The organism is Anaeromassilibacillus sp. SJQ-1 (assembly GCF_046693725.1).
Taxonomy (GTDB): domain Bacteria; phylum Bacillota; class Clostridia; order Oscillospirales; family Acutalibacteraceae; genus Anaeromassilibacillus.
On sequence record NZ_JBKEIV010000013.1, the window covers coordinates 55,562 to 113,232 of the forward strand.

General features: G+C 46.6%; 55 protein-coding genes, 1 tRNA gene, 5 pseudogenes and 1 CRISPR repeat array (2 of these 62 running past the window's edge). Of the genes and pseudogenes, 5 read left to right on the plus strand and 56 right to left on the minus strand.

Features of this window, described 5'->3' with window-relative positions:
• The 40 genes and pseudogenes from ACGCCZ_RS04705 to ACGCCZ_RS04900 form a co-directional block, all read right to left on the minus strand.
• On the minus strand, positions 1-21 hold the start of the coding sequence (locus ACGCCZ_RS04705; RefSeq protein WP_411655419.1) for an HAD-IA family hydrolase. Its footprint begins 366 nt before the window's first position; 21 of the gene's 387 nt are visible here — the first part of the coding sequence; the start codon lies at positions 19-21; its stop codon lies beyond the left edge, outside the window.
• Between the two features lie 37 nt (positions 22-58).
• On the minus strand, positions 59-322 hold the full coding sequence (locus ACGCCZ_RS04710) for a hypothetical protein (protein ID WP_411655420.1): 264 nt from the start codon (positions 320-322) through the stop codon (positions 59-61).
• Between the two features lie 32 nt (positions 323-354).
• The gene (locus tag ACGCCZ_RS04715; RefSeq protein ID WP_411655421.1) at positions 355-1,119 is read right to left on the minus strand and encodes a tetratricopeptide repeat protein; all 765 of its coding nucleotides are present in this window, start codon (positions 1,117-1,119) and stop codon (positions 355-357) included.
• Positions 1,094-1,933 carry a toll/interleukin-1 receptor domain-containing protein gene (locus tag ACGCCZ_RS04720; RefSeq protein ID WP_411655447.1) on the minus strand — a complete coding sequence of 280 codons (840 nt, stop codon included), beginning with the start codon at positions 1,931-1,933 and terminating at the stop codon, positions 1,094-1,096. The genes ACGCCZ_RS04715 and ACGCCZ_RS04720 overlap by 26 nt, the downstream gene beginning before the upstream one ends.
• Positions 1,934-1,957: 24 nt before the next feature.
• Entirely contained in the window at positions 1,958-2,446 is a 489-nt protein-coding gene (locus ACGCCZ_RS04725; protein ID WP_054324078.1) for a gamma carbonic anhydrase family protein, read from the minus strand.
• 21 nt (positions 2,447-2,467) lie between these two features.
• Positions 2,468-6,823: a PolC-type DNA polymerase III gene (locus ACGCCZ_RS04730; RefSeq protein WP_411655422.1), complete on the minus strand. Its 4,356-nt coding sequence runs from the start codon at positions 6,821-6,823 to the stop codon at positions 2,468-2,470.
• A 201-nt stretch (positions 6,824-7,024) separates the two neighbouring features.
• Positions 7,025-8,071 carry a flavodoxin-dependent (E)-4-hydroxy-3-methylbut-2-enyl-diphosphate synthase gene (gene ispG, locus ACGCCZ_RS04735; RefSeq protein ID WP_054324079.1) on the minus strand — a complete coding sequence of 349 codons (1,047 nt, stop codon included), beginning with the start codon at positions 8,069-8,071 and terminating at the stop codon, positions 7,025-7,027.
• Positions 8,068-8,493 carry a site-2 protease family protein gene (locus ACGCCZ_RS04740; protein ID WP_411655423.1) on the minus strand — a complete coding sequence of 142 codons (426 nt, stop codon included), beginning with the start codon at positions 8,491-8,493 and terminating at the stop codon, positions 8,068-8,070. Before ACGCCZ_RS04740 ends, ispG begins: the two co-directional genes overlap by 4 nt.
• Entirely contained in the window at positions 8,490-9,146 is a 657-nt protein-coding gene (locus ACGCCZ_RS04745; protein WP_411655424.1) for a site-2 protease family protein, read from the minus strand. The genes ACGCCZ_RS04740 and ACGCCZ_RS04745 overlap by 4 nt, the downstream gene beginning before the upstream one ends.
• Before the next feature lies 1 nt (position 9,147).
• A complete protein-coding gene (locus ACGCCZ_RS04750) occupies positions 9,148-10,299 on the minus strand; it encodes a 1-deoxy-D-xylulose-5-phosphate reductoisomerase (RefSeq protein WP_085532152.1) in 1,152 nt (383 codons plus the stop codon).
• Between the two features lie 91 nt (positions 10,300-10,390).
• On the minus strand, positions 10,391-11,209 hold the full coding sequence (locus ACGCCZ_RS04755; protein ID WP_085532150.1) for a phosphatidate cytidylyltransferase: 819 nt from the start codon (positions 11,207-11,209) through the stop codon (positions 10,391-10,393).
• Entirely contained in the window at positions 11,210-11,920 is a 711-nt protein-coding gene (locus ACGCCZ_RS04760; RefSeq protein WP_411655425.1) for an isoprenyl transferase, read from the minus strand.
• A 57-nt stretch (positions 11,921-11,977) separates the two neighbouring features.
• Positions 11,978-12,532, minus strand: coding sequence for a ribosome recycling factor (frr, locus tag ACGCCZ_RS04765; protein ID WP_054324082.1), 555 nt, complete (start codon positions 12,530-12,532; stop codon positions 11,978-11,980).
• Entirely contained in the window at positions 12,529-13,245 is a 717-nt protein-coding gene (gene pyrH, locus ACGCCZ_RS04770) for a UMP kinase (protein WP_054324083.1), read from the minus strand. Before pyrH ends, frr begins: the two co-directional genes overlap by 4 nt.
• A gap of 482 nt (positions 13,246-13,727) precedes the next feature.
• On the minus strand, positions 13,728-14,279 hold the full coding sequence (gene hpf / locus ACGCCZ_RS04775; protein ID WP_054324084.1) for a ribosome hibernation-promoting factor, HPF/YfiA family: 552 nt from the start codon (positions 14,277-14,279) through the stop codon (positions 13,728-13,730).
• An 82-nt stretch (positions 14,280-14,361) separates the two neighbouring features.
• Entirely contained in the window at positions 14,362-14,514 is a 153-nt protein-coding gene (locus ACGCCZ_RS04780) for a hypothetical protein (protein WP_411655426.1), read from the minus strand.
• 30 nt (positions 14,515-14,544) lie between these two features.
• A pseudogene (locus ACGCCZ_RS04785) lies at positions 14,545-15,385 on the minus strand (fumarate hydratase).
• Positions 15,382-16,553, minus strand: a pseudogene (locus ACGCCZ_RS04790) (amidohydrolase). Before ACGCCZ_RS04790 ends, ACGCCZ_RS04785 begins: the two co-directional pseudogenes overlap by 4 nt.
• A gap of 130 nt (positions 16,554-16,683) precedes the next feature.
• Positions 16,684-17,124 (minus strand): S1 RNA-binding domain-containing protein, encoded by a 441-nt coding sequence (locus ACGCCZ_RS04795; RefSeq protein WP_054324087.1) that lies wholly within the window; start codon positions 17,122-17,124, stop codon positions 16,684-16,686.
• Between the two features lie 53 nt (positions 17,125-17,177).
• Entirely contained in the window at positions 17,178-17,534 is a 357-nt protein-coding gene (locus tag ACGCCZ_RS04800) for an FtsB family cell division protein (RefSeq protein ID WP_411655427.1), read from the minus strand.
• Positions 17,434-17,988, minus strand: coding sequence for a spore cortex biosynthesis protein YabQ (gene yabQ / locus ACGCCZ_RS04805; protein ID WP_411655448.1), 555 nt, complete (start codon positions 17,986-17,988; stop codon positions 17,434-17,436). Before yabQ ends, ACGCCZ_RS04800 begins: the two co-directional genes overlap by 101 nt.
• 37 nt (positions 17,989-18,025) lie before the next feature.
• The gene (gene yabP / locus ACGCCZ_RS04810; protein WP_085532142.1) at positions 18,026-18,310 is read right to left on the minus strand and encodes a sporulation protein YabP; all 285 of its coding nucleotides are present in this window, start codon (positions 18,308-18,310) and stop codon (positions 18,026-18,028) included.
• A 73-nt stretch (positions 18,311-18,383) separates the two neighbouring features.
• Complete coding sequence (locus tag ACGCCZ_RS04815; protein WP_054324090.1) at positions 18,384-18,650, minus strand: RNA-binding S4 domain-containing protein; 267 nt, start codon at positions 18,648-18,650, stop codon at positions 18,384-18,386.
• 120 nt (positions 18,651-18,770) lie between these two features.
• A complete protein-coding gene (locus ACGCCZ_RS04820) occupies positions 18,771-19,046 on the minus strand; it encodes an HU family DNA-binding protein (RefSeq protein ID WP_054324091.1) in 276 nt (91 codons plus the stop codon).
• Positions 19,047-19,138: 92 nt separating this feature from the next.
• Positions 19,139-19,945: a nucleoside triphosphate pyrophosphohydrolase gene (gene mazG, locus ACGCCZ_RS04825; protein WP_411655428.1), complete on the minus strand. Its 807-nt coding sequence runs from the start codon at positions 19,943-19,945 to the stop codon at positions 19,139-19,141.
• A gap of 81 nt (positions 19,946-20,026) precedes the next feature.
• On the minus strand, positions 20,027-21,775 hold the full coding sequence (locus ACGCCZ_RS04830; RefSeq protein ID WP_242967249.1) for a putative polysaccharide biosynthesis protein: 1,749 nt from the start codon (positions 21,773-21,775) through the stop codon (positions 20,027-20,029).
• Between the two features lie 176 nt (positions 21,776-21,951).
• Positions 21,952-22,314 (minus strand): zinc ribbon domain-containing protein, encoded by a 363-nt coding sequence (locus ACGCCZ_RS04835; protein WP_175055209.1) that lies wholly within the window; start codon positions 22,312-22,314, stop codon positions 21,952-21,954.
• Positions 22,315-22,428: 114 nt separating this feature from the next.
• A complete protein-coding gene (locus ACGCCZ_RS04840; RefSeq protein ID WP_411655429.1) occupies positions 22,429-23,400 on the minus strand; it encodes a uridine kinase family protein in 972 nt (323 codons plus the stop codon).
• Positions 23,357-24,916 (minus strand): coproporphyrinogen dehydrogenase HemZ, encoded by a 1,560-nt coding sequence (gene hemZ / locus ACGCCZ_RS04845; protein WP_411655430.1) that lies wholly within the window; start codon positions 24,914-24,916, stop codon positions 23,357-23,359. Before hemZ ends, ACGCCZ_RS04840 begins: the two co-directional genes overlap by 44 nt.
• Before the next feature lie 4 nt (positions 24,917-24,920).
• The gene (locus tag ACGCCZ_RS04850; protein WP_082402200.1) at positions 24,921-25,538 is read right to left on the minus strand and encodes an MBL fold metallo-hydrolase; all 618 of its coding nucleotides are present in this window, start codon (positions 25,536-25,538) and stop codon (positions 24,921-24,923) included.
• 30 nt (positions 25,539-25,568) lie between these two features.
• Positions 25,569-27,743 (minus strand): RelA/SpoT family protein, encoded by a 2,175-nt coding sequence (locus ACGCCZ_RS04855; RefSeq protein WP_054324093.1) that lies wholly within the window; start codon positions 27,741-27,743, stop codon positions 25,569-25,571.
• A complete protein-coding gene (locus tag ACGCCZ_RS04860) occupies positions 27,715-27,990 on the minus strand; it encodes a hypothetical protein (RefSeq protein ID WP_411655431.1) in 276 nt (91 codons plus the stop codon). The genes ACGCCZ_RS04855 and ACGCCZ_RS04860 overlap by 29 nt, the downstream gene beginning before the upstream one ends.
• Positions 27,968-28,468 carry a hypothetical protein gene (locus ACGCCZ_RS04865; RefSeq protein ID WP_411655432.1) on the minus strand — a complete coding sequence of 167 codons (501 nt, stop codon included), beginning with the start codon at positions 28,466-28,468 and terminating at the stop codon, positions 27,968-27,970. Before ACGCCZ_RS04865 ends, ACGCCZ_RS04860 begins: the two co-directional genes overlap by 23 nt.
• Positions 28,449-29,807 (minus strand): single-stranded-DNA-specific exonuclease RecJ, encoded by a 1,359-nt coding sequence (gene recJ, locus ACGCCZ_RS04870; protein WP_411655433.1) that lies wholly within the window; start codon positions 29,805-29,807, stop codon positions 28,449-28,451. Before recJ ends, ACGCCZ_RS04865 begins: the two co-directional genes overlap by 20 nt.
• Before the next feature lie 277 nt (positions 29,808-30,084).
• Positions 30,085-31,035: a CdaR family protein gene (locus ACGCCZ_RS04875; protein WP_411655434.1), complete on the minus strand. Its 951-nt coding sequence runs from the start codon at positions 31,033-31,035 to the stop codon at positions 30,085-30,087.
• The gene (locus ACGCCZ_RS04880; protein ID WP_411655435.1) at positions 30,992-31,366 is read right to left on the minus strand and encodes a hypothetical protein; all 375 of its coding nucleotides are present in this window, start codon (positions 31,364-31,366) and stop codon (positions 30,992-30,994) included. Before ACGCCZ_RS04880 ends, ACGCCZ_RS04875 begins: the two co-directional genes overlap by 44 nt.
• Positions 31,363-32,244 carry a diadenylate cyclase CdaA gene (cdaA, locus tag ACGCCZ_RS04885; RefSeq protein WP_085534508.1) on the minus strand — a complete coding sequence of 294 codons (882 nt, stop codon included), beginning with the start codon at positions 32,242-32,244 and terminating at the stop codon, positions 31,363-31,365. Before cdaA ends, ACGCCZ_RS04880 begins: the two co-directional genes overlap by 4 nt.
• A gap of 130 nt (positions 32,245-32,374) precedes the next feature.
• Positions 32,375-33,517 carry an aminotransferase class V-fold PLP-dependent enzyme gene (locus tag ACGCCZ_RS04890; RefSeq protein WP_054324096.1) on the minus strand — a complete coding sequence of 381 codons (1,143 nt, stop codon included), beginning with the start codon at positions 33,515-33,517 and terminating at the stop codon, positions 32,375-32,377.
• Positions 33,514-33,744 carry a DUF3343 domain-containing protein gene (locus ACGCCZ_RS04895; protein ID WP_242967246.1) on the minus strand — a complete coding sequence of 77 codons (231 nt, stop codon included), beginning with the start codon at positions 33,742-33,744 and terminating at the stop codon, positions 33,514-33,516. The genes ACGCCZ_RS04890 and ACGCCZ_RS04895 overlap by 4 nt, the downstream gene beginning before the upstream one ends.
• Before the next feature lie 88 nt (positions 33,745-33,832).
• Positions 33,833-35,005, minus strand: a complete 1,173-nt coding sequence (locus ACGCCZ_RS04900; protein WP_054324097.1) for a bifunctional 2-C-methyl-D-erythritol 4-phosphate cytidylyltransferase/2-C-methyl-D-erythritol 2,4-cyclodiphosphate synthase — start codon at positions 35,003-35,005, stop codon at positions 33,833-33,835.
• 629 nt (positions 35,006-35,634) lie between these two features.
• Here ACGCCZ_RS04900 and ACGCCZ_RS04905 point away from each other — a divergent pair.
• The gene (locus ACGCCZ_RS04905) at positions 35,635-36,117 is read left to right on the plus strand and encodes an acyl-CoA thioesterase (protein WP_054324098.1); all 483 of its coding nucleotides are present in this window, start codon (positions 35,635-35,637) and stop codon (positions 36,115-36,117) included.
• A gap of 226 nt (positions 36,118-36,343) precedes the next feature.
• Here ACGCCZ_RS04905 and ACGCCZ_RS04910 read toward each other — a convergent pair whose 3' ends face one another.
• The 15 genes and pseudogenes from ACGCCZ_RS04910 to ACGCCZ_RS04980 all read right to left on the minus strand — a co-directional run bounded on the left by ACGCCZ_RS04910 (position 36,344) and on the right by ACGCCZ_RS04980 (position 53,009).
• The gene (locus tag ACGCCZ_RS04910) at positions 36,344-36,970 is read right to left on the minus strand and encodes an AAA family ATPase (protein WP_054324099.1); all 627 of its coding nucleotides are present in this window, start codon (positions 36,968-36,970) and stop codon (positions 36,344-36,346) included.
• A 117-nt stretch (positions 36,971-37,087) separates the two neighbouring features.
• Complete coding sequence (locus tag ACGCCZ_RS04915; protein WP_085532128.1) at positions 37,088-39,277, minus strand: DNA topoisomerase III; 2,190 nt, start codon at positions 39,275-39,277, stop codon at positions 37,088-37,090.
• 265 nt (positions 39,278-39,542) lie between these two features.
• Complete coding sequence (gene ptsP, locus ACGCCZ_RS04920) at positions 39,543-41,240, minus strand: phosphoenolpyruvate--protein phosphotransferase (protein ID WP_411655436.1); 1,698 nt, start codon at positions 41,238-41,240, stop codon at positions 39,543-39,545.
• Positions 41,241-41,677: 437 nt separating this feature from the next.
• Positions 41,678-42,385: a CRISPR direct-repeat array (repeat unit 33 nt; unit sequence ATTTCAATCCACACCCTCCGCATGGAGGGTGAC).
• Positions 42,386-42,560: 175 nt separating this feature from the next.
• Positions 42,561-42,851, minus strand: a complete 291-nt coding sequence (gene cas2, locus ACGCCZ_RS04925; protein ID WP_411655437.1) for a CRISPR-associated endonuclease Cas2 — start codon at positions 42,849-42,851, stop codon at positions 42,561-42,563.
• A gap of 10 nt (positions 42,852-42,861) precedes the next feature.
• Positions 42,862-43,960, minus strand: a pseudogene (gene cas1c / locus ACGCCZ_RS04930) (type I-C CRISPR-associated endonuclease Cas1c).
• Positions 43,957-44,625, minus strand: coding sequence for a CRISPR-associated protein Cas4 (gene cas4 / locus ACGCCZ_RS04935; protein ID WP_054324103.1), 669 nt, complete (start codon positions 44,623-44,625; stop codon positions 43,957-43,959). The pseudogene cas1c and the gene cas4 overlap by 4 nt, the downstream one beginning before the upstream one ends.
• Entirely contained in the window at positions 44,622-45,527 is a 906-nt protein-coding gene (gene cas7c / locus ACGCCZ_RS04940; protein WP_054324104.1) for a type I-C CRISPR-associated protein Cas7/Csd2, read from the minus strand. The genes cas4 and cas7c overlap by 4 nt, the downstream gene beginning before the upstream one ends.
• A 3-nt stretch (positions 45,528-45,530) precedes the next feature.
• The gene (gene cas8c, locus ACGCCZ_RS04945) at positions 45,531-47,324 is read right to left on the minus strand and encodes a type I-C CRISPR-associated protein Cas8c/Csd1 (protein WP_411655438.1); all 1,794 of its coding nucleotides are present in this window, start codon (positions 47,322-47,324) and stop codon (positions 45,531-45,533) included.
• Positions 47,321-47,977: a type I-C CRISPR-associated protein Cas5c gene (gene cas5c, locus ACGCCZ_RS04950; RefSeq protein WP_054324107.1), complete on the minus strand. Its 657-nt coding sequence runs from the start codon at positions 47,975-47,977 to the stop codon at positions 47,321-47,323. Before cas5c ends, cas8c begins: the two co-directional genes overlap by 4 nt.
• Positions 47,978-48,056: 79 nt before the next feature.
• Positions 48,057-50,180, minus strand: coding sequence for a CRISPR-associated helicase Cas3' (cas3, locus tag ACGCCZ_RS04955; protein WP_411655439.1), 2,124 nt, complete (start codon positions 50,178-50,180; stop codon positions 48,057-48,059).
• Positions 50,181-51,091: 911 nt separating this feature from the next.
• The gene (locus ACGCCZ_RS04960) at positions 51,092-51,286 is read right to left on the minus strand and encodes a cysteine-rich KTR domain-containing protein (RefSeq protein WP_411655440.1); all 195 of its coding nucleotides are present in this window, start codon (positions 51,284-51,286) and stop codon (positions 51,092-51,094) included.
• A gap of 60 nt (positions 51,287-51,346) precedes the next feature.
• Positions 51,347-51,751, minus strand: coding sequence for a CPBP family glutamic-type intramembrane protease (locus tag ACGCCZ_RS04965; protein ID WP_411655441.1), 405 nt, complete (start codon positions 51,749-51,751; stop codon positions 51,347-51,349).
• 142 nt (positions 51,752-51,893) lie between these two features.
• Positions 51,894-52,151, minus strand: coding sequence for a hypothetical protein (locus tag ACGCCZ_RS04970; RefSeq protein ID WP_411655442.1), 258 nt, complete (start codon positions 52,149-52,151; stop codon positions 51,894-51,896).
• A 292-nt stretch (positions 52,152-52,443) separates the two neighbouring features.
• Positions 52,444-52,710: a MarR family winged helix-turn-helix transcriptional regulator gene (locus tag ACGCCZ_RS04975; protein WP_411655443.1), complete on the minus strand. Its 267-nt coding sequence runs from the start codon at positions 52,708-52,710 to the stop codon at positions 52,444-52,446.
• 175 nt (positions 52,711-52,885) lie between these two features.
• A pseudogene (locus ACGCCZ_RS04980) lies at positions 52,886-53,009 on the minus strand (helix-turn-helix transcriptional regulator).
• Positions 53,010-53,271: 262 nt separating this feature from the next.
• Here ACGCCZ_RS04980 and ACGCCZ_RS04985 point away from each other — a divergent pair.
• Positions 53,272-54,181 (plus strand): annotated as a pseudogene (locus ACGCCZ_RS04985) (DUF2935 domain-containing protein).
• 282 nt (positions 54,182-54,463) lie between these two features.
• Here ACGCCZ_RS04985 and ACGCCZ_RS04990 read toward each other — a convergent pair.
• A tRNA-Leu gene (locus ACGCCZ_RS04990) sits at positions 54,464-54,550 on the minus strand.
• Between the two features lie 454 nt (positions 54,551-55,004).
• On the opposite strand from ACGCCZ_RS04990, the gene ACGCCZ_RS04995 reads away from it, so the two are divergent.
• From ACGCCZ_RS04995 to ACGCCZ_RS05005, 3 genes are all read left to right on the plus strand, one after another.
• A complete protein-coding gene (locus tag ACGCCZ_RS04995; protein ID WP_411655444.1) occupies positions 55,005-55,172 on the plus strand; it encodes a hypothetical protein in 168 nt (55 codons plus the stop codon).
• Between the two features lie 146 nt (positions 55,173-55,318).
• Positions 55,319-56,509 (plus strand): peptidoglycan DD-metalloendopeptidase family protein, encoded by a 1,191-nt coding sequence (locus tag ACGCCZ_RS05000; RefSeq protein ID WP_411655445.1) that lies wholly within the window; start codon positions 55,319-55,321, stop codon positions 56,507-56,509.
• A 451-nt stretch (positions 56,510-56,960) separates the two neighbouring features.
• Positions 56,961-57,671: the 5' portion of a UDP-N-acetylglucosamine 1-carboxyvinyltransferase gene (locus ACGCCZ_RS05005; protein WP_054324111.1), read on the plus strand. 573 nt of this gene lie beyond the right edge of the window; 711 of the gene's 1,284 nt are visible here — the first part of the coding sequence; the start codon lies at positions 56,961-56,963; its stop codon lies off the right edge, out of view.

A 57,671-nucleotide genomic window follows, 5' to 3' on the forward strand; every position in this document is an offset into this window, starting at 1 on the left:
CTCCTTCGCGCCAGGAATCAAGAACGCCCCACGCCCTAATTCTTCCTGGTATTCATCCTCAAATGTACGGCCGTCTCCTTCGATACCGGCCGCTTGGAATCAGATCGACAAACCGGCTATAGATGACTTGTTCCCGGGAGATTTCTCCACGCTCAAATTGTTTCCAAAGCGTGCGGTTGATACTATGGTACATCTTTTTGATCGAGTGATCCAGCGGATAGCCATGACGGCGAAAAGTTACCTCCAAGGCAACACGCTCCGCCTCTTCAAAGTCCAGCAGTGTGCCATCCACATCCAGCAACAGCGTCGTGTAGTTACCCAACTCACACTCTCCTATCTTTTTTGTAATTACCTTTAGTCAACCGGCTCATCCAATTTGATTTTCGAAAGTATATCGCCCTGTTCCGCGGCTTTTCGATAATAACACACGGCTTTTGCCCGGTCAACCTCGCACCCCAAGCCCCAATAGTACAGGTCGCCCAGCTTTCGATATGCTTCAAAGCAGTTTTGGCTGCAAGCATGCTCATACCAAAACTTTGCACGTTCATATCCCCAAGCGGTACGCTGGCTGGCATAAAGATTTGCCACATCGACTTGGGACAGCGCATGTCCATGCCGGGCTGCCCGTTCATACCATCGAATGGCTGTTTCTAGGTTCGATTCTACACCCAAGCCATATTGATAGAGATAGGCTGTATTGTATTGCGAATCCACTTGTCCAGCTTCTGCTGCCTTTTGAAACCATCGCAATGCTTCTTTAAAATCTCTCTTTACAAAGCCATATCCCAAATAATACATTTGACCTAATTCAAATTGCGCCTCAATTTGGTTAAACTCTGGCTCGGATGCTCTTCGGAACCACTCCGCGACTTTCAAATAATCCGGGGGATGTTCCCCGTACCCCTCTTTATAAAGCTTTGCCAACCGATAACAAGCATAGGAATCATTCCGCTCTGCGGCTTTTTCCCACCATCCTACCGCATCATCAAATTGCAAAAGCAGCTCGCATACTTCCGCCAAAGGCCGGTAAGCACTCGAATATCCATTTTCGATTGCTCGCTCATACCAGCGCTCGGCTTCTTTTAAATCACGTTTACAGCCTAACCCCGTTCTGTACAACCACGCCAGAACCTTCCATCGCTGGAACATATCCATTTTGAGCCGCTTTCTCTTCCCATTCAAAGGCTTTATCAAAATCCTGCCGCCCGGCAATCCCCTTGTAATACAAACTAGACAAGCGGTACTGTGCCGCCGGCTCGTTCTGACCGGCAGCCTCTCGTAAATAGTCGATTCCTTTTCTCTCATCCAATGGGACAAGAATCCCTTCGGAATACATGTAGCCCAAAAGGAACTGGGACTGCAAATCCCCCCGTTTTGCTTTCATTTCCAATGTCTCGATGTAACGCTTTAATCCCTGGGACGGCTCCACCTTTCCCTTTTTATCTCTTGATATACCTACATCCATAGGACTATCGGACAAAAACTGGTTTAATCCCTTCTGAAACACACCGAAATTCCTGGACGCAATCCCGCATTTGGCCCAGCGGTCATATAAGATTTCGAGATCATCTTTGGATTGAAGATCCAGACATTGAATTCCCTGTAAGGGCGTTCGTTCCAAATCTTTGTACGTGATTGGCGACACGGTCAAAGGGTAGATTTCTTGGTTCAGTGCCCAAGCTGCTCCTGATTCTGCTAAACAAAATGGACTTTCCAAATATGCTTGTGTGAGAAGGATGACAACTGCGTTGCAGCCTGTAATTGCCCTTTGTATGCTGGGGATAAACGGTTTTCCAGGGGGCAAAGTCCCTTTCATAGATGTGCAAAAGATTTCCTGCCTATGAATGTCCATCGATGAAACGAAAAAGTCGATCACACGTTCCACCAATTCTTTATCCGCACTCGCATGGCTGAAAAAGATCTGGTTTTTCAGCCACTATGCCACCCCTTATTGTTCCTATCCGTCCATGCATTCCATGGCGCGGGTATATTCTTCCGCCGCATGGCGGTTACTTTCAATCTCCGCCTCTGAGAGAGGGCGGCACACCCTTGCAGGCACCCCCATCACCAGGGAACCATCCGGTATCTGCATCCCCTGGGTCACCAGAGCAGAAGCTCCTATGATACAATTTTTACCGATATGCGCTCCATTGAGTACCACCGCTCCCATTCCAACTAGGGAATTATCATCAATGGTACAACCGTGCAGAATGGCTCCATGGCCTACGGTTACGCCGTCTCCAATTCGAATTGGGTGGCCTTCGTCCACATGCAGTACGCAACAATCCTGAATATTTGAGCGCGCGCCGATCTGAATCGGCGCGTTATCCGCACGCGCCACCGCATTGTACCATACAGAGCTCTTCTCGCCGAGGGAGATATCTCCCACAAGAACAGCGCCGCGTGCGATCCGAGCCGTAGGTGCAATCCTTTGCTTTTGTCTCATCTGTTTCGCCTCATTTTTATATCAGAACAATGTCATCTGGGAACTCGCCGGCAGATCTTTTAAAGCGCCTGCCTGCGCTAACATCTCGATGACCGCTTTCGTCACCTTTGCTCGAGTCTGTAGGTCATCGATGGAAATGTATGGCCCTCCTGTCTCACGAGCTTCTGCCAAAGCTGTTGCAGCTGCCTCTCCAACACCAGCCAACGAGGAAAACGGTAGGCGGATTTTTCCATCTTCCACCTGATACTTTTTCGCATCCGACTGGTAAAGGTCCACAGGAAGCACCTCAATACCACGCGCCAGCATCTCATTCGCAATCTGAAAGGTGGAATAGGCCGCTTCCTCTTTGGCGCTCGCCTCTTTTCCCTTCATGCTGATTTCATTCATACGGCGGCGCACCGCTTCACGCCCCTGAATCACAGTCGCGCCATCGAAGTCTTCCCCGCGTACACTAAAATAGGCGGCGTAATACTCCACCGGCCGGTGTACTTTATACCATCCAAGCCGCAAGGCCGAAATCATATAAGCTGCCGCATGCGCCTTTGGGAACATATACTTGATTTTTAAACAGGATTCAATATACCATTCCGGCACGTCATGATCCCGCATGGCCTGCTTGTGCTCGTCTGTCAAGAGCTTTGGGGCCTTCCCCTTACGCACAATCTCCATAATTTTAAACGCCATTTTGGGCTCCAGCCCCTTGTGCAGGAGATAGGTCATAATGCTGTCACGCGTACCGATGACTTCTGAAATGGTACAGGTTCCCTTCTTGATGAGATCCTGCGCATTGCCTAACCACACGTCCGTACCATGCGACAGACCGGAAATCTGCAATAGATCGGAAAAAGTCTTTGGTTTTGCATCTACCAACATCTGCCGGACAAACGGCGTCCCCAATTCAGGAAGAGAAAACGTCCCGGTCTGGCAATCGATGTCCTCTGCTGTGACGCCCAGGGCTTTTGGCGATTCAAACAGCGACATGACTTCCGGGTCACTCATGGACACAGACATCACAGGAATTCCCGTGTATTCTTCCAAATAATGATAGATGGTCGGGACGTCGTGCCCAAGCTCATCCAACTTACAGATCGTGTCGTGGATGGAATGGAAATCGAAATGTGTCGTTATGTTGTCAGAATTCTGATCGTTTGCCGGGTGCTGAACAGGGCAAAACTCAAAGATGTCGTGTCCCTTGGGGACAACGACCATGCCGCCAGGATGCTGTCCAGTCGTCCGCTTGATACCTGTACAGCCGATCGCCAAGCGTTGTTCCTCCGCACGATGCAACACCGTATTATGTTCTTCCGCATACTTTTTTACAAATCCAATGGCTGTCTTATCCGCAACCGTTGCAATCGTACCGGCTTTAAAAACGTGATCCTTACCAAACAGGGTCTCCGTATACCGATGTGCGCCGGATTGGTATTCGCCAGAAAAATTCAAGTCGATATCCGGCGTCTTGTCGCCGTCAAAGCCAAGGAAGGTTTCAAAGGGAATGGTATGGCCGTCCCGGTTATAATCCGTTCCGCACTTAGGGCATTTTTTGGGTGGGAGGTCAAAGCCGGACCCGTAACTTCCGTCCGTGATAAACTCACTATTTTTACAGTTTGGACAAATATAATGCGGGCAAAGGGGGTTGACTTCCGAGATACCGGACATACTGGCGACGAAGGATGAACCAACCGAACCACGTGAACCGACGAGATATCCGTGGGCCTCGGAGTCGGCCACCAATTTTTGTGCAGTCATGTACAATACCGAGAAACCGTGTTTGTTGATCGACCCAAGCTTCCGGTCCAAACGATCCTGGACAATCTTCGGGAGCGGATCTCCATAGACTTCTTTCGCTCGCTTCCAGCAGATTTCATTCAGCTGTTCTTCTGCGCCATCAATGAAAGGCGGGAATACCCCTTCTGGAATGGGGCGCACCTGCTCCACCATATCGGCAATCTTCTGGGTATTGGTGACAACCACCTCATAGGCTTTTTCTTTGCCAAGATAGGCGAATTCTTCCAACATTTCCGCTGTGGTGCGCATATAAAGTGGCGCCTGATGATCGGCGTCGTCGAACCCCTGTCCAGCCATCAATATTTTGCGGTAATCCCCGTCTTTGGGGTCTAGAAAGTGTACGTCGCAGGTGGCAACCACAGGCTTGTTGAGCTTTTCTCCCAACTTGACAATGGTACGGTTAAATTCACGCAATGTCTCTTCGTTCGGCACGTCGCCATTGCGTACCATAAACAAATTGTTTCCCAACGGCTGGATTTCTAAATAGTCGTAAAATCCGGCAATGTCACACAGCGTATTCCAAGGCTGCCCATTGAAGATTGCACGGTACAGTTCACCAGCCTCGCAAGCGCTACCTATGAGCAACCCCTCACGGTATTTGGTCAATACGCTCTTGGGAATACGCGGCTTTTTAAAGAAATAGTCGAGATGGGAAAAAGAAATCAATTTATATAGATTCTTCAAACCTGTCTGATTTTTTACCAAAATAATCTGATGATAAGGGCGCATCTTCTTTGGGTCGCCCCCGGCCAATGAGGTATTAATATCCTTAACTGTCTTTGCTCCGGTATCCTCTTTTAGGCGAGTCATCAGGACAATAAAGATCTTAGCCAGTACGGCTGCATCATCACAAGCGCGGTGATGGTTAAATGGGTCCAATTTCAAATGCTTTGCCACCGTATCCAGCTTGTGATTTTTTAAATCCTTGAGCATTGCCCGACACATGGGGAGCGTATCAATATAGGCATAAGGGAACCCCAGCCCACAGCGTTCCGAAGCAATCCGAATAAAGGAAGTATCAAATTCTGCATTGTGTGCAAGCAGAACCGCATCCTTCCCACAAAAAGCATAAAACTGTTCCAGCGCTTCCTTTTCCAAAGGAGCGTCCTTCACCATCTCATCCGTGATCCCTGTCAATTCTGTGATCTTGGGCGGAATAGGCATCTGTGGATTGACAAACGTGTCAAAACTGTCCACCACTTCACCGTTGCGAATGCGTACCGCACCTATTTCTGTGATTCGCTCCTTATTAGGGCTTAAACCAGTTGTCTCAATATCAAAGGAGATGAATTCGTCATCCAGCGTGTTTTCGGAATTGCCTGTGACCGCTGGAACCATGTCGTTGATGAAATACGACTCAACGCCGTAGATCACCTTAAATTTTCCGCCCTTTCCGGTAATTCGCTCCAAAGCATTCATCGCGTCTGGGAATGCCTGTGCAACGCCATGGTCTGTAATCGCAATGGCAGGCTGGCCCCATTCATAGGCGCGATTAATCAAGTCCTCCGCAGAACTCACGCCATCCATACTGGACATATTGGTGTGCAAATGCAGTTCCACACGCTTTTCAGGAGCATCATCTACAATTTTAAGTTGTTCTACAGTAGATAGCCCTTTGGGCCGCAAAACGATCTCATGGTCATATTTGTCATATTCCACATCGCCGCGCACAATGACTGACATCCCTTTTTTCAGCGTATCCAGCATTTTACATTGGGTAGTCAGCTCAATCATCTTCAAAGTGATCGAGCCCGTATAATCAGTAAGATTGATCGAGTAGATCTTTCGATTTTGATCGCGCGTCAATTTTGAATCCACCGAAAAGATCTCTCCCCAAATGGTAACGCTGCCAATATCCGGCGTAATCCGGCTGATTGGCATAGGCTTGGCCTTGACAGGATGCCCATACAAAGCCTTCGCTGTATCGATCAAAATGGTAGGCAACATCGTCTCTTGGGTTCGAACACTGATGCTTTTATTCTTTTTTGTGGGAGAAGAAGCCTTCTCCATACTTTGCTCATATGCTTCCATCTCCTGCACCACCGCCTCGCGGCGCACCGTTTCCTCCTGCTTTTTCTGCTTTTCTATGTAGACTACGCTGTCGCTATCAAGTGTTAAGGTTCCATCGAACTCCACCTGGACCGAAACGCCAAACTCTTCTCGAATGATCTCGGAAAGCATTCGATCCGCATGCCGGGAAAGCAGCAAATTTCCGCCTCCGTGGCTAAGCGTTACGATAAACCGGCCCCCCTCTAAGCGTGCGGAGGACTGATTCAATGTTCCATTGATACTGGCATCACGCCGTTTTAATTCCTGAACCAGATTTGGATAATAGTCCACCGTAAAACTCTCTCTCGGGAACTGCGGGTCCAGCACCGCCCGATGAAGTTGCAAGGTTTTACAACGGGAGATCTCTTTTTCTGCTCGAAACAGCGTATTGCGGTCTACAAGTGCTGGAAACGCCACCTTCGCCGTCAACACGCGATTGCGCGTATCAATTTGCAAACCAGTCAGTTCACCGCGATGCATACTCTCCGGATATCCAGAGAGCTCTATGTAAGGGCCAAAGAATTCACCAAAAGTTTTCAAGTTCCAACATCCTCCGAAGATCGAAAATACATATACAAGTATTGAACCATGCACTTTTTGGGCAGCGCAACGGACACCCTTTCCCTGTTTCGGATATTTTCCATTTGATAAAGGGGATGTTTTTACAAACAAAGTCGCAACAAAAGGGACGCATATATCTCCATCGAACGACAGAAAAATCCCCCAACCATTTCACAAATTTCAAAGAGCTTCTACTTCTCGAACAAGCTCATCTACCAGCTTGTCCTCTGGGACCTTGCGAACAATTTCTCCCTTTTTAAAGAGCAGCCCTACGCCATCACCACCGGCAATCCCGATGTCCGCTTCACGGGCTTCCCCCGGTCCATTGACCACACAGCCCATCACCGCAACCTTAATCGGCTTTTTGCAATGTGCTAAACGTCGTTCCACCTCATCTGCAATAGCAATCAGATCAATTTTGGTTCGGCCGCAGGTGGGACAGGAAACGAACTGAATCCCTTCTTGGCGCAAATTCAACGCCTTCAGGATGTCCATACCGGCGGCAATTTCCTTTACCGGATTCGCTGTCAAAGATACGCGGATGGTATCTCCAATCCCGCGCTGCAGGAGGGAACCGATCCCGATCGAAGATTTTACCAATCCCATTCGTTCTGTGCCCGCCTCTGTCACTCCCAAATGAAGCGGATACCTGCATTTCTCTGCACAGAGCTCATACGCCCGAATCATCGTATCCACATCGGAGGACTTGATCGACAGAACAATGTCTGTAAAGTCAAAGCGCTCCAATAGAGAGGCATGATAAAGCGCGCTCTCCACCAGAGCGTCTGGAGTCGGGGCACCGTATTTTGCTAAAATCTCCTTTTCGACAGAACCGGAGTTTACACCAATGCGTATTGGAATTCCCCTTTCGCGGCAGGCTTGCGCTACCGCTCTAACATGATCGCTTCCCCCGATGTTTCCAGGATTGATACGTATTTTGTCAATTCCCGCGGCTGCGGACTCCAGGGCGAGCCGGTAATCAAAATGTATATCCGCTACCAATGGAATCCCAATCGCTTTTTTGATCGCCGGTATCAGGGAAACAGCCTGCCGGTCTGGGATGGAAACGCGCAGAATTTCACATCCAGCGCGTTCCAGCTCCATCGCTTGCCGCACGTTTCCATCTATGTCCGAGGCGGGAATATTTAGCATGGACTGTATACTGACCGGCGCCCCACCTCCGATGGCTACCGCTCCTGCAAATACCTGCTTGGACTGCCGTCTCATGCGCCAATCCCCTTTCCTGTCACAAGCCGCAGGATGTCGCTAAAGGTAATAACCACCATTAGGCACATCAAAAGGACAAATCCCGCAGCGTTTACCCAACCTTCATACTTTGGATTGACCGGCTTACGGCGCACGGCTTCCACCAGGAGAAATACCAACCTGCCTCCATCCAACGCCGGGAAAGGAAGCAGATTCACTACGCCCAAATTGACCGTGATAATCATCATCATATATAAAATATTGTTGATGGCTGTTCCAAAGCTCTGCTGCAATCCTTGCGAAGCAACTTCTCCAATAGCGCTTGCCGCGCCGACTGGCCCCGCCATGTCGTTCAAGCCAAATTTACCGGTCACCAACCCAGCAAGGCTATACCACACCATGCGCACAGTGGAAACCGTATCTTGAAAAGACTTTGTAATCAAAGTCCCACATTCTTTGGAATAGGGTTCACATAAAAGTCCAACATCAAGACTTTTGTTCCATCATTGTCCTTTGTATGGAACTTCACATCTGAAAAAGTCAACGTCTGACCGTCGCGCAGCACCTCAATTTCTACAGCATCCGGATTTGCTGTTGCAAGGGCAAAGCTCAAATCGCGGTCCGTCGTAACCTTGTAGCCATCCACCTTTGTGAACGTATCACCGACCTGCAATCCAGCAGCCTGGGTCGCTGCACCCTCTTGAAATTCTCCAATAGTCGTAGAGCTAAAAGCCGGCTGCTGTACAAGCAGAATCATCATCAAAGCCAAACCTAGGATGATATTCATCACCGCACCCATAACAACTACAAGAATTCGTTTCCAAACCGGCTTATTATTAAAAGCACCCTCGTCGTCGCTGTCCTCATCTTCCCCTTCCATAGCACAAAAACCGCCGATGGGCAACAACCGAAGAGCATAGGTCGTTTCCCCTTTTTGAAAGCGGAACAATGTGGGTCCCATGCCAATTGCAAATTCATTGACCCGTATTCCACTTAATTTTGCTGTCATGAAATGGCCAAATTCATGGATAAAAATGATAAAGCCAAAGAGCAGAACTGCGATAATGACCAATAAAACCTGTACGATAACAATCACCTCAAACTCCCACCATATGGCGCACAAATTCACGTGCTGCCTGATCGGCGGACAATATATCTTCAACGGATGCGACCTGTGCATCCGGTTGATGCTCCATCGCCTGCATGACCAGTTCTCCAATCTGTAAAAAGGAGATCTTCCGGTTTAAAAAGAGCCGGACCGCCTCTTCATTTGCACCGTTTGCGGCTGTAGATGCCAAACCGCCGCGAAAAAGTGCCTGCTTGCAAGCCCGCAAACAGGTAAAAGTATCCTCATCTGGCTCAGAAAAGTGCAATACCCCACACTTCACCAGATCGAGTTGCTCCACCGGCGAAGGAAAACGTTGCGGCCACGTAAGAGCATACTGGATAGGAATTCGCATATCCGGTACCCCCAGTTGCGCCAACACCGAATGATCAACGTATTCAACCAGAGAATGGATGATGCTTTCCCGATGGACCACCACATCAATCTGCTCCGGCGAAACATCAAATAACCAGAACGCTTCTGTGATTTCCAAACCTTTATTCATCAATGTAGCCGAATCGACGGTTACCTTTGCCCCCATGTTCCAGTTGGGATGTTTTAACGCCTGTTCCGGTGTAACAGCCTTCAACTCTTCACGGCTTTTCCCAAAGAATGGGCCACCGGATGCTGTTAAGATAATACGCCCCAACGCCTTTTTTTCCGGGCATCCCTGTAAACACTGAAAAATTGCCGAATGCTCGCTATCCACTGGCAGAATTCGGACACCAGCTTCACGCGCCGCCTGCATAACCAGGGCGCCGCCTGCGACGAGTGTCTCTTTATTGGCCAACGCCACATCCTTTTTGGCTGCAATTGCCGCCAATGTTGGACGCAACCCCACCATTCCCACCACAGAATTGCAGATAACGTCCGCGGCGGCGATGGACGCCGCCTCGCAAAGCCCTTCCATCCCCTGTACGATACGGACCGGGGTATCTGCGACTGCAAGCCGGAGCCTTTTAGCCGCATCTAAGTCAAAAACCGCAACAAGTTGCGGTTTCCATTCTCGTATCTGATTTTCAAGCATCTCCACGTTGCGATTCGCCGCAAGCGCACAGACACGCATCCCCAGACGACGTGCCACGTCGAGGGTCTGTGTGCCGATGGAACCCGTAGATCCCAATATAGATAGCATCTGTTTCATGAAAAATCCCCTTTCAGGGCGAAGGGCGGGCCGTCTGCAAATTCAGCTCCGGCCGGCCCCTCTATGAAGTATTATGAACCGTTCTCTCGTTTTATATCACGATCGGTAAAAACTGCACAAGAAAATAGATAAACGGCGCCACAAAAATCACACTGTCAAAGCGGTCCAAAATCCCGCCGTGTCCAGGAATGATTTCGCTAAAATCCTTAATGTGGCAACTGCGTTTAATCAAAGAAAATGCCAAATCCCCTATAACAGAAAGCGCAGACCCCACAAGGCCAATAACCAAAAGCGACAGGTACGAAACACGAACCTCATAGGAATACAACAACGCCTGGAAGACGTAGCCGAACACCAGCATCGCAATGACATCTAATAAAACGCCACCTACCAAGCCCTCCACAGTCTTTTTCGGACTGATCTGTGGGCAAAGCTTCCGTTTACCAAAAAAGCTCCCCGCAAAAAAGGCGCCGACATCCGCAATCCAAGCAGAAAAAATTGCGATGATCACGTAGAACATTCCGTGATTTCCACCCAACGCCCGCAAACCGACCAATGTTCCCAAAGCGGTGGGAATCAACAGTGTCATACTGTAGACAACCCCAATTTCACGAAAAGTAAACAGCTGATGGTAAAAGATCAGCGCACTAAAAATCACAACGGTATAAATATAATAGGCCGCCTGCTGCCACGTGCCCTGAAGCAGTGGCAGTACGGCGGCAAAAGCGACACTGGGAATCATTAAGATGTAATTTTTGGACATACCGAGTGCGGAAATAATCTCGACCACACCCATTACCGAAATGAGTGCAATTGCTATGTTGAGCGCCAAGGGAAAAATCTGATTAAAAATGACAATTGCCAGTAAAAAAGCAACCAATGCAGCTCCAGAAGCCACTCTCGATTTCAATTATATCCCTCCAAAGCGCCTGTTTCGTTTGGCAAACTCTTCCAAGGCGTGATCCAAATCCTCCGTAGTAAAATCTGGCCACAGAATATCCATGATGACGTATTCGCTGTATGCCGATTGCCAGAGCAAAAAGTTGGACGTCCGATTTTCTCCACTGGGCCGGATAATCAGATCGGGATCGGGCTGTCCAGCGGTGTAAAGATAACGCTCAATAGCAGCTTCATCGATCTCATCCGGCTGCATAGAGCCGTGTTTTACTTCTTGCGCCAACTGACGCACGGCATGCGTCAACTCCGCACGGCCACCGTAATTCATAGCAATATTGAGCACCATGCCTGTTTTGTTTTTGCTGGATTCCTCCACCTGCTCAATCAAATCGCGCAAAACCGGAGCAAAGACAGAAACATCTCCAATAAAACGGGTACGGATGTTCTCCTCCGTAAAATCCCGAAGCGCTTCCTCCAGATATTGTCTAAAAAGGCGCATTAGGGCTTTTACTTCTTCCTGCGGCCTCTTCCAGTTCTCTGTGGAAAAAGCATATACGGTCAAATAGCGGATGCCAATCTGGCTGCAATACTTAGCAATGGTCCGGAAATTGGAGGCGCCGGCCACATGGCCCGCTGAACGCGGCAAACCGCGTTTTTTTGCCCAGCGGCCGTTCCCATCCATGATAATCCCCACATGCTCTGGGAGATGCTGTCCTTTGTACATACTGGTCGTATCTTTCCTTCCGTTTATCCCAGCTCTCTATATAGATATGCAGCTGGATTAGATCTCCATGATTTCTTTTTGCTTCTTTTCAAAGATGGAGTCGATTTCCTTGCAGTATTTATCGGTAAGATCCTGCGTCTTTTTTTCGCCCTTTTTCAGATCGTCCTCACTGATCTCCGCTTTCTTTTCCATTGCTTTCAGCTTTTCAATGGCATCCCGGCGAATCGAGCGAACTGTGATCTTGGTATCCTCTGCCATTTTACTGACCTCTTTTACCAGCTCCTTACGGCGCTCTTCCGTCAGCTGCGGGAAGGTCATGCGGATTACCTTGCCATCGCTCTGCGGATTAATCCCAATATCCGAGGACTGGATCGCCTTTTCAATAGCGCGGCAAACCGAAGCATCCCATGGCTGGATCACCAGCACACGCGCTTCTGCCACCGATACAGCTGCCAGCTGATTGATCGCGGTCGGCGCGCCGTAATAATCCACTTTTACTTTATCCAACACAGCCGGGTTTGCCCTTCCTACGCGGACACCCGCATAGGTATGTTCCAAATTTGCTGCGCTTTTTTCCATGCGTTCTTCTGCGTTCTTCAATACTTCTTTCAATGTTCTTCCTCCTTTACAATTGTGCCAATCGGATCTCCGCAAATGGCTTTTGTGATATTTGCCGGTTGGTCAATGCTAAATACCAAGATCGGAATATTATTGTCCTTACACATGGTGGCAGCCGTGCTGTCCATCACTTGCAAGTTTTTATTCAATACATCCATGAAGGAAAGGGTATCATATTTCACAGCATTCGGATTCTTCTTCGGATCGCTGTCATAAACGCCATCCACCATCGTCGCCTTTAGAATGATGTCCGCATCGATCTCCGCCGCCCGCAGAGAAGCTGCTGTATCTGTAGAGAAGAACGGATTGCCCGTTCCACAACCGAACACTACGACACGCCCTTTTTCCAGATGGCGGACTGCACGGTTCCGAATATACGGCTCTGCGATTTGCTGCATGGAGATCGCGGTCTGTACCCGCACGGTCAATCCAAGCTGTTCCAATGCATCCGCTACGCCGAGCGCATTGATAGTCGTCGCCAGCATTCCCATATGATCTGCACGAGTGCGATCCATCTGTCCACTGCTGCGACCACGCCAGAAATTCCCGCCGCCAACAACAATGGCAATTTGAACGCCCATGTCGACGCACTCTTTGATCGGACGGCAAATGCGCAAAACCGTATCAAAATCAATGCCATGCGTCTCTTTCCCGGCCAGGGACTCTCCGCTCAACTTTAAAAGAACCCGCTTATATTTCGGCTGCAAATCTAACAACTCCTACTTTCGATTTTATAAATTGTATTACAACTTCTATTATTTTACAATATGCGTTCCGCATTGTAAAGCATTTCCTTTGCATTTCACGCATTATTCACAAGTCCACCACACTTCGCCCACACGGCTGAGGGATAAGAGCTATATACCTCAAAATATGCCCTTTCTTCCAGTATTTCGTCAAACCTACCGACTGCCGGTGGCATAAAAAGGCCCTATAAGGGGGCATATACCGAAAAGCGTCTCAAGATACACGGAATCTTATTCCGCCTACATCACTTACCCACAAACCGTAAACGGGCAATCGCCGTTTTAACGGCAACCATTTATCATCGAAAGGTTGTCGTTAGCAGCTCGCTTCGCTCGATGTTTGAAACAAAGGCTTTTTTACGGGACCCTTCCGCGGCTCTGTCGGAGACCTGAACCAATAAAAGCGGGGGCTGCAAATAGCAGCCCCCGCTATAGATGCAATTTTATTCCGCATCCGGTTCAAGCAGGCCATAATCCCCATTTTTACGGCGGTATACCACATTGATCTCTCCGCTGCTCTCATTGCGGAACATAAAGAACTGGTGGTCGAGCATGTTCATCTGCAAAATTGCCTCATCCACACTGAGCGGTTTGACAAAGAAATGCTTGGTACGCACCACACGATATTCTGGCTCTGCCTCCATCTCATCGGCGACCGGCTCTTCCACTGGAAAATCGCTGAGATACTGATCGATGGCGCCAGAATGTACCTTCTTGGCCAGTTTGGTCTTATTCTTACGGATCTGCCTTCCCAAAGCGCTCATCACCTGGTCAAGCGCATCGTTCATCTCCAAAGCGGTAGACTCCGCACGATAGATCATCCCACGCTGCTTAATTGTTATTTCAACCGTCTGACGGTTTTTTTCGAGAGTTACCACCACATTGGCGTCAGCATCCTCATCAAAGATGCGATCGAAGCGAGACAGTTTTTTCTTCGCAAGCTCTTTAAAATTATCCCTTAAATTGACCTTTCTTCCGGTAATGGTAATCTTCATAATAACATCTCCTTCTTCAATTCGCGCCGCTGACGCCGCCCGCTTGGGCCGCCGCTGCAAGGACGCACCGAAGGTCTTCCTGTCATGGGCGTTCCGGGCGGAACAACACCGGAACAGCGCGTGCTTCAATTTTGATGCTTTGAATGGATTCGAGTACAGACACGATGTACCACCAAGGAAACACCCCAACCATTCCCTGCCACATCGTGATCTCTTCTCCTCTATAATATAACATATTATCTAAATAAAAGGAAGTATTTCATGACTAAATTGTTATTTTTTTATGACGGGTTACATGGCACCCAACATTGACTGCCACTGGTAGGCCAGCAATATGTGTCGGAAAGGATTCTATATGAACACAGAGTGCCGTGGTATCTCCTCCAAACCCCTGTGGGCCAATCCCCAATGCGTTTACCTCGTCCAACATGCGTTTTTCCAACTCCGCATAAAAAAGAATCTGGATTAGGCTCCGAAACAGGCCGACAGAGAGCCATCTTTGCTAGAATGGCACATTTTTCGAAATCGCCGCCAATTCCAACGCCGAGAACCATCGGCGGACAGGGGTTACTTCCGGCAACCCGTGCAGTCTCTACCACAAATCCAACGATGTCGTCCAGAGAAGCGGATGGCGTGAACATTTTCATACGGCTCATGTTCTCGCTCCCGAATCCCTTGGGGGCAACCATCAGGGACAATCGATCCCCTTCCACCAAGCGCGTATGCAAAATTGCAGGGGTATTGTCCCCTGTGTTGCCGCGCCGAATAGGGTCGGCCACCACGGAACAGCGCAACAGACCATCCACATACCCCTGCCGGACGCCTTCATTGACTGCATGTTCAAAATTCCCATGGATATGGACATCCTGGCCGACCTCCGCAAAGATTACGGCCATACCGGTGTCCTGGCAAACGGGAATTTGCAATTCCCGTGCAGCGTCCATGTTGTCGCAAAGATCGCAAAGAATGGCCTTTCCCAGTGGGGATGTTTCTTCTTCAGCGGCACAGTGTATACATGTCTCCAAATCTTCTGGAAGCACACGGTTTGCATCCATACAAAGCTGCCGGACTGCTGCGGTAATCTGCTCGGCTTCTATTTCCCTCATTTTATTTCTCCTTCCGATTCCACCCGTTTTCCGCCCGCGACAACCATCTTGGGCTTTGCTGCAACTGTCAGCGGGTCCTGGTCAAAGAGCACCAGGTCCGCGTCTTTTCCGACTTCCAAAGAACCTACACGGTGATCCATTCCACAAATCTTCGCTGGATTGATCGTGATTGCACGCAGTGCTTCCTCATGGTCCATGCCTTCCCGTACGGCCAGCCCCGCACAGACAGGCAAATACTGAATCGGGATCACCGGGTGGTCGGTAATAATTGCAGGCCGAAGCCCCGCCTTTGACAAAACCCCCGGTGTAGCCGGCGTCTGATTGCGCAGCTCCGGTTTGCTTCGATCACTGAGGAAGGGGCCCGAAAGTACTCGTGTCCCCTCCTCTACAAGTCCGTCCACGATCAAATGCGATTCTGTGCCATGGATCACTACATAGTCGAGCTGGAACTCCTTCGCAATACGCACCGCTGTGAAAATATCGTCGGCTCGATGAGCATGGAAATGTACCTGAATCTCTCTACGGAGGGCAGGTAATAGAGCTTCGCACTTTATATCAAATTCAGGCCTATCAAAATCCTCATCCTTTTCCGCACGTTCCAACTCTTCTTGGTAACGTTTCGCCTTATAAAGCTGTTCACGGATCAAAGCGGTAGTGGCCATCCGTGTCGAAGGCGTCTGGTTCTTTCCATGGTAAACGGTCTTGGGATTTTCCCCAAAGCCATTTTAATCGCAAAAGGCGCCTTGACAATCATACGATCAATACAGTTCCCATAGGTCTTTATGGCAGCCATCTGTCCCCCGATCGCATTTGCGCTGCCGGGACCCGTCACCACAGTGGTAATACCCGCTCCCAACGCTTCACGAAAACAGCGGTCCACCGGGTTGATTGCATCGATTGCGCGAAGCTGAGGGGTAACTGGATCGGTTTCTTCATTTCCGTCATCCCCTTCAAAGGTGAGTCCATCTTCCCACATACCCAGATGGGTATGTGCATCGACAAAACCAGGATACAGTGCTGCCCCCTGGGCATCGATGACTTCTTCGTTTGGCTTTGCATCCGCTGGCATCGGCCCCAGTTCCGCAATGACGGTTCCCTCTGTGCGTAGGTATCCATTTTCTATATAAGTCCCCGCCATCGTGTACAAACGGGCATTGACAATCAGCATGGTTCACATTCCTCCTAATCATCTGAATAGACAACCCTATCATCTCTATAGCTTCTCCAGATTATCCACAATCATTTTTCTGTTACCCTACAAAAAAGCGGAGTGCATGCACTCCGCTCACTTTCTGCCTTTATTTCGATTGACCAGACCCGCCATGTCTGGAAAAGCCGCCGCGCTTTGCCTCCATGGTGCGCTTCAAGTCGGACATTTTTTCGTCACTCGCCTGCTTAAAACGGGACATCATATCCTCAAAGCTGGTCGGTTCGCTCTTCCGACTCTGCCACTCATAATTTCCAGGACGGCCAGGACGTTGCGCAGGAGCGCTCTTCGGCGGGGGCGGAACAGCCCTCTTCATGGAAAGGCTTACCTTTCCCTCCTCGCTGATACTGAGGATCTTCACCTTGACCATTTGATTCTCGGTGACATAATCGCGGATTTCCTTGACAAAAGTGGGCGCGATTTCCGAAATATGGACCATGCCGGTTTTTCCTCCCGGCAGCTCCACAAACGCACCAAACTTTGTAATCCCTGTGACTTTCCCTTCCAGAACTGCTCCTACCTCAAGCTGCATATGTAAGTGTTTTCCTCCTTAAAAAGAGCCTTTCGCGCTAAACCAACCGGGGTTCAGTCTCCGGCAATATTCACAAACACACGCTCACCCGGCTTGGCATAATCCAAATCTTCACGGGCAACCCGCTCGATGTATTCCTTGGTCTCTTCTTCATCGGCGTTGAGCGCATGTTTCATGTCCTCGTTTTTGATCTTCTGAATTTCTACCTGCTCCTGCAGATCGGCCAACTGCTGGCTCTTTTCACTGATCTGCACCTGCTGGTTGACCAACGCAAAGACAATATATGCGGCAAAGGCAAAAATAGCTAATTTAAGAAGTAAGCTTCCCCGCTGCTTTTTTCGTTTGATGACCTTCATGTTTTCGGTTCCGCCCTCCTTTTCTGCCTTTGGAACGTATTTTTTGCTTTCCATTGGATTTGTTAGGATCATTATACACTATCTTCCTGCGGGGTTTCAAGCGCTTTTTACGCTTTGCATGGGATTTTTTTACTTTTTGCGCAATCCGCTGAAAAATTTTTCGTACCCATCGAACAATCGCGTGAATCATACATTTTAATGGACGGAATAGACAAAAATCTAGAAGCTTCCGAAGCAGACGGAAAACGCGGCTACTGATGAGCCCAAATGTCATAAAATAGACGCAAAAACCGATTCCCTCCCCGGCGAGCAGGTAAAAACGCACCTCTCCGTAGGAAGCAGCGAGCGACAACAAAAAGGTCACAAGGCCTGCAACCGTCATAAATGCTAAGTCCATCCAAAACACATGGGACGGCGTACTCCGAATCATGGTACGCGCTATTTTCAAGACATCATAGATTGCCCCCAGGGCAAAACCGACACCGACCGCAAGGACAAACCCCTGCATCTGTACCGCAAGTGAGATTTCCACAAGGATTCACTCCCTATTTGAACAGCTTGGCAAAAATTCCGCCTCCCGTCGCCTGCGGTTCCGCATAGGATAGGGAGGAAATCTCGCCGTCCAACGTGAGTTCTCCTGTTTCGACGTTCAATTTATTGATGTGTAGATTTTTTCCTTTGACTACCAGTTCTCCTAGATCTGTATAAGCAACAATGGTTTGCTCATCAAAGCTATCCACATTGGATACCCCTGTTGCCGTGAACGCTTTTCGATTTTCCAAGATCACACTGTGGGGTACCTTGCCTACAATCTTCTTTTCCTCTGTCATGCCCGATCCCTCCCATTCCATTTCTCTGGTCTATTTCTATGCGGGGAAAAACGGGCATATGCGGAGCAAAGTGTCAAGCGCGCGGAGCCGCCGGTTCTTCTGAAAGAACGCGATACATCTCCCCAGCCTCTTCCTTGCGGGCATATTCGTTGACGGAGACCACCTCCGCCTTGATGTTGCGTGATCCCAATTGAAGTTCCAACACATCCCCCTGCTTTACATCGTAAGAGGCGCGGGCTACCTTGCCATTGACCAGTACACGTCCGGCATCACAAGCTTCATTTGCCACTGTACGGCGCTTGATAATGCGCGAAACCTTTAAATACTTATCCAATCTCATTTTTTGCAAACTCCTTTTGAAAGGCACCAAACGTACCAAATTTGAAAAGAAAAAGGGCGCAACGCTCCAGGACAACCGTCCTGAGCCTTGCAGCCCCTGATACCTGAATACAAAACGGAATTATTTGATCATAGCATCCTTAAATGCCTTGCCAGCCTTGAAAGCCGGAACCTTGGATGCCGGGATGGTGATCGGGGAATTTGTCCGCGGATCACGGCCTTGACGTTCGCTGCGCGCACGCACCTCAAATGTGCCAAAGCCGACAATCTGCACTTTCTCCTCGCAGGCAACCGCTTCGATAATCGTATCAAGAACCGCGTTTACGGCGCTGTCCGCATCTTTCTTAGACATACCGGTTTTTTCCGCAACAGCGGTAATCAATTCTGTCTTGTTCATGAGATGTACCTCCGTGTTTTTTATTATTCATCAGCCTTTTCCTCAACCATAGTATGATTGAAAAGCCGAGAATTATTTCAGTATTTCGCGTTTCAGTCTTGCGAATTCTTTGTTTCCTTGGCCTCGTTCCAAAGCTTGTCCAGTTCTTCAATGCCCGCGGATTTCATATCCAATCCGCGCGCGCCTGCCAACTCTTCCACCTTTTGGAAACGGCGAATGAACTTTTCACATGCTTCACCCAAGGATTGCTCCGCGCTTACATGCAAAAATCGAGCAACATTGACTACAGAAAAAAGCAGATCGCCCAACTCTTCTGCACAGGCTTCTACCCCTTCAGCGCGAATCGCTTCACGCAACTCAACTGTCTCTTCCTCCACTTTTGCTAAGGCGCCGGAGACATCCGGCCAATCGAACCCAACCTTTGCCGCTTTCTGCTGCACCTTTTGACTGCGCATCAAAGCGGGAAGCGCCTTACTGACACTCTGTAGCACCTCAGTCTGCGTCTTTTGGTCCTTGGTTTTTTTCTTGATGGCATCCCAATTGGTCAACACATCCTCTGTGCCGTCCACTGTAACGGAGCCAAACACATGCGGGTGGCGTTCCACCATCTTCTTGGCTTCCCCATCCACCACATCTGAAAAATCAAACCGTCCCTCTTCCTGCTCAATTTCCGAGTGGAAGAGCACCTGCAACAAAACGTCGCCGAGTTCCTCTTGAAGCAAAATCGGGTCCTCTGTGTCGATGGCTTCAATCGCCTCATAGGTCTCTTCAATGAAACAGTTTCGGATACTTTGGTGCGTCTGTTCACGGTCCCAAGGGCAACCGCCAGGGGCACGCAAAATCTTCATAATCTGCAGCAAGTCATCCATGCTATACTTATCTTTTTTCTTAAATTCCAAGTATCTTGCACCTCCGCTTCCAAAACCGGGCTTCCTGCCGACCAAATTCCCGCGGCTGGGTAAAAACGGGCAGTTCCTATATTACCTTATCCAACCATGTTTTTCAAGTATTTTGGCAATTTTTTGTCCCTTGGGTAACATAAGAATATCGCTTTTTTTCAACGCCCGCATCCAAAGCATGCACACGCCATAAACGGCAACTGCCACAAAAAGTGCAAAGATCGTTGCAATGCTAACACTCACCACCATTGCGGCAAATTTCTGCACCAGATAAGCCGACAGAACGCAAACGCCCCCTGCTAGGAACGGCTTTACGAACAAGCCCACCCAGTTTAACTTGACCTTGGTTTCCCGGCACAACAAAACGAGTCCAAATACGGTGAGGAACAGATAACAAACCAGCGTTCCAATCCCTGCGCCCATGACGTTGATTTCCGGTATTCCAACCAAAAAATAGTTCAATACCACCTTGATGATAAGTCCCACCGAAAGAAGCTTAATTGGCAGATCAACACGTCCCACCGCCTGCAACATACTGTTGATGGGCGTATCTGTAGCAGCAAAAATTGCACCAAGCCCCAAAAGGATCAAAATTTTCCCGGTGATCTCGTTATAACCCAGCAGTTGCGTGATCGGGCCGGAAAGAACGGAAAGGCCCAAACCGGCCGGAATGGTAATCATTGCGACAACACGCAGGACGGTTTCGATGCTATTTTTGATTTTTTTGGGGTCGCCTGTTGTCCAAGCCGTCGTGACATTTGGCAAAGCGGATACACCGAACGCCTGAGTAATCGCCGGCACCAACATAAACAATGTTGTCGCATTGCCATAACAGCCAAACAGGAATGTTGGAACGCGGTCCGTCTGGATGACAACCTCACTCAATAGGCCACTGTATTCCTGCAGCAGCACCTCCGGTTGTATGGACATAATATCCCGCAGGCGGCGCTGTACAAAGGTGGTATCCACCAAGCTGGAGAGATTGACCGCTAAAGCGCCCAATGCCACCGGAATCGCGGTACGCACCAAACGCTGAATGGTCTGCTTCATCGGATAGGGGCGTGGAGATGCAACCAACATCTCCCGTGTAATCCCATCCCCATTCCGCTTGTGATAAAGCCATAGAAATGCAAATCCAAAAACAGAACCAACTGTAACGCCAAAGATTGCACCCGCAGCAGCATACGGCAGGGTTGCAGCCTTGGCATATTCGGCCGATTCGACCGGGATTCCGTAAACTGTTCCCGAAGCGGCATATTCGTTTAAGCCATTTTGAATGATGAGATAAGCGCCCGCCAACCCCATGATTAGTTTAAACAGCGCCTCCACCACTTCTGAGAAAGCGGTGGGATACATATTGCGCAAACCTTCATAATAACCGCGATAGATGGCCATCATGCTGCTGAACAGAATCGCAGGGGACAGTAAATAAATCGCAGGCAATGCATTCATATCCCCGCTATCCGTAGCATAGGAGACATACGGCCTTGCGCCAAAGAACATCAAGCAAAACGCCAAAAAGCCCAAAGTCAGAAAAATCGGGATTGACACCTTGTGAATCTGTCGAATGTCCCGAAACCGGCCCCGTGCATAATTTTCCGATACCAAACGGGCAATCGCAATGGGGAATCCCGCGGTTGCCAGACTAAAAATCGGATTATACAGGTTGTACGCCGTTGAGAAATACCCCATACCAACCGGCGTAATAATCAGGTTTAAGGGGATTTTGAACAGCGCACCGATCACCTTCACAATTGCGATGGCAATCAGCAGAATCAAAGCACCGTGCAGAAAGCTTTGTTTGGTGGAGCGTCCCATTCGTTTTTCCATAGATAAACCCTACCATCCCATCCATCTTTTTTGCGGCTACGCAACCGCTTTCCCAAAGCATCATCCAATATTTTATATATACGGCATCCCTGTGAAGATTAGACCACCAACCCAACCGGACAAGCCCAGGAACACAAAAAGAGGGGCGAACCCCTCTTTTTCAAAAATTCCCATTCTTATACGTCGAGCTTGCTGCCGCACATATTGCAATAGCAGGCTTCTGCGGGATTTTCAGCTCCACATTTTTTACAGATAACTCTGGAGCGTAGGGCAGAAATCTGATCGTTGACTGCATCCAGCTGTTCGTACAGCTCATCAATCGCCGTTATACACTCATTAACCAAATCAGCAGAATCGTTCTCTGTCTTTTTAGAGTCATATATCACCCTGCCCAGGGCTTCAAAGCGCTTGGAGATCTCATTGTTCAGATCCGCCGCGTTTAACCGCAACTTTGAGATATCCACCATCTGGCCCGCCTTTTTGCCGACGGCATTGACTGCTTCTTTCGCATTCACGACGACATCTTCCAGAAGTCCCATTGTCACACGCTCCCTTTTTTGTTTTATTTGCTCAATTATAACACCATTTAAATCCGGAAATCAAGGGGATTGCACGGGATTCTCCATTCCATCCCAAACTATTTTCATCCTGGGTTATTCCCCGTAGATACCTCCCCCAATGAACTCCCGCAACAAGGAGGTCTCCGGAACCAGCGCCTGCGAGATCGGCGTAAACCGGCGCAAACATTCCGCCAGCTGATTGGCCAGCCCGCCGTATGAAGCCGACGGCTCCACGCTCTCTAAAAGTGGAAGTGCTTGTGCACGCATGACACACGGTTCATAACAGTGCATTGAATTGATCGTAATATCCGCCTCTCCCCGGTAGGGCTTAATATACTTCCGTTCTCCATCCATTACTGTGCTCCACATGTCCAGCGTGCGTCCCGGGGGGTTATTTCGGAACAAATAGTCGCGCACCAAACGGCGTACCAAACGGACTCCGTTGGGCGACAGCAAGATCTTTCCTTGCGTTTCCAATCCCTGCTTCACACTGATATAAATTTTTAAAACCCCGTCCTCCGGCAAATGCCTGCTAATGGCTGGATTCAGCGCATGGATTCCCTCCACAACCACAATTTCCCGTTCTCCCAAGCGAATGCGCTTCGTATATGGGTGAGGAATATGGTGTTCAAAATCAAAAACCGGCATTTCGCATGTGTTGGTTTCCATCAAATTCAACAGGCAGCGCTCCAATAAAGGAACATTTAATGCTTCGACTGATTCATAATCATGCCGGCCGTTTTCCAAAAGCGGTGCATCGGATTCGCCCTTGTAAAAATTGTCCAGCGAGATCACCTGGGAATCAATCCCACACTCCCGCAAAGCATCCAGCAGAATGTGCGCCGTGGTCGTTTTACCGCTGCTGGATGGACCCGCCAACATAATGACCTTGCAAAGCTCTGGAGAGGAGGCAATCTGCTCTGCTATGTCGCGTATATCGCGATGAAAAGCCGCTTCTGTCCGGGCAATAAAAGCAGGAGCACAGTGTTCTGCTTCATAATTAATGCGTTCGAGGTCGTTCTCATACAGAGGATAAACCCTGTTTTGCCCGCCGATATTCTTCATAAATGGTTCTCACCTGTTCTTTTCTTGTAAGCATTTCCCCGTGGCGGCTGATGTATTCATACGGGTACTTGAAATTAAAAATACGTTTCAGCTGGTCGGAATATGGGTCCCGGACCTTTGTCACGGCCCCCGCTCCACATGCCAAAATGGTATGTGTCTCATCCATAATATAAACATTGTAGATGCTCTCTTTTCCCGTCTTCGCCCACCCGGTATTCTCCAGATTTCCAACCATGCGGCTCTGCCGGTATAAATAGTATGGAGCATACCCATGGTGGAGAAGCTGTGCATCGCCCCAATCCAGCATATCTCCAGTCAGAGCGGCATCCCGGCTGAAGGGTTCACTGTCGTCCTGAAAAATACGTGCGGAACGCTTGAGCGAAAGAGTATGCACCGTGATGCTCTCAGGATGGAGATCCAACACTTGCCGAAGCGTCCTCTGAAAGCTTTCCAAGGTATCTTCCGGGAGGCCCACAATCAAATCCATATTGATGTCATCATACCCACATGTACGCGCCAACGAGAACGCCTCTAAAGTCTGTGCAGAAGTATGACGGCGGCCAATTGTCTCCAAAACATGATCGTTGAGGGTTTGTGGATTGATGCTAATTCTCGTAACCCCGCGTGGGCGCATCGCCTTTAGCTTATCCATCGTGATGGTATCCGGCCGTCCGGCTTCCACCGTGAATTCCCGGCAAGTGCTCATATCAAACGCACAGGTGATGGTATCGATCAAACGCGCCAACTGTTCAGCCGAAAGCGTTGTCGGCGTCCCTCCGCCGATATATACCGATTCCAGCCGCAATCCCAGTTCTTTTACGACCTCCGCCGTACGTACCACTTCAACGCATAGCAACTCCAGATACTGCGGAATGAGCTTTGCTGTGCGTTCCACGGTCGAAGATACAAAGGAGCAATACGAACAACGTGTGGGACAAAACGGGATGGAAACGTATAAGCTGAAAGACTCCGGACGAGAAAGCGATAAAATTTTTTGCTCGTTCCCCATGGTGATCCGGCTCAATTCCGTCTTTTCCGCGCTGACCAGCCAATCCCCCTGAAAGCTGCGCAGCGCTGCTTCCAGACCCATGCGGTCCACCAAATTGCGCAGGAGCTTAATGGGGCGCACCCCCGTTAGGATACCCCACTTTGGCGTATAAGCACATACCTGTGTGAGAAGCCCAAAAAGCAGCACCCCCATGCGCCGCTCCAACTCCTTGATGTCCGCTGGAAAAGAAAGCGCGGTGCGCTGTTCGGCTGCCCGTTCTCTTCCGCCATAAAATAAACGGGCCTGCAACCGGACGCCGCCGGATTCCGTTTGCATTCCCGTGTAAGCGCCCAAAGCGCCATAATCCAACATATGCGTCCCTTCTGAATCCGTTCCGCAGGAGATCGTCTCGATTCGGTGATAGGGAAAAAAGATACGGCACAAGTTTTCCATCTCGTAATGAAAGGGATGCTCTGCAATAAAAAGCCGCATCACGGGGGCTGTTTGATATAGCGTCTTCTCCGCCATCGGTTCAGCCCTCTACAAACGGATTATTCTTCCGTTCAAAGCCCAGTGTCGTCTCCCATTCGTGCCCGGGATAGACGTGATAGTCCCCTTCCAGAGCGCACAAACGCTTTAAAGAAGCCAACAACTGTGGATAACTACCTGTTGGAAAATCGGTTCGGCCCGCGCTCATTTTAAACAAGGTATCCCCGCTGAAAATAGCACCTTCCACTACATAGCAGCAACTTCCAATGGTATGCCCCGGTGTATGCAGCACATGGATGTGCAGATTCCCCAACGGGATGACATCGCCGTCAGAAACTGTCACATCCGCTTTTAAGGGAGGCAACGGGCGTCCCGTCAAATCCACAGACAAATTTAGAGCGCTATCCGACAAGAAGAGCTCGTCTTCCGCGTCAATATACAGCTTCGCGCCAGTCTGTTTTTGAATTTCTGCCACGCCTGCAATATGGTCCCAATGGCCGTGCGTCAGCAAAATAGCTTGGACATCCGCCCCTTCCACCGCCTTCAGCAGGCTCTCATTGACAAATCCAGGATCGATCACAGCGGTCGCTCCAGTGGATTCATCGGTCAACATATAACAATTGGTGGGCATGGGCCCTCCGGTAAATCTGGTTACTTTCATTGAACTACTCCATTTCTATACTCATAACAATTACGCCCGCCGTACAGAGGCAATCCCAGAAATATTCATCAAACGGCTGATAATGGTCTGTAAATGATCTCTTCCATTGATCGTGATCGTAACGGAAATGACTGCGCTGCCGTCCTTCGTCTCCCGAGAGTTGAGCGAATGGATGAACAGATGCATATTGAAAAGCTGTTGTGTAACATCGGCCAGCAATCCAGGCCGGTCCGTTGCCACAATCTCCAAGGTGGATTTAAAGACCTCTTTGACCACGCCTTCCCAGTGCGCCTGAATCCAACGCTCCGGTTCCGGCGCCTCGCTGATGACCTTGGGTACGTTCGAACAACTCCTTTTGTGGATGGAGACGCCGAACCCGCGGGTGATAAACCCGATGATCTCGTCCCCTGGCAAGGGATTACAACAACGGGAAAACTTAATCAGGCACCCTTCCATTCCGTCCACGGTCACGCCGCCGACTGGTTTTTTGTTTACTTTTGGCTGCTGTTTGGGAACCTCTGGCTGTACTGGCGGTTTGTGGGATTTGATGTATTCCTCCTTCAGCTTTGGCATAACCTTCCAAAGCTGAATTCCGCCGTAACCGATGGCCGCATACACATCCTCTTCCGTCGTACAATTCTGGCGGCGGCCGATATTTTCTAAACAACCTTTGAGCTCTTCATCCGTCAATTCAATTCCATTTCTCCGGAACTCGCGCTCCAATTCAGTCCGGCCTTCCACAATGTTCTCTTCCCGGCGTTCTTTCTTGAACCACTGGCGGATTTTATTGCGCGCCTCGCTGGTCTTGACTATCTTTAACCAGTCTCTGCTGGGTCCGTGGCTTCCCTCTTTTGCGGTAAGAATCTCAATGATCTCACCATTTTTTACTTTATAATCGATCGGTACAATGCGTTTGTCCACTTTGGCACCCACCATACGGTTTCCAACTGCACTGTGAATGGCATAAGCAAAATCGATCACAGTGGAACCACTCGGCAAGCTGATTACGTCGCCCTTGGGGGTAAACACAAACACCTCTTCCGGCGCAAGATCCGATTTAATGGTCCGCACAAGATCGGTGGCATCCCCACTATCCTTTTGGTTTTCCAGCATCTGCCGAATCCACGCGAGGCGATCGTCCAGCTTGTCCCCTTTGGTGACACCGAGCTTATATTTCCAGTGTGCAGCGATGCCGTATTCTGCAGTATGGTGCATTTCCCAAGTTCGGATCTGCACCTCGAACGCCACGCCTTCTTTGCTGAGAACCGTCGTGTGGAGGGATTGATAACCATTGGGTTTCGGGGTGGAGATATAATCTTTAAAACGGTTTGGAATGGGCCGGAACATGTCATGAATAACGCCCAACACGTTATAACAGTCATTGATGGTATCGACGATCACGCGTACCGCATAAATGTCATAGATTTCATCCATGCTTTTCCCTTGAATGAACATCTTTCGATAAATACCATTGATGCTTTTGACACGGCCCTCTAAATATACATTGGGAATCTCCGGGGATACACGGTCATAGATGCGCTGCTTGGTCACCTCAATGAATGCCTTTCGCTCGCCGCTGCGCATCGCCAGCCCGCTTTCAATCTCCTGATACGCAATGGGGTCCAGATAGCGCAAGGAAATGTCCTCCAACTCCTCTTTCACCATCCGGATACCAAGGCGGTGCGCGATGGGGGCATACACCTCCATGTTCTCCAATGCCTTGTCGCGCTGCTTCTGCGGAGCCATGAATTCGATGGTCCGCATATTGTGCAGGCGGTCCGCCAATTTGATGATAATCACGCGGATGTCGTCCGCCATTGCAATCAACATCTTCCGCAGGTTTTCCGCTTGCTGCTCTTCCCGAGAAGAGTAGGGAATTCGGCCAAGTTTGGTAACACCGTTGGTCAAATTTGCAATTTCATCCCCGAACATTTTCCGCACTTGCTCAAGGTCCACCGGCGTATCCTCCACCACATCATGGAGTAAACCTGCCGCCACAGACTCAGAATCCATGCCCAACTCCACCAGGATGCAGGCCACTGCCACCGGATGGGAAATGTATGGCGCGCCGGACAGACGTTTCTGGTCGCCGTGCATCTGATAAGCCAACTGATAAGCCTTATCAATCAGGGCAAAATCGTATTCTCGCTCGCTATCGTGGATCAGTTTTAAAAGATCATTGTAGGTTTTGAGTTTCTCCGCCATATGGTTCCCCCTCCTTCTGTAAAGCCCGCAGATCTGCCAAAATCTTTGAATCAAATAAATTGACCTTTTGCTGCACCGGTTCTAAGGTCAATTTGCACACCCCTGCGGACCGCTGCTGCAAGGTCAAACCGTGTTCCGACAGGACATCCAACATTGTCAGCAGCTTTCCCATATTTCCGCCGGGCAAAGCACATGTTCGATAGAGAAGTACCTCTTCTGGACCGTCAAACCCATTTTTTGCACGCAAGAACCGGTATACAGAGGCAAATTCTTCCCGGTTTGGGGTCAGGCTGTCCACTTCGCGTGCAGTCAGGTTTTCTTTTTCTTCTACCCTTCTCATAAATTTGAAGCCCTTGCAGTACCTCTGCGCCGTCCAATCCAGCGGGTTTACAGTCTTTCACGATGATGGATAGTGTTTCTTTTCCATTGAAAGGCTTTGCGTCTAAGGTCACAGCCAAATCGAGAAAATCCCCCACCGCATAGGGAAACGCCTCTAAGGACACTCCGAACCGCATACAACGCAGTGCGTAGTTGTCCTTCACCACCGTCAGGCGAAGATGCTTGCCTCCGCCGACCGGCGTGATGTCCTGAAGGCGGACGCCAAAAAGCCCAAACAGAGGCGCCGGATTGGCCGTCCCGAATGGTTCCAGCAGGCGAATGCTGCGCGGCACCTCTATCGTAAGCTGTTCCGGATGCAGCACGCAGTCAATCGTAAGCGTCGGCACAGGCATATGCGGCGCATGAACCGCCGCATAACGATTGATTCTCTCGAAACTGCGCAATTGCAGCAGTCCGGATGCTTAACCCTGCCGCCATGGGATGGCCGCCGAATTTAACCAGTAGATCCGAACAGGAACAAACAGCCTCAAATAAAGAAAACCCTTCGATGCTCCTGCCCGACCCCTTGGCCTCCTCCCCGTTAATAGAAATCAAGATGCTTGGCTTTCCAAAACGCTCTGTGATACGGGCTGCAACAATTCCAATAACCCCGGGATGCCACCCTTCTCCTGCTAATACCAACACGCGATCGAGCAAAGGCCTGGGATCTCGCTCCAAATCTTCCAAGACCCTTTCAAAGATGTCGCTCTCAATTTGCCTTCGGTATTCATTACAATCGCAAACATCGGCAGCCAAATTAGCTGCCTCCTCCGGGTCCTCCGCGAGCAACAAGCGAACGGCTCGATCCGGGGAACCAATCCGGCCCGTTGCATTAATGCGCGGAACCACACCAAATGCCACATTTGTCGCTGTAAGCATTCGGTTATCCAGGCTAGCGTTTTCCAACAAAGAACGCAGGCCTAAACGATCGGATCGGGAGAGATGGGGCAACCCGGCGCGTACCAGCGTGCGATTTTCTCCCAATAACGGAACCACATCTCCAATGGTTCCAATCGCCACTAAGTCCGCATAGTTTTCTAACAGGCTGGTCAGATCATAATCCGGACCTTCCAGCGCCATAATCAACTTAAATGCTACGCCGACTCCGGCAAAATCTTTAAAAGTGCTTGGGCAATCCAAACGATGCGGATCAACTACTGCACAGGCAGCGGGAAGCACTTCTCTCGACCTGTGGTGATCGGTTACGACCACATCCATTCCCAGCTGCGACGCATAGGCCACTTCTTCAACGGACGAAATCCCGTTGTCCACTGTAATGATCAACTGCGTCCCCTGTGCATGCAGTTGATCGATGGCCTGCAAATTCAGTCCATATCCTTCCCGCTCTCGATCTGGAATATAGTATGTCACATCCGCTCCATTGGATTCCAGATAAGAATAAAGCATTGCCGTAGAAGTAACACCGTCTGCGTCATAATCCCCGTAGACCGTAATTCTCTCAAAATGATTGATCGCATGCCAAATGCGTTCCACTGCGCGGTCCATATCTACCATTTGTAGAGGATCGGAGAGAGAAATTGCAGAGCCAAACATCGCATCAATCTGGCCGGTTTCGGTCAGTCCGCGTGTCTGCATCAACGCCCCCATGACAAAGGGTACCTGGTACTGCTGGGCAAGACGCTCCGCGATATTCCGGTCACATGGCAATACGTCCCACTTTTTCATGTTCCTGTCCACCTCGAAATCCCTAAACCTTTATTACAAAGCCGCAATCATATACTCTTGGAATAGGTATTTAACGCTTGTATGTCTGCAATGGTAAATTATATTTTCATAGAGTTTAATTGTACCATTTTGAGAATTCTTATTCAATACCTATGGCCCTCACACAAAACTCTTTTCATCATAAATCCGTTTTTCTCATCCATCTGGATAACAGTACAGCAAAAAGGAGCAGCTTGCCAAACAACAAGCATGCTCCTTTTCTACCGTCTATTTCATGCTATTCCATTTTTGCACTTACACCAATATTGACCATATAGCTGCCATACACCCAGGAATTTGGGGCGCCTGTCGCCGAGATAGTCACAGGAACTTCCGTCTGTCCGGTAAAGTTCTCTTTTCCTGTCATATCAATCTGTGCAACCAAATTGTTTTCTGTAAATGCTTCAATTTCACTCGGAGGACCGACAATGGTCACGCTAAGGCTCTGTGTATAAACTTCTGCCTGATACCCAGCGGGAAGATTTTTAAAGGTGATTGTATCCGGATTGAGCGCCATCGTGCGGGTGGTAAAGGTATCAAGATCCAGTTTCACCTTTGCTGTGTAAATATTACTGACGTTTTTAAAGCCGGTTGGTAAACTGACATCCACATCAAATTCATCGCTCGAAGGGCTGATCGTTGTGAAATCAATTGCAGGCAACGCCAGCTCCGAAATATTGGCGAATGCGTCCTCGGGCCCGGCTACTTCAATTTCTTTCGGCTCCACAGTCACACGGCTTTCAAAATCGTCCAATCCACTCGGCTTACCAGTAAACTCCACTTGCAACGGCAGCACCTTGCGGTACAATACATTGCACGTGACATCCACTGCGTCCATACTCAAGGTCAAGCTATCGCTTTTGATCTCATTTCCATCCGCATCCAGCATTACCAATTTACCCGTAAAATGCTTTGTCTCCGTCAAAGGCGTCTTGTCCTGTTCATAGGGGATGGTCACCTTTGCAACCTGATCCACCTCTTGCTTCGGCCCCGACACGGTCACACTGTCGCTGGAAAGTGTCGGCGCATTCAGGTAATACTGCGGGTCTACCGGCGGTGTAATCTGACTGGTATCGATATTGAACACCTTTTCACTATAATAGTCCACAGTGACCAAAATACTGGACGGTTCAATGGACACCACCTCATAGTTGGAAAGGTTCCCCAGCTTTGTGGCGGATAACTCCAATTTGTAATTGCTGACCGGCTCCGGTTAGGGAAGCAGCCTGCTTTGCTTCAATCTGTAAATCTGTATTTTTTACCTGATTGACCGTCAGACTGTTCCCTTTTATTGCGACCTTCGCTTTCGCATTAACCGGGCTAAAAACCTTTAGGCCCGACTGCTGCGCCGAATCCGATAAATTCACGACAATCGGTACGTCTGTCACAGTGCGGGGGATTTCTTCAGTATTGCGTGTTGCAAATACCACCCAAATCACCAACGCACAAAAAACAGAGAAAATCATTACAAACTTATTGTTGTAAAACAAACTTCCTAAACTGATCTTTTTATGACTCATGATTTTCTGCCCCTCCTGATGGAAGGAATTCTACTCGCACGTTTCTCACCATTTGCATTTTCTTCCGGCAATAACAAAGCTTCCAAAGCGCTTTGCAGAGTTTCGCGCGTATAATTCCGCGTTAAAACGCCATTGACCGCGATGGATATTTGGCCTGTTTCCTCCGAAACAACCACTACGATCGCGTCCGAATTCTCACTCATACCGATCGCTGCGCGGTGGCGCGTTCCCAAATCAATGCTGACTTTATCGCTCTTTGTCAACGGCAAAATACAGCCCGCAGCATAGATCATTCCATCCCGAATGACCATCGCGCCATCGTGAAGAGGCGCTTTATTCCAAAAAATATTCCCAATGATCGGTACCGAAGGCTCTGCATTGACGATGGTACCCGTATCAATAATATCCCCCAACTTCGTCTGCATTTCAAACACCATTAAGGCGCCCGTTTTAGATTTCTGAAACTTTCCGGCCGCCTCAACCACAGCATTGATGCACTTACGTTTTTGTTGTAAGACTTTTTCAGCCTCTTCGGAGGAAATCTGAAACCAATACTTACTTCCAATTTTACTACGGCCAATCTGTTCCAGCGCCCGACGGATCTCCGGCTGGAAGATTACCAACAGGGCAATAATGGTAAAATTGAAAAAATAGTCCAAAAGGGTTTTCATCATATTCAGATGGATGACAACCGATGCAACATATACACCCATCAAAATAATAATACCCTTTACAAGCTGTTCTGCGCGTGTTTCGCGGATGAGCTTGATTCCATTATAAATAATAAAGGAGACCAGCAATACATCCAGTGCGTCACTCAGCTTAAAGGTGTGAACCAACGCAACAAACGTATCCCACAGTCCTGTGATAAACTCCATATTTTCTTGCACCCACTATCTTCCGATTTTCACAAGCTCCATGTATATTTTGACTTCCATATGTCTTCATATAATAAAAATATCCAATATAATTTTAGCACATTTAATTGGATATGCAAATGCTTTTCATTTATTTTCTATGAAATTTCATAATCGTGTTGGAAAACACACGGATCTCATTCATATTGTTGAATGCGGAAGGGCAAACGCGAACAGCCCCTTGTTCCAACGTTCCAAAACTTTCATGGGCCCTTGGCGCGCAGTGCAGACCTGCCCGGACCGCAATTCCTGCTGTATTTAGCTTTTGTGCAACGGTTTCACTGCTGACATCCTTTACGTTAAAGGAGAGCACAGGAGCAAAATAGGGTTCCACCGGCTCCGGCGTATAAAGCTGAATCGCTTCCATTTGGGAGAGACTGCGATAGAGCGCTTGGACCAGCCCCAACTCATGCCGGTAGATTCGTTCGATTCCTTTACTCTTTACAAATCGGATTCCTGCACGAATCCCGGCGATTCCAGGCACATTGACTGTTCCACTTTCCAAGCGATCTGGCATCGTTTCCGGCTGATCTAATGATATGGACGCCGTACCGGTCCCTCCCTCGATCAGCGTTGCCAATGAGGCTCCATGGGGCGTAACAAGTATACCCGTCCCCATCGGTGCATAGAGTCCCTTGTGAGAGGCAATGCAGAGATAATCAAAACGACACTCTTCCATATTGATTGGCAATACCCCGGCGCTCTGTGCACAATCAATCGCAATCGGAATTCCATATTCATGACCCAATGCCGCTAACCGTTCGATGGGCAGGCGAATTCCCCATACATTGGAAACATGTGTACAGACAATCAGCTTTGTATTGGCACGCAACGCCTTTCGGAAGGCATCCACAGTGGCATCGTTGTCCCCCGGGACCACTTGCGCTTCCGTATAGGTAACGCCTTTCTCCTGTAAAGCCCGAAGCGGACGCATAACCGCATTATGCTCCAGGTTGGAAGTAACCACATGATCCCCGGGTTTTAACACACCCTTTAACACAAGGTTGATGGCAAGTGTGCAATTGAGTGTAAACGCAACACATTCCGGCCCGGGCGCATGGAAAAACTCTGCAACTTCCGTCCGGCACCGATAGAGTTCTTCCGCGGTCTCCATGGACATCTTATGGCCCGCACGTCCGGGATTGGCGCCGTACCTTCGCATGGCCTCATCGACAGCACGGATCACCTGTGGTGGCTTTGGATACGTGGTAGCGGCATTGTCCAAATAAATCATCCCACGTCCTCCCTTTCCGCACGGCCCAGCACACGAATACCGGCCTGTGTCAAAATCTCCTGCGCTTCATCGGTACGGCTAGGGACATATATGCTATAACCGCACCCGGCGTTTTCGTTTCCGTGCGGCGTTCGTTCTACATAGGACTTGATGCCATGTTGAAAAAGCAGGTCTCGCCCCTTCATCGCATACGTGATGGAGCTAACCATAATCATAGGCTTGCCCACAAGTATCACCTCTCTGTTTTTATTACCAGAGTATGCCACAAACAAGCCCTTTGACTATTTCCTAGGAAAGAACAACCCTTTCCTCTGCTTATTTTTCCAATAAGCATACCGCATGAACGGCAATCCCCTGCTTCTCGCCAGTAAAACCGAGCCCTTCCTCTGTGGTTGCTTTGATACTCACCTGGTCCAAAGTGATCCCCATGGCGTCTGCCAATCGACTGCGCATGGACTGGATATAGGGTTTCAACTTAGGTTCCTGTGCCAAAATAGTAGCATCTATGTTGGCAATCTGGTAATCATGCTTTTGCAACAAGCGAACAACCTCTTGCAGAAGCAAGATACTATCTGCACCTTTATAAGTAGGATCTGTATCTGGAAACCATGTGCCGATATCTCCCAGGGCAGCTGCCCCCAACAATGCATCCATTACTGCATGTGTTAAAACGTCCGCATCTGAGTGGCCCAGTAGCCCCTTTTCATAAGGGATTTCGGTCCCACCCAAAACCAGCTTTCGGTCCGAGGCTAGACGATGTACGTCATATCCATGGCCAATTCGCATCCAACCGCCTTTATTCTGTTTCAAAATAGCCTCCGCCGCAGGGAGATCCTCCGGCGTTGTAATTTTTATATTTGTATATCCCCCGGTAAACAGATGGACCTTATAACCTATATGTTCTACCAATTGGCAATCATCTGTATAATCCGCACACTCTTGGTCTGCCAAGGATAAGGCTCGCTCATAGAGGCTCCGCTCAAAAACCTGAGGGGTTTGAACTGCGCGCAGAGAGTCGCGAACAGGCGTAGAGGAAATAAATCCATCGCCATCCTGTATTTTTATTGTATCCTTGACTGCGGTACAAAGGGTCGCTGCTCCATATTTATACGCATCTTGAACCGTAGCATCAATCTCTTTTGGTTGAATAAGCGGTCTCGCTCCGTCATGGATTGCCAGATAGGCCGTGTCCTTTGGTACAGCGGCCACCCCTGCCGCCACAGAGCGCTGACGCGTTGTCCCGCCGGGAACGACTGCAAACAACTTATGAACCGCATACTGATTCGCTAACTGTTGCATGACAGCCCGATCTTCTTCACGGCAGACTATCACAATGCTCGAAATATGTTCCGCTTGCTCAAAAGCAAGCATGGTATGTACAATAACCGGTTTTCCGCATAAAGCGAGAAACTGTTTTGACATTTGTGCACCCATACGGCTGGAATTTCCCGCCGCTACAAGGATGGCACAACAGGACCTCCAAGGCATTTCCCCGCCTCCTTTCTGCATAGGAACCATTATAGCTACAAAAGCTACCTGGTGCAACTACAATCCTGTTACCACTTTCCCGCTAATTGCAACCTTTTGTTCACGATTTCGTGCTCTTAACCAAAGCGGCTTTACAGCGCGGAACATTTTAAGTTATAATAACCTCACGGCGTTAGCGGAAATCAAAGATTTCCGACGCCTGAGAGAACATTGAAACATCCAGCTTGGTGGTATGGATTGTTTGCACAGGTTTTATCCTCTTATCCTTTTTGGATGTTTTAGATAACCTCACGGCGTTAGCGGAAATCAAAGATTTCCGACGCCTGAGAGAACATTGAAACATCCAGCTTGGTGATATGGATTGTTTGCACAGGTTTTATCCTCTTATTCTTTTTGGATGTTTTTAGATAACCTCACAACAATAGTGGGAATCAAAGATTTCCGACGCCTGAGAGAGCATTGAATCTCAACCCAATGGCTACGAAACACTTCTACCTTACCTCTCTCCAATCGTTCATTCAGGAGCTTCTCGTCAAAAAGTTCCCCTATTGTTCCCTCAATTATATGGATACAAAACTATATGGATACAAAACCACTCTATGTAAATTCAGATGAAAGGACTTAATTATATGGAAAATAAGCTATCTGCAAAACGTGTCGCAGATTCTGAAGTAGAACAAGTACAGGCTATAATGCCAAACCACTTAAACGGGTCCGGCCGTGTGTTTGGCGGACAACTTGCTGCCTGGATCGACATTGTAGGCGGAATTGTGGCACGCCGCCATGCAAATCGGAATGTTACTACCGCTGCAATTGATAATTTGCAATTTAAAGAAGCAGTCTATGAGAACAGTATCGTTGTCCTTCACGGGAAAATTACTTACGTTGGACGGACCTCTATGGAAGTTCGTGTTGACAGTTTTGTCGAGAGTCTTTCCGGAGAACGCAAGCTTGTGAATACCGCCTATCTGGTAGAAGTCGCCCTCGATGATGATGGCAACCCGACAACCGTTCCAGGGCTTATACTAGAAAACTTTCAGGAACAGGCCGAATGGGAGGCCGGTGAAAAACGTCGGGAGTTGCGCCATCAACGGCATCGAGAAGCATTTTAATGATACATCTCTTTAAAGGGGAAAGATATATGTTTACTTTTCGCCGTATTTCGATCGATCCTTTGCTGAGAAAAATCACTCTGTTAGGACGAAACTCTGTGCAACTACCCTTTTTAAAGCTTTGACATTCAGTAAAACATATCCCCAAGACGGTGACTCTATTGTACGAAAACCCTCTCGGAATTCTATCTAATTCCGAGAGGGTTTTTATTACGTTATTGGGGACTCAATCGCCGAGCTTTATTGCCATGTACGCTTTCACCAAGGCCATGCACTTTTCCCACCCTAGATCACTACTATTCAAACAGAGATCATAGTTATCTGCATTGCGCCAGTCACGCCCTGTAAAATAAAGATAATAATCGCCACGACGCTTATCCATCTTGCGAATGTAACGTTTCGCTTCGTCCTCATCCATATTTCCGTGGACCATCATCGTCTTTTCTACACAATAGTCAAACGGAGCATGTACATACACACGGATGACATGTTTACAGTCTTTTAAGATAAAATCAGCACACCGGCCAATAATGACACAAGACTCTTTCTCTGCTAAATCCCGGATTACTTTGGCTTGATAATTGAACAAATTCTGATCGGATACAAAATCCTCGCTGTCCGGCGGAATGATTTCGCCAGTATATGCACTTTTGCGCGGTTTAAAGAGGCGAGGCGTTTTTAATTTTTCATCTGCCTGTGCGAAAAGATGTTCATTAATACCACTTTCATCGGATGCCAATCGAAGAAGTTCCATGTCATAGGCCTTAACCCCCAAATCCTCTGCCAACATTTTTCCGATCGACTTGCCGCCGCTTCCATATCCACGTGCAATTGTAATAACAAACTGTTTCATTCCATTGCCTCCCAAATATAACAGGGTTCCACTTTTAATAATTCTACCGTTCCTATCTTCATTATAGAATATTTAGGATTCAATAACAAGGATTAATCGGTTATTTTTGTGTGTTATTTACACATCCTTACTCGATCTTTTCCTTTTTTCTTCTTCTAAACTTTTCGCCCAGGCTGCAGCGAATGCGCTGACCCCTTCATTTTTTTGTTTATTTTGATTTTGCAAATACTGCTGAACATCCCGCTTGGAAGCCCCGGAACGTTTTCCCTGCCCCTCAAAAAATTTATCCGCCTTTGAACGAAAACCGCAGCGGCAGGCAAATGTCTTTCCCTCCCCTTCTCCGAAAAGTTCCATAAATTTGTGGCAATTGGGACAACGAACCCGGGTTTCTGTCACCACATTTCGCCGGTAACCACAAGCCCGATCCTGGCAGACCAACATCTTTCCCCGTTTACTATTGACCAAAAGCAGATGCTTTCCACACTCGGGACATATTTTCTGCGTCATATTCTCATGGACATAGGTGGCTTCGCTGTTGGCTACAGTCCTGACCAGGGAGGTTGTATAGCCCCTGATCTCCTGAAGGAAATTTTTCTTATTTTCCTTTCCTTGGCTAATTTTTTCCAATCGTTGTTCCCAACGTGCCGTGAGTAACGGCTCCTTCAAATCGGAAGGCACCAAACCGATTAACTGAATCCCTTTAGAAGTTGGAATCAATGTGTTCCCCCTTTTTTCCACATAAAAAGAACTGAACAATTTCTCAATAATATCGGCTCGAGTTGCAGGCGTTCCCAAGCCTCCGCCAATATATTCCTTCATCTTCTTATCTTCGATAAATTTAGAAGGATTCTCCATGGCGGAAAGCAGTGTCGCTTCCGTATATCGCGCTGGTGGTGAAGTCTTTTGGGCCTTCAGCTGAGTTGTTCTACATAGAAAAGTATCTCCCTGATGCAAACTTGGGAGCACTTGCTCTGCGGCTTCCTCGTCATCCTCATCCAGCCCTTTCTCAACTTTTTTCCAGCCGAGTTCGATGATCTCACGCCCTGCTGCAGAAAATGTTTCACCCTCTGCAGTTAGATCAATACGGATTTTTTTGTAATCATAACTCGGATAAAAACAAGTGAGGAATCGCTTCACTACCAAAGTATAGATACGCCTTTCCTCTTGATTAAGGTTTAGTAAATTGACTTGCTCTTCCGTAGGAATAATTGCATGGTGATCGGTAACCTTTGCATCGTTGATACATGCACGGGAAATATTCTTTCGTGTACGGAAAATTTCTCCAACAATTGTACCGAATTCCCCGTGATTGACTGCACGTAAACGTTCCTGCAAGGTCGGTACAATGTCTGCTGTCAAATAACGGGAATCTGTACGCGGGTAAGTAAGTGCTTTATGATTTTCATACAATCGCTGCATGATATTCAACGTCTGTTTGGGAGAATATTGATACAACTTGTTTGCATCGCGCTGAAGTTCGGTTAGGTCGTATAACATAGGGGGCGGTGTAGAACCAAATGTCTTTTTTACCTCTGTAATCCGAAATTTTTTTCCTAGAATCTTATCGGCAATTGCCTGCGCACGGGCCTTTTCGGAAATAGCAGTCTGCTTTTTTTCGTCATGCCAAGTAACAAAAAATTCTCCCAAGTCTGCACGGACCGTGTAATAGTCTTTGGGAACAAAGCGTCGGATTTCCTCTTCCCTCTGAACAAGTAGTGCTAGCGTAGGAGTCTGTACACGTCCAGCAGAAAGCTGTGCATTAAACTTACAAGTCAAAGCACGAGTGACATTCAAGCCAACCAGCCAATCCGCTTCCGCGCGGGACTGGGCAGACATATATAATGGGAGATACTCTTTTCCATCTTTTAGCTTTGCAAAACCTTCTCGAATGGCACGATCCGTCTGTGAAGAAATCCAAAGCCGTTTGATCGGCTTATGAAAGCCTGCCTTCTCCAGAATCCAACGTGCTACAAGCTCTCCCTCCCGGCCCGCATCTGTCGCAATGACCAATGATCCCACTTCAGGATTATGTAATAACTTTTTTACAATACTGTATTGTTTACTCGTCTCAGGAATCACCTTTAGTTCCATTTTCTCCGGCAACATCGGTAAGGTGTCCATACTCCAGGTCTTATACTGTTCCCCATATGCTTCCGGCTCCGCCAATTCGACAAGATGTCCCAAAGCCCATGTAACAATATATTGACTTCCAGATAAAAAACCGTTTCCTCCTTGACGGCATCCCAACACCCGTGCCAATTCTCTCCCTACTGATGGCTTTTCCGCCAACACCAATATTTTTGCCATCTACATAATCGCTCCCCTTCTATATCGTTTTTCATTATTTAATATTGTTCGTATATCATTCAATAGAAACCCTGTTGGAAATAATGTTTATCTAAACTTTTGGCATTTTAACTCAAAATACAAATTTTCTTCTATTGAGTTAGACTGCGTAAATATCACAATCATTGAATCGACTTTCTTTAAAGAACAAATCCGCGCGTCTTTTACGAAGTTTATTCTTGATAATATTTAATCGGAGGTATTTAAGCATAAAAGGGCGTGGATCTCACGCCCTTTTATCAGTTATCTCTCCCGGTTCTCTACAAAACTGCCGGATAATATGCTCTTTATTCTCCCCTAACGTAATCTGACGAATCATCCGCCGAATCTCCAAAACGGATGATGGCGCAACCGATAACTCATCCACCCCCAACGCGAGATAAAAACAAAGCAACGCTGAATCTGCAGCTGATTCTCCACAAATTTCGATTCGTATTCCATGCTTTTTAGCGTTCTTAACCGCTATATCAATCATTCGTAGTACAGCTGGATGACGTGGATTATAAAGAGCGGTCACCGAAGGATTCATCCTATCCACAGCCAATGTATACTGTGTCAAATCGTTTGTCCCAATGCTCAAAAAATCCACGTGGGATGCAAGTTTATCACTCAGCAAGACTGCAGCTGGCGTTTCTACCATCGCTCCAATCTCAATCCGATCTGCCACCTCAATTCCCTGATCGGACAACTCTTTCTGTGCTTGTTGGAGCAATGTCTTCGCCCTTACGATCTCCTGTTCAGAGGTAATAATGGGAAACATAATCGCAACACGGCCATATGCAGAAGCACGTAGTATTGCCCGAAGCTGTGTCATAAATAAACCAGGACGTCGCAAGCTAAACCGAATCGCCCGACATCCCATGGCTGGATTGATTCGGTCACTATAGCGCCACTGACCAATTTCTGGTTCTTCACTGATGTCAAGCGTTCGAATGACGACACGTTTCCCATGCATTTTTTCCAACACCATTTTATAAGCGCGGAATTGTCCTTCTTCAGAGCAATCCATGTTGCTGCCCAAATAGAGAAATTCTGTGCGCAACAGTCCAATTCCATCTGCATCATTATCCAACACCTGTTGAACATCCTCTGCATGTCCGATGTTCGCATGTACATCGATACGGTAACCGTCTTTCGTTACAGAAGGACACCCCCGCAGTTCCCGCAAAGCACGCAAATGTAAAAAATACTGATACTGCCGGTCGCTATATTCCCTCAACGCCATCACGTCCGGGCTCAATACAACATCTCCGGTAAATCCATCTACAATTACATTTTCTGCTTGAACCAGTCCTTTAAAGGATTCCTTTAGCCCTACAACAAATGGTATGCCTGCATTTCTCAGAAGTATAGCAGCATGTGAATAACAGGAACCATTTTGAGATAAAAAGGCCAGCACCTTCTTCCGATTGACCGTTACTACTTCGCTCGGCAAAAGCTCTTCAACTGCAATAATGCCCTTTCCAATACTCTCATCTAATGGTTCTACATTTTCCAAATTCAAGTAACGAAGCAGATGTCTCGATATATCCAAAATATCCGTATCGCGTGCGCGCATATATTCATCTTCCATCTTAGAAAAAAGCTGATAGAAGTGTTGGGCAGTCATATATACAGCTGACTCGGCCGTCACATGATCCTGAAGGATGTGTTTCTGTATATCTTCGAAAAAATCGTGATCTTCAAGAAGTAAAATATGGCTTTTAAAGATTAAGGAGTCTTCTGCCCCAAATTTCTGAAACGCTTGACGATAAAGCTGGCGAATGTTTTGTTCTGCGGCAATGCGAGCGGCATCCAAACGTTGAATTTCTACCTGTGCATCCTCGGATGACAAAAGATGTTCCGTCTGCGCATAAGGCTGCCGAATACAGAGTTTCCCAATAGCAATTCCTTTCGATGCAGCTACTCCTCGAATGCTACGCATATTTTCACCTCCAATGCAACCTCAATTTCAAACTGTTACACGGAGAAAACTTGAACTTACTGTTTCTCTCATCTTAGCGCAAGAGGACGGAGTATGTCAACCATTCTAAATTCTTAGGGAATCACTACTTCCCTACAATAGGAACAAATCTTCCTTTTTCCTTTCTAATAAAAATATATTATTAATTTTTGTCTTTTTGATTCGAAAGGAAACCCGTTCATAACGGATACATTATATCATTAAGCTGAAAATTCTTCTATAAGAGATGCAGAGAAGTCAAAAATTTTCTTCCTGATAATATAAATTTTTCTGATTATATTACATATCCTTCGCATAACATGGAACTTCCCTCCAGGTTATATTTACTTCTACATTCAGATTTCAATTTGCCAGGAGGGTAACGTCTTATCGTCTTGAAAGAAGTCCACGTCTAAAGGATTTCAATCCACACCCTCCGCATGGAGGGTGACAAAATACTCAAAATCATTACACATAGCTATATCATATTTCAATCCACACCCTCCGCATGGAGGGTGACGTCCAGTCCGCCTTGTGCGCCTTGAGCAATCAGATTATTTCAATCCACACCCTCCGCATGGAGGGTGACTTTCACGGTCTCGGGGGATAGTGCCTTGCCATAGTATTTCAATCCACACCCTCCGCATGGAGGGTGACGCGGGAGCGGGTCATCGGTGACCTTGTCCTTGCTATTTCAATCCACACCCTCCGCATGGAGGGTGACGCGGGAGCGGGTCATCGGTGACCTTGTCCTTGCTATTTCAATCCACACCCTCCGCATGGAGGGTGACACTCCGCTCTGCACCCGTTGTATGGATGCTCTGATATTTCAATCCACACCCTCCGCATGGAGGGTGACAAATCTTAATCCGTCAAGCCGCTGGACGACGTGATTTCAATCCACACCCTCCGCATGGAGGGTGACTGTTCTAAATCTCGGGCGAGAACTTGAATTAGAAAAATTTCAATCCACACCCTCCGCATGGAGGGTGACCTGGTGGGCCGGTCTGATGATTCCACCAGGCATTATTTCAATCCACACCCTCCGCATGGAGGGTGACGATAGCGGCCTGAGCTGCCACAGCGGACACCAGATTTCAATCCACACCCTCCGCATGGAGGGTGACAGCAAATTCGCATAATAAATCATATAGTCTCAATTCAATTTTTATTAAATTGCAACTTATATGAAATTTTTAAATTTAACTACTCATTTAAAATCTATCCTGCCTTAAATCGCAATATTCCAATATATGGTGCGAACCTCTCTAGTCTTTTTGTTCCCTTTTCGTTCGCACTCAATTATATCATAATAACTCCCTCCGCTTCATAGGTTGGTTTCGCACCTACATGTTCTACTTTTGTTTGATAATGATTTCCTAAATAGTAAAAACGTAGGCTATCCTTTTGGGGATCAATTATTTGTTCAAGTAAATACTTTACTTTGCGGCATTGCGCTGCATCTAAGATACATTCAAACACAGAATTCTGTACGCGCTGTCCATAATTGATACATTGCTTTGCAACTTTTCGCAGTCGCTTCTTTCCCGCTTCTGTCTCTGTGTTGACATCATAAGTGATCAAGACCAACATACCCATTTCCTCATTTCCATAAAAATGGTGGATATTCCTCCAGGTCTCCCCGCAGGCAACGCCCCAACAACATTGCCTGTACATAAGGAACCAAGCCCTTACTCGGCAGATTTGGAACCGATATACCTCCCCAACAACATTGCCTGTACATAAGGAACCAAGCCCCATGGAACTTTTTCTTGTAAAAAGGGATGTCGAATGAATTCCTGCTTTCTGGCTTGCCACCCGGCCAAAATCGCTTTTCGTGTTTCGTCGTTCATCCGAACAGCTCCCGTTTCCTGTTGGTAAAAGCCTTTCTCGGTAACAATCCGATTGTTAATTAGAGACAATACAAAACGGTCTGCAAAGACGCTACGCAATTCTTCCATCAGGTCTAATGCCAAGGAGGTTCTGCCAGGGCGTTCCCGGTGTAAAAAACCTATATAAGGATCTAAACCAACGGCTTCTAATGCAGAACAGCAATCGTTACATAGCAAGGTATATACAAAGGACAGTAATGCATTGACATTATCCATAGGCGGACGGCGATTTCTCCCATGAAAATAAAAGGCTTTTTTGTTTTGTAAGATTAGCTGGTCAAATACACGGAAGTACTGTTCCGCCGACACTCCTTCCAATCCACGTAATTGTTCATCACTGATGCATTCACGAATTGTAGGCAACTGACCTCCCAGCTGTCTGGACACATTTTTCAATGCAGCAACGTCTACTTGCATGGCATGATCCCTTGTGGCACGTTCCAAGACCCATCGGCTATTAAACACCTTACCAAAGATAAAGTTTCGTGCAAAACGAGTTCTGACCATCGGATCATCGGATGCCCGCACTTGTTGCAAACGCAAAAGAACATTCCCTTGTGATCTTCCACAGGCAGCCGCTAAAAAGCGTCCGTGAGGTGTCAAAAAAGCTAGACGGATACCATGTTCTGCACACGCCCCCATCAGTGCAGGACTCGCCCCTTTATAACCAAAATATAATATTTGCTCCAATGTATGTAATGGTATCCTTAGCAGAAGTTCCTCTTCCCGATAAACCATCACATTTTGCCCTTCAAGTGCCAAATAGGTATCTGGCGACGTTACATACAGGGTATTTAGTAGTTTTCTCACGATTCTTCCCCCAATAGATTGGATTCTATATAGCTCTTAACAGAGAGCCTTCCACATAGTTTGGGGAGACAGAGTTCTTTCAGAGAGCAGGCATTGCAGCTTTTGGACGGTCTCACTTTTGGTGTATAACGACGCTCTAAATAGCTATGCATTTCTTTTAGCATGATTTTCACCTGGTTTCGAAGTTCTTCTGTGAACACGACCTCTTCCCTGTGGCGACTTTCTCCATAAAATAAGAATCCTTTGGGAATGTCACAGGATAGCATTTCCTCCAAGCACATCCCTTGGCAACAAAGTTGCAAACGATCCGCATCAGATTTCTTAGGGCTTCCTCTCTTATATTCCACCGGAACAGGGAGCCACGTACCTTTATGATGGAACAAAAGGACTCCCTCCGGCGCTTGATGGAACTCCACTACATCACAAGTCCCGCTGACCCCCAAAGAAGATGAGTGAACTGCTAATCCACGAACCAGCAATTGTCCTCCCCGTTTCTCCGTGATTCGCTCGTCATGAGCGCGCTCGTGTAAAATCTCTCCTTCGACGGTCCGAAGATTCTCTGCCCACTGTTGTTCTATGTGGATCAATGCCCATTGCCGGCGGCAAAAACAAAAATGTTGGATGCCGGACAACTGTAAATAATCATCTTCTTCGTAAGTGCTCATATCATCCTCTGACAGCTGACATGCTCAGGAATTGCAGCTTCATCTATACATACTTCATAGTCCGCATAGCTGCGCGCCGGAACATGTTCATCCCCCTCTCCCGTTTTCCTACGTTTTACAGTCACAGCATCAAACAATTTATAGGAAGGTGCATTTCCCAGTTCTGAGTCGTGTTTGAATACAATCAATTCTCGGACCGCCATTTTCCCACGTGCGGCAGAATGATCGTGCTCAAACATATTGATTATTGCTTCCCAAAGTAAATTGAGGTCCGCCTCGGTAAAGCCAGTGACCTTGCGAGCAAGATTGGCAGAGACGTAACCTTCCGCCCGATAAAGACCATATGGAATGATGTGTTTACGCCCCATTTCGGTTCCTTTTTTCTCTGCATCCGCCTCTGTAGTAATTGCTACGCGGGTAATCGTGACCTCCTGAGGGACAACCTGCTCAATACTTCGTGCAAAACCAATCTGTACGGGACCACGAATTTGCCCACAGTTTAAAGCCGCTTTCATAAAAGTTGTCATTACTGCGCCAAAGGTTCGAATGTCATAAAAATTTTCGCACATAAAATCACGGACACGTTCATCCAAGCGATTGTCTTTTTTCTTTGCTTCTTTGACCGTTTTTTCGTCTACGCCTAAATTGGCATATGCCTCTAAATCGCTTCGATTGAGCGGGATTCCCTCCTTAATATAGATGCGATACCCTTTTTCATTTTCCCGCACTGTCTCTACATAATTCCGAATCTTCCTCTTTAAACATACATCCGTCACCAAACCATATCCCGTTTCGGGATCAATGCGAGGCATATTTCCTGCATCTGGGTCCCCATTGGGATTCCCGTTCTCTACATCAAACAAGATAACAAACTCATAGCGATTTTTAATGATATCCGACATGCTTCATTCCTCCTCATTTATACGATCTTTTTTCTCATATCTCTTCTGTGTCTGATGGTAATATCCCAGCATAAACGCACTTTGTTCATTCAGGTTAAAATGTGTGGGCAATGTCTCTTGAATTTTATCGATCAATTCAATCAACTGCTTTTCCAAAGTAACTCCCAATCCACGCTTGTCGCGCAAAAGCACTTTCATATGACTTTGTTCCAAACGAAACAATGTCGGAAATACGGAAGCAGGCGTTGCACATGCAGATGTTAAATACCGATCCTTAATCGTTGTGTTCAAATTCGGATTGGCAGCTTGTTGGATTCCCTCCAAAACAGAAAATAACCGTCCAAGTACATAGGGAAGGTAGTCCGACTGTTCATTTAGTCTCACCCAAGATTCCTCCTTATTCATTTGTTGATCTGGTTTGATGCGAAAATCTTTATACCCACTTTTGATTAGTGTTGCTTTGAGGATGGCAGCCTGTCCCCGTGTGATTCCACATTCTGCACGAATTCGCAAAAGCACATTTTGTAGCAATGCATTTGGATAGGATGTATCGTTTAAAATTGCTTGCATCAGAGCCCCCGCCAACAATGGAGAGGCCGCTTTATCCTTTGCGTTTTTATTGACCGTTTCATACAGCAGGCTATAAGGGGAAAGACGTTCCCTTTCATCGTGGGAGGGCTTTACAATCTCCAATCTCCGGTAATGATTTTCAATATGCTGTAAAAAATCGCCAAAACAATTGCGATAGAAAAAACGGACGGATAATCGCGCTGCATTGGGAGATAACCCCAAAATATAAAAAGGCATTTTGGGATCAAGCTCCACATCATTAAGAGAATAAACTTGTCCTTTAGAAAGCAAATGCATCGCGCGTTTTAAATCATTTTCCGTAAATGTACGTTTTTGTCCATCCGCAATATCCTGAAATGCGAAGTTCTGAAAAAAGTCCTGATAGACTGGCTCCGCACACTGTGCCCAATAAACAACGGTTGTATCACCAATTTGTCGAACATGTTCGCGATCTGAAAGCAAAGCATTTAACGCCGTCGTATAGGCAAAAGCCGCCTGTTCTCCCACTGGCGCATTATAGCTTTGTGTCTTTCCATAAGACTCAAAAGCGGTGGCATTAAAAGAAACAAGTGATGCACCACTGGACTGTGCATTCTTCACGCCTTTGATAGACGGATGCAGGCGTGCAATAGGGACATATTTTCCGGTCACTAGGCAACGCCCTCTTGTTTCCGTCGCTTCTTCTCTCTGGTATTGATCCCAAGAGCGAGCGATTTCAGGTTCTTCGTGCACATACCGGCCTTGAAATCGGAATACAAGGTTTCCTCCCGAAAGAATCTCGTCCAAATCCCCTTGCAAAGCCGGATGATTTTTGGCCTCCTCTGGGTTCCAATTTGCAAAATAGGCGCAAATTGCACGGGCAGCCGGATGATCGACCGATTGCAACAGCGTTTGATGCAGCTGTGCACTCGCTCGAAAACAGTTTTGGGCCCGTTTGTCATTTCCTTTGTTGTCTACTCCCAAAAAGTAACTGGATGTATCATACAAAAAATTTGCTTTAATCCCCATCGTCCGTGTAACGGGCTTAGGCAATAGCATAATCTGCGGAACATCCACTTCTTTTTTACCACGGTAACCTTTTTCCTTTAAGCGCAGGATATCTAAAAGCGTCCCTTTCTCATCGATCAACAATGCAAACTGCACTTTTGCCGGATTCCAGCCTGCTTTAGCCATCTTTCCTTTTGCCGCCATCGCGGTATAGTAATCGTATAGCGCCTGTAAAATCATCGCACTACCTCACAGTTCGTCAGATCAAGAACGCCATAGCGCAATTCTGCGCGAAAGAACATGGGTTGGATGTTTTGTAAATCGCTATAATCTATGTCGTACAGCATATACCCCAGATCCCTTCTTTCTTCATTTTGATACCAACTTATACAGCTCCCTTCTTCATATGGACGAAAGGATACTGGAAACTCCCTACAGCCAAAATAAGGCTGATGATAGCACTGTCCACTGTTCAAGCGCCTTTTGATGATGTCTTGAAATTTTCCAGGATTGTCCCCATCACGGGCACGCTCGGTCATTGTGAAATGGGCCTCAATGACATAGTGTACATTTTTTAAAACCATTGCAGCCCGCTGCTGAATATCTTCTGCCGTATGAATATATAGTGGTTTTGAACCTCCCATCATCACCGTTCGGACATTTTGAGCGGAGATTTTCGATTTTACTTCATTGCGGCGAATATTGGCAAACCGGATTGGATTCATAACATGGATTCGATCGATATGCCATCGCAGGCCCGGATGCCAATAAATCGCCTCCAAAATGCCACGTGCAGCCGACGGAGTCATGACATCGTAAGAAACTCGTTCTACTTTCATCTCCGGTCTGGAAAAACAAGCATAATCTCCCCAGACCTCCATTTTGATTGCCATCATTTCTCTCCTTTCCTATGAATCACTGATTTTCTTTTCGAATGGTCACATCCCCTCTCATTCGGTCGTTTTTTGTCGATTAAACAAAAAATGCTTTCCCTGAATCTGCTTCTAAGGATAGTCCTGTTCCAAGATCGTATAGACGAAGGTTTGTCAAAATCGCCAGCCCGTCTGTAATCATTTCAATATCATGTGCCCAATAAAGCTCCTGGAAATGCTGTTCATAAACATGTACCATATAACGACCAGCCTTTCGCATCCATCCACGGGAACATAAACCAGACCGCAGCTGTTTTGCCAAGCGCTCCGCTCTTTGCCCTAGCGGAATAAAAATCGCTTTGGTATCCTCGTCAATCAGATGAAACTCTTCCGATACCTTAGCAAAGGGAAGCATACCGCCATCCCTTCCCTTTTCAAAAGCCTCTACAACCTTCTTTTTGTCCAGCCTGTCCCCTTTTAACATATGCAGGGCATCAAAATATGCTTGTATGGCCTCTGGAGATGCGGAATCTACAAAGTTTGGCTGGATCTCATTTTTATATATACTGACATTCGGCTGAATACGCGGCGGAACCCGCCCCTCCGGCTGATAAATATAAACGATGCTTTCTTCTAGAGGACGCTTCCCCTCCCGATTACAACGTCCAGCAGCTTGAATAATGGAATCCAAACCGGCCTCGGCACGGTAAACAGTGGGAAAGTCCACATCAACGCCTGCCTCAATCAAAGAGGTTGCCGCCACCCGGCAAGGAAGTCCTTGTTTTAGTCTTCTGCAAATCGCTCGAAGGGTCCATCGCCGCATCATAGGGGGCATCAGTGTAGAAAGATGAAATCGTCCCTCTTCTGGAAGGGACTGATAGAGTTCTGTTGCCTGTTTACGCGTATCCACAATCGCCAACACCTGTTTCTGTCTAGCCATGCGGTCCGCCAATTCAATTACAGATAATCTTCCAATATTCACAAACTCTGTTCGCCGAAAGAATGGATAGAGCTCTCGAAAATGCGGATAGATCTCCTGTATGGAGATGCCCTTAGGGAAAAGTTTTTCTAAGGAAGGCTGAGTTGCCGTACAAAGAACAGCTGTTACCCCATATTCTTGTACCAATTCCCCAATCGCCCGTACACAGGGCATCAAATAGTCCAGTGGAATCATCTGTGCTTCATCAAAAACAACCACGCTGTTTGCCAAATTATGAAGCTTACGGCATTGCGAAGATTTATTGGAGAACAACGATTCAAAAAATTGCACGTTTGTGGTCACAATGATCGGCGCGTCCCAGTTTTCGGTGGAAAGGCGAAACCGTTCGGCCGCGGGATCGATGTCTCCCCGTGGATCAAAATTGACATTTGCATGATGTTCCAGCACATTTTCGGTTCCAACAATTTTTCGAAAGACTCTTGCCGTCTGTTCAATAATACTCGTATATGGAATCACATAGATAATACGGTTTAACCCGTATTGTACGGCATGCTGAAGTGCAAAGGCCAGAGAGGAAACTGTCTTTCCGCCCCCTGTTGGAACAGTCAGACTTTTTAAACCGCGTTCCCTCTTTCCCGCCTCCAAACAGCAACGCAATATCTCCGTGCGTTTTTGATTGATGGGGTTCCCTGTTTCCTGATGGCGTAACCATGGATCTATGTAGTGTTTTAACCGTTCAAAAAGAACGGGGATTCCATCATACCCTCCGCGCTGGACTGGATTCATAAATGCCTCTGTATCCAAAAAGTCAGCATCTACCAAAGCAGAAAATAGCATACGAGTAAAAAAAGCAATTCGAAACCCATTGGGTTCTTGCGGGTGGGATACGGCATGTAATGTAATCTCCCTTTGATACTCTTGATAGGGAGCTACCTGTTTTTTCAGACGGCCTTGCCAAGTTGGCATTCCCGATGGATCACCCGGTCCTCCTCCGTCGGGGAGGCCCGTATGGTGTCCTGCCGCACACAGAGACGCTGGAAACATTTGTAAACGGTAAAGTTCTTTCGCTCCCGCTGTCGAATGGTCTCCCCCCATTCCATCCTTTAAAAGATATTCCTGAAATGCAGCAGAATATTTTCCAATGTCATGCGCTAGGCCGAGAACATATGCATAGTCCCCTGCGCCAAATCCCTCTGCAAACGATTTCGCAAGAATAGCAACCTGTTTGAGATGCTCTTCCAAAAGTTGCCACTGTCCATCTTCTCTTATATGCGCAATATACACACTTTCTCTCCTTTACTGTATGTTTAGAATTCTGATACAACAATAATATGTGTTTAGTTTACTACAGCAACATTCATTTAGATGTATTTTACAGAATATTTTCTTGTAATTTTTATTTATATATCTTTTCTACAACCATATTAAAAACATACATCTACCCACCAAAAAACGCCTACAGATCGATTCTCTCAATCTGTAGGCATCTGTGGAACACTATAAACATACTTCAAACCATTCCAAAATTCTCTATATAACGGAACTGTAACGGAACAATTTTTTATCATACTCTAATGGAAAACAAGTACAAAAACAAAACTTCTCGCCGCTGCTTTGTCAGACTGGAAAATACTTTTGTTAACGTTCATTTTCAATCTCGATTACTTTGCCATATGCAACAAATTCCGTGGGTTGCTCTTGTATTTGAAAGTAACAATCTGTTGTTGACGGCTTACAATCCTTTTCTTCCATAAGATATCCAAATAATATTTCCTGTTTCTGTTTTCTGCCTATATCCCGACATGCTGATATAGCAGCATTACAGAGAACCACTTTACAAAAAGCAGCAAAAGTGTATTCGATATGCTCCTCGCATTCTTGGTATAAAGAATCAACTTCCTCTCTTCCCAGTAGGGGGCGGTTACAGCAAACGCCGATGTGGTCACAAAACCACATAGGCGTTTGGTACTATGATTTAATTCAATATATAAAATGATACATGTATTTATATTCATGCGCGGAATATCCCGCTTTGGGAGACCGATTTATTTGAGCGCAAGGCATTCGGTGAGTTGGAGCAAATGAAAACGGGCATGATGATACCTCCACGATTCCATTATGTGTTTAAAAAGGGCAAATTGAATCTCCTCCGCCAACCCAATTTTTGAAAAAAAGAGGACGGCTGCTTTTATGGATTATTTGAAATTGATAAACGTATAACCGTATTTTAATCTGCGTGTTATCGGCTCTACGTCTGGTTCTCTGATAACTGACACTTGTAATTTCTTAACCTGGAGCAAAGTTTCCTGCTTGCATTTCGGGCAGAATAGCGGACAGTTTTTAAGTTCCGTATCCTCTCGGATTTTCAGCCTCGTTTGATTTCTATACACAGGGGTATAACAACTTCTATTTTTATCATCTCAACCCTCTCGCACATTGTTTGCTGTCCATTATCCTTGCTTACTATTCGTCTGTTTTTTGTTGTATAGCATAACTGTTGCAATAGAAACGAGTATCATCACCGTATTTGCAACAATAGTTCCTGCCCAAGTAGTTGTCATGGAAACAAAAATAGATGAAGCTGCATTGAACAGAGTATGAAATAGTACACACATAAACACATAGCTTTTTTGTGATATTCTGCAGATTGCCCAAAGAAAAATCTTAAAGCCATAACATTGAATGGAAAACATCCAAAAATTAATAAATCCTTCTCCGTGACCTGTTCCCGGTATGAAAAAAAGTGGAATATGCCATACAATCCAAATCATTCCGCAAAATACACAAGATAAAACGTAGCCAAATTTCCTATTAAGCCCTGGCTGTAAAATATACGCCCAACCGGCCTCCTCCAATCCTCCGATAAAAAGATTCCCCGGTAAGGAAAGAAAACGCGTAAAATGGAGTTAACATTTCTTTATGTCCCCAATTACTGCGTGTATTGAATAATACAATACAATCCCTGCAATAACAAACAAATAAGGATATATATTGTTTTTAGCATAATAAAACGGTTTTTAACCATTCCTGGAAATTGACTATTTTATTGTTTTTCTTGAGCACTATATAAGAAGCAATGGCTGGCGATAAAATATAGATCGCAAACGGAATATTCATACAAAATTGCGGTAGCGACTCAACCCAACTATAAACTCTATATCCAAATTGCCCAAGAACAATTAAAACACCTGACACTAAATAGGCAAAACAAAACGTTATAACCGTAAAATGTACTATAATTTTTTTATCAATCACGGTTTCCTCCCCTTACATCATTTATATAGATTCTACACTGTATATATACTATACCAAAAGATAAAAAAACAGTATTATGGATTCCAGTATAATCGTCTATCATTTATTTTCAGCAATTTGTTTATCAAGAAACCGTTCAAATTTTTTTAACACCACAAATAAATCATTATAAGTACTGTCCGGCATCTCTCGTAATGCTACAAAAATTTCATCATTTAGTTGCTGATGCAATTTTCGGTGACCCTCATAGGCTTGTTCACCCAATGGAGTTAAATATAAGGATACTTGGGCGTCAGAAATTTTGGAAACTGTTTTTTTTCACTAACCCTTTTTTTACCAAACGATAAATCAATTGCGATACGGCACCTTTTGTTTTGTGTCTATTTTCTGCAAGTTCAGTAATACTAATGCCATTACAATTACCAATTGCTTCAATTGTATGAATTTCTACTTGTGTAATCATTATATTAGTTCCATAATTTCTTTGTATTGTTTCTGTTTGCATATATTTGTATATGATTTGCTCCATTAAGCGCGATATTATTGTACAATCTCTCATTGATTATCTCCTTTTGTTTAGTATATTTATATACTAAACAGTATAGTTCCTATACATATATTTGTCAATTATTCAAAGGTTCTAAGTTAAATGGCTCAATCGAGATACTTGCAAGCACCCTATTTTTCTTAAAGTCTATAAAATTAAAATGGGCACTCACAGTAGTATGAACTATTTAGAATAAGAATTTCACAATTTTGAATGCTAATTAAGATAGATGGATTATATCTACCATTTTCTAAAGAGCCAATGGTTTAGCGAGAAACTTCAAGTATGTCTACTGAATCTTCCTGTATAATGTCATGTTCTTTTCACAACTCTTCCAATTGGTTTTTCATAGCTGACCTCCTCTCTTTAGAAAAGCTTACTTTCCATAAGACCAATAGATTTTCAAAAAGAATAAAGATAAAAAATGCAGACAAATATAACTAGAGAAACCTTAGGCAAGGATAAAATCCGTTTTGAACAGGCTGTACGAAATTGTTCATCGGCTGAGATGGGGGTATACTCTTCTTTCTCTTAACATATACTGCACATAGAAATATTTGGAGGAGGAGTCTTATGCCAGACCATGAACATATTAGAATTTCGGTAGAAGTAAATCTATTTTTTCAGAGGATCATGAAAGAACATCTCTTTTTCTTGCAGACAAATTTACAACCCGCTGCCCATAAGTATATAGAAAAAGCCAATACGTTGAAAAAACGATTTGAACAGTTACTTAACGAAACGCTACCGTGCGCAAGGGGAGTTGTATCTGAAAGCGCCATCCAATCAAATGAGTTTGTTACCCCCTATACCTTAAAGGCGGAAGACGTAAATTCGCGACTTACCGGGGCAAGTATTGACACAGGGATAACAAAGCGGGAACAAACCCTGACATGTAGCTCGCCGCATTATGATAACCAATGTTTATCAGCGTCTGTTGATAATCTAAATCACAACTCGCTCCATCTGCTGCAGGAAACGATTTCGTTTCAGAAGTATTTGTTATCTCAGTCATCAAACTGCAATATATTCATATCTCTTTATCCACAAATGTTAGACCATGATACCAGAGAAGCCGAACATTACTTGGGAATATTAAAAGGGCTTTTAAGCTGACCGGCCTCCAAAGGAAACCTTATGTGACGAGCTGAACTTTTGGAATACGATTATGGCAGAACATGCGGAATTTATTGACGGGATGTTAGATCCGACAGAAGCAGACCTCAAAAAAACTGCCGAGGCAACAGCAAAAAAATTTGAGAAGTTAGTGAATGAGTGCATATATACTGCCGAGGAGCAAATTTTACAAACCAGTTTGTATGCCACAGAAGAAATCCGATCGTTTAAGACGAAAGCAACCGAAGGACTGCTGGCATGTAGGATAAAATCCATCATTCCACCGTTGCTTGCAGACCATGTGCTAAGGGAAGCGAATCACTATTTAAGATTAATGAAAATGAATGAGTGTTGTGGCTTGCGCTAAATTGTTCTCATTGAGGAAAAGGGTATTGGCCGGCGGTAGATACATTTTAACGTTTCCTTGTTTTCAGATATTATAGAGCTGGAAGAGGTGTTCAAAATCGAGTTGTCCAGCGTCCATATAGACACCGCCAAGGCAAACGGCTCGCTGGCGAGCCATGTATCCAAGCCCCCGAAAAACAGAAAGAGCCCGGAAATCCCATAAGATCAAGCTTTTCAGTCATAAATACAAAAACAGCCTTCCAAATTGGAAGGCTGTTTTTGTATTAAAACTTGTTCTTTAATCTGGTGCGAGGGGGGGACTTGAACCCCCATGAGCTAAGCGCTCACTAGAACCTGAATCTAGCGCGTCTGCCAATTCCGCCACTCTCGCATTTATTCCATTTTTGTTCCAGTCTCTCTCGACTGCTCGGTTAGTATAGCATATTGAAAAACAAATTGTCAAGCATTCTTTGCAAAAAATTGAAGGTTTTTTGACAGGTTTGCGATAATTCGAAAAAAGGGTTGCAAATTTGTAACTTTTCGTGTATGATAAGCGCAACCACATTACAAACTTGTAACCAATTTATGAACATGAAAGGAAATAGCTATGCGATTCCCCAAAATCGTCACTGGGAAAGGAGCCGCAGAGCAGCGTATTGCGCATTATCATGGGCTGATCAAACAGCATATACAGTCTTTTAGGGCTACAGGTTATGCGTTTCTTTATATTGTCTGGCATCCAATCGATTCGCATTTTAAAGCGCTTGCGCCGCCGAATACATCGGTTCTTTTTACCGGCTACGAATTTGATAAAACAAATCTACGCTAAGACGCTAGGACGGCAGTTGGCAAGACTTTTGAAAGAACTGCATTCTATTCGCGAGGGGTTCACCATTGCGGGAAAGCGTCTCCGAGAGGCCAAGCGCCAAAGTATGGGACAGGCTTTGAAGGAATCCGTCAAAGTGACGGGAAAAGCCTTGTACGGCACAAAAAATTCGTATGTGGAATTTTAAATATTGCCGCTCCTCTGGGCGCACTGGCCTTACTAATTTTTACGGTCCAGTATTGGAACGGATTAAACTACGGCTTAGTCTTAACCTATGATGGGCAGGAAATTGCTACCATTCAAGATGAGAATATATTCGAACAGGCTACTGAAATGGTCAATCAACGTATGATCCACGATGTAGAGGGAGAAGACACACAGGTGGAGATTACACCGACTTTTAAGCTTTCTGTTGTGGATGAAAACCGTTATTCAGCTGCCAGCGCTGTTTGTGATTTGATTATTAAACAGTCGGACGGTATCATTGAAGAGGCCAGTGGACTTTATGTGGACGGCGAGTTGATTGGCGCCGTGAAAAGCAGCGCCGATTTGCGATACATTCTACAAAATATTTTGAACGATGCAAAAGGGGACGACACTCAGGCAGAAGCCGCCTTTGCGCAGAATGTAGAAACCGTCAGTGGTCTATTCCCTACCAACAGCATTATGACCACAGAGCAGATGGAGAGCCTATTGACTGGTACCGAAAAGGATGCAGTCCTTTATACCGTCAAAGCTGGCGACACTGCAACTTCAATTGCACAAACCCACAATCTGTCTTTAACAGAGCTTGCCAGTATCAACCAGCTGAGCGATATCGATGTTCTCCATGAGGGAGACCTAATTAACATTGAAATGGCTGTTCCCAAGCTCAGCGTCAATATCATGAAGGAGCAATCCTATGATGTAGAAATTCCTTACAAAACCATTACGCAAAAGGATGACGGGCAATATACAGACTATTCTAAGGTTCTTACGGAAGGTGTCAATGGGTTACAGCACTGTGTGGATAAGGTCACCTATCTCAACGGTGTGGAAGTTGGGCGTGAAAATTTGAGTACAACTGTCCTGGAAGAACCCGTGGACAAGGTCGTTGTGACAGGAACGAAAAAACGTCCAAAGACCGCAGAGCCCGGTGTCAGCACCGGCAGTATGATGTGGCCGGTTCCTTCCCTGCACACCATCACAACCGGTTTCGAATATCGATGGGGCAGCTTCCACAGCGGTATTGATATTTCTGGAAGTGGCGCCTATGGAAAGACAATCGTTGCAGCAGATGGCGGGACGGTTACAGCGGCCGGATATTCGGGAAGCTATGGCCTGCGTGTTCAGATCAATCATGGAAATGGTTTGCAGACTTTATATGGGCACTGCAGCAAACTTCTTGTCTCACCCGGGCAGAAAGTGGCGAAAGGACAGGCAATTGCACTTGTGGGAAGCACTGGTAATTCCACTGGACCACACTGCCACTTTGAAGTCTACAAAAACGGCACTCGTGTGAATCCATTTAATTATGTAAAGTAATCACTTAAGCGACATTTCATCTAAAACAGGGATGAAATGCCGCTTTTTCTTATGTTTTTATAAGCAGCCCGTATTTATCAAACAAAATTATGTAAATCTCAAAAAAACTTACATTTTTCGGTACGACGAAGATTCCCTCTTCCTCCAATTTTTATTTACATTCACAAACTTTGGCAGAATGAATCCCTTCCCTTGACTTTTAACGCGGGGTGTATTATGATCTTTAGGAGTGAAGGTGCAAGACTTGCCCTTTTTCTTTGTGATTTAAGGAGAATTTTTCTTTGAAAATTTGTAAATATTAACAGCCTGCCCTATCATTAAATCTGCTATTTCGGTAAAAGCTAGTGATGCTTTTCTTTTGTGTATAGCATTGGGCAAGGCAGCATATGGAATCTATTTTCATATGCCGTGGGATAGACGTATGTCGATTATAAGATTGGAGCGTGCCGCATTGGATAAATTTGTTATTACTGGTGGCAATCGGCTTACCGGAGAGGTAACGATCAGCGGTGCAAAGAATGCCGCGATTGCAATCATTCCTGCAGCAATTCTTTCAGACGGCGTATGCCGGATTGAAAATATACCCAATATTACGGATGTAAGTTCCATCACCCGTATTCTTTATGACATGGGCGCACAAGTTCGCACCATTGACAAAACAACGATTGAGATTGACCCCCGTAAAATTCACACTTGCGTAGCGTCCTATGAGCTCGCCAAGCATATTCGCGGATCGTATTATCTGCTCGGTGCTCTTTTGGGGCGCTTTTCTCACGCGGTCGTTACCATGCCTGGCGGTTGTGATTTTGGGGTTCGCCCGATCGACCAGCACCTGAAGGGATTTGCTGCTCTGGGCGCTTCCTACAAATTGGATGGCGGTATGGTGGATGTGCAAGCTGAACAGCTCAAGGGCAGCCATATCTATCTCGACGTGGTCTCCGTGGGCGCGACCGTCAATATTATTTTGGCGGCGGTGCGCGCGAAGGGCATGACTGTAATTGAAAATGCGGCAAAAGAGCCGCACATCGTGGATCTTGCCAATTTCTTAAATTCCATGGGCGCAGATATCCGCGGCGCTGGTACGGATGTCATCAAGATCTATGGCGTCGATCGTTTAAATGGAACCACGTATTCCATCATTCCCGATCAAATTGAGGCTGGA

Bases quoted from the DNA above. Each gene is read 5' to 3' on its own strand.
- ACGCCZ_RS04760 (WP_411655425.1), bottom strand. From the start codon at position 11,920: ATGTACAAAGGACAGCATCTCCCAGAGCATGTGGGGATTATCATGGAT.
- cas8c (WP_411655438.1), bottom strand. From the start codon at position 47,324: ATGATTTTACAGGCGCTATACGATTACTATACCGCGATGGCGGCAAAA.
- ACGCCZ_RS04975 (WP_411655443.1), bottom strand. From the start codon at position 52,710: ATGAGAGATTGTACAATAATATCGCGCTTAATGGAGCAAATCATATAC.
- ACGCCZ_RS04835 (WP_175055209.1), bottom strand. From the start codon at position 22,314: ATGGGACTTCTGGAAGATGTCGTCGTGAATGCGAAAGAAGCAGTCAAT.
- hpf (WP_054324084.1), bottom strand. From the start codon at position 14,279: ATGAAGATTACCATTACCGGAAGAAAGGTCAATTTAAGGGATAATTTT.
- ACGCCZ_RS04880 (WP_411655435.1), bottom strand. From the start codon at position 31,366: ATGAGTCATAAAAAGATCAGTTTAGGAAGTTTGTTTTACAACAATAAG.
- ACGCCZ_RS04725 (WP_054324078.1), bottom strand. From the start codon at position 2,446: ATGAGACAAAAGCAAAGGATTGCACCTACGGCTCGGATCGCACGCGGC.
- cas5c (WP_054324107.1), bottom strand. From the start codon at position 47,977: ATGGCAATCAAAATGGAGGTCTGGGGAGATTATGCTTGTTTTTCCAGA.
- ACGCCZ_RS04820 (WP_054324091.1), bottom strand. From the start codon at position 19,046: ATGAACAAGACAGAATTGATTACCGCTGTTGCGGAAAAAACCGGTATG.
- yabQ (WP_411655448.1), bottom strand. From the start codon at position 17,988: ATGCAGGGGTTTGTCCTTGCGGTCGGTGTCGGTTTTGCCCTGGGGGCA.
- ACGCCZ_RS04815 (WP_054324090.1), bottom strand. From the start codon at position 18,650: ATGAGATTGGATAAGTATTTAAAGGTTTCGCGCATTATCAAGCGCCGT.
- ACGCCZ_RS04890 (WP_054324096.1), bottom strand. From the start codon at position 33,517: ATGATTTATTTGGACAATGCCGCTACCACGTATCCAAAGCCACCACAG.
- hemZ (WP_411655430.1), bottom strand. From the start codon at position 24,916: ATGGCGGAGAAGACGCTATATCAAACAGCCCCCGTGATGCGGCTTTTT.
- ACGCCZ_RS04915 (WP_085532128.1), bottom strand. From the start codon at position 39,277: ATGGCAAAAATATTGGTGTTGGCGGAAAAGCCATCAGTAGGGAGAGAA.
- ACGCCZ_RS04900 (WP_054324097.1), bottom strand. From the start codon at position 35,005: ATGCCTTGGAGGTCCTGTTGTGCCATCCTTGTAGCGGCGGGAAATTCC.
- yabP (WP_085532142.1), bottom strand. From the start codon at position 18,310: ATGACAGAGGAAAAGAAGATTGTAGGCAAGGTACCCCACAGTGTGATC.
- ACGCCZ_RS04855 (WP_054324093.1), bottom strand. From the start codon at position 27,743: ATGGCGGAGAAACTCAAAACCTACAATGATCTTTTAAAACTGATCCAC.
- cas7c (WP_054324104.1), bottom strand. From the start codon at position 45,527: ATGTCGGATATCATTAAAAATCGCTATGAGTTTGTTATCTTGTTTGAT.
- ACGCCZ_RS04840 (WP_411655429.1), bottom strand. From the start codon at position 23,400: ATGAAGAATATCGGCGGGCAAAACAGGGTTTATCCTCTGTATGAGAAC.
- cas2 (WP_411655437.1), bottom strand. From the start codon at position 42,851: ATGTTGGTCTTGATCACTTATGATGTCAACACAGAGACAGAAGCGGGA.
- ACGCCZ_RS04850 (WP_082402200.1), bottom strand. From the start codon at position 25,538: ATGAAAGTAACCAGATTTACCGGAGGGCCCATGCCCACCAATTGTTAT.
- ACGCCZ_RS04905 (WP_054324098.1), top strand. From the start codon at position 35,635: ATGGAAAATAAGCTATCTGCAAAACGTGTCGCAGATTCTGAAGTAGAA.
- ACGCCZ_RS04780 (WP_411655426.1), bottom strand. From the start codon at position 14,514: ATGTTATATTATAGAGGAGAAGAGATCACGATGTGGCAGGGAATGGTT.
- ptsP (WP_411655436.1), bottom strand. From the start codon at position 41,240: ATGCGTAGCATTCGAGGAGTAGCTGCATCGAAAGGAATTGCTATTGGG.
- ACGCCZ_RS04800 (WP_411655427.1), bottom strand. From the start codon at position 17,534: ATGGAAAGCAAAAAATACGTTCCAAAGGCAGAAAAGGAGGGCGGAACC.
- ACGCCZ_RS04795 (WP_054324087.1), bottom strand. From the start codon at position 17,124: ATGCAGCTTGAGGTAGGAGCAGTTCTGGAAGGGAAAGTCACAGGGATT.
- ACGCCZ_RS04750 (WP_085532152.1), bottom strand. From the start codon at position 10,299: ATGAAACAGATGCTATCTATATTGGGATCTACGGGTTCCATCGGCACA.
- ACGCCZ_RS04910 (WP_054324099.1), bottom strand. From the start codon at position 36,970: ATGAAACAGTTTGTTATTACAATTGCACGTGGATATGGAAGCGGCGGC.
- cdaA (WP_085534508.1), bottom strand. From the start codon at position 32,244: ATGGAGTTTATCACAGGACTGTGGGATACGTTTGTTGCGTTGGTTCAC.
- ACGCCZ_RS05000 (WP_411655445.1), top strand. From the start codon at position 55,319: ATGGTCAATCAACGTATGATCCACGATGTAGAGGGAGAAGACACACAG.
- ispG (WP_054324079.1), bottom strand. From the start codon at position 8,071: ATGAGACGGCAGTCCAAGCAGGTATTTGCAGGAGCGGTAGCCATCGGA.
- recJ (WP_411655433.1), bottom strand. From the start codon at position 29,807: ATGAAAAAGTGGGACGTATTGCCATGTGACCGGAATATCGCGGAGCGT.
- cas4 (WP_054324103.1), bottom strand. From the start codon at position 44,625: ATGAGCACTTACGAAGAAGATGATTATTTACAGTTGTCCGGCATCCAA.
- ACGCCZ_RS04830 (WP_242967249.1), bottom strand. From the start codon at position 21,775: ATGGAAAAACGAATGGGACGCTCCACCAAACAAAGCTTTCTGCACGGT.